At 54.4% G+C, this 57,671-nt stretch carries 56 protein-coding genes and 1 pseudogene (2 of these 57 cut by a window edge); 29 read left to right on the top strand and 28 right to left on the bottom strand.

The window, feature by feature from the left end; translation table 11 throughout:
* From mltG to fabD, 5 genes are all read right to left on the bottom strand, one after another.
* On the bottom strand, positions 1-613 hold the 5' portion of the coding sequence (gene mltG, locus UF64_RS04525) for an endolytic transglycosylase MltG (protein WP_044827433.1). It extends 362 nt beyond the left edge of the window; 613 of the gene's 975 nt are visible here — the first part of the coding sequence; it begins with the start codon at positions 611-613; the stop codon falls past the left edge of the window.
* Between the two features lie 28 nt (positions 614-641).
* Complete coding sequence (gene fabF / locus UF64_RS04520; RefSeq protein WP_044827432.1) at positions 642-1,901, bottom strand: beta-ketoacyl-ACP synthase II; 1,260 nt, start codon at positions 1,899-1,901, stop codon at positions 642-644.
* Between the two features lie 87 nt (positions 1,902-1,988).
* Positions 1,989-2,225 (bottom strand): acyl carrier protein, encoded by a 237-nt coding sequence (locus UF64_RS04515; RefSeq protein ID WP_008890547.1) that lies wholly within the window; start codon positions 2,223-2,225, stop codon positions 1,989-1,991.
* A 169-nt stretch (positions 2,226-2,394) separates the two neighbouring features.
* Positions 2,395-3,135, bottom strand: a complete 741-nt coding sequence (gene fabG, locus UF64_RS04510; RefSeq protein ID WP_044827431.1) for a 3-oxoacyl-[acyl-carrier-protein] reductase — start codon at positions 3,133-3,135, stop codon at positions 2,395-2,397.
* 42 nt (positions 3,136-3,177) lie between these two features.
* Positions 3,178-4,119, bottom strand: a complete 942-nt coding sequence (fabD, locus tag UF64_RS04505) for an ACP S-malonyltransferase (protein ID WP_044827430.1) — start codon at positions 4,117-4,119, stop codon at positions 3,178-3,180.
* Between the two features lie 636 nt (positions 4,120-4,755).
* On the opposite strand from fabD, the gene rpsF reads away from it, so the two are divergent.
* The 13 genes from rpsF to UF64_RS04440 all read left to right on the top strand — a co-directional run bounded on the left by rpsF (position 4,756) and on the right by UF64_RS04440 (position 16,643).
* On the top strand, positions 4,756-5,133 hold the full coding sequence (rpsF, locus tag UF64_RS04500; RefSeq protein WP_008890544.1) for a 30S ribosomal protein S6: 378 nt from the start codon (positions 4,756-4,758) through the stop codon (positions 5,131-5,133).
* 22 nt (positions 5,134-5,155) lie between these two features.
* Positions 5,156-5,389, top strand: a complete 234-nt coding sequence (gene rpsR, locus UF64_RS04495) for a 30S ribosomal protein S18 (protein ID WP_033067602.1) — start codon at positions 5,156-5,158, stop codon at positions 5,387-5,389.
* A gap of 47 nt (positions 5,390-5,436) precedes the next feature.
* Positions 5,437-6,375, top strand: coding sequence for a DUF2232 domain-containing protein (locus UF64_RS04490; protein ID WP_044827519.1), 939 nt, complete (start codon positions 5,437-5,439; stop codon positions 6,373-6,375).
* Entirely contained in the window at positions 6,375-6,998 is a 624-nt protein-coding gene (gene rplI, locus UF64_RS04485) for a 50S ribosomal protein L9 (protein ID WP_044827429.1), read from the top strand. Before UF64_RS04490 ends, rplI begins: the two co-directional genes overlap by 1 nt.
* Positions 6,999-7,203: 205 nt before the next feature.
* Positions 7,204-8,742, top strand: a complete 1,539-nt coding sequence (locus UF64_RS04480; RefSeq protein ID WP_044827428.1) for a replicative DNA helicase — start codon at positions 7,204-7,206, stop codon at positions 8,740-8,742.
* Between the two features lie 49 nt (positions 8,743-8,791).
* On the top strand, positions 8,792-9,913 hold the full coding sequence (gene alr, locus UF64_RS04475; RefSeq protein ID WP_044827427.1) for an alanine racemase: 1,122 nt from the start codon (positions 8,792-8,794) through the stop codon (positions 9,911-9,913).
* A gap of 57 nt (positions 9,914-9,970) precedes the next feature.
* Positions 9,971-10,744 (top strand): ABC transporter permease, encoded by a 774-nt coding sequence (locus tag UF64_RS04470; protein ID WP_044827426.1) that lies wholly within the window; start codon positions 9,971-9,973, stop codon positions 10,742-10,744.
* 18 nt (positions 10,745-10,762) lie between these two features.
* Positions 10,763-11,539 (top strand): ABC transporter ATP-binding protein, encoded by a 777-nt coding sequence (locus UF64_RS04465; protein ID WP_044827425.1) that lies wholly within the window; start codon positions 10,763-10,765, stop codon positions 11,537-11,539.
* A gap of 60 nt (positions 11,540-11,599) precedes the next feature.
* Positions 11,600-13,012, top strand: a complete 1,413-nt coding sequence (gene radA, locus UF64_RS04460; protein ID WP_044827424.1) for a DNA repair protein RadA — start codon at positions 11,600-11,602, stop codon at positions 13,010-13,012.
* A gap of 57 nt (positions 13,013-13,069) precedes the next feature.
* The gene (locus tag UF64_RS04455) at positions 13,070-13,756 is read left to right on the top strand and encodes a CvpA family protein (protein WP_044827423.1); all 687 of its coding nucleotides are present in this window, start codon (positions 13,070-13,072) and stop codon (positions 13,754-13,756) included.
* A 64-nt stretch (positions 13,757-13,820) separates the two neighbouring features.
* Positions 13,821-15,281: an amidophosphoribosyltransferase gene (purF, locus tag UF64_RS04450; RefSeq protein WP_044827422.1), complete on the top strand. Its 1,461-nt coding sequence runs from the start codon at positions 13,821-13,823 to the stop codon at positions 15,279-15,281.
* Positions 15,278-15,991 carry an SDR family NAD(P)-dependent oxidoreductase gene (locus tag UF64_RS04445; protein ID WP_044827421.1) on the top strand — a complete coding sequence of 238 codons (714 nt, stop codon included), beginning with the start codon at positions 15,278-15,280 and terminating at the stop codon, positions 15,989-15,991. The genes purF and UF64_RS04445 overlap by 4 nt, the downstream gene beginning before the upstream one ends.
* Positions 15,992-16,214: 223 nt before the next feature.
* Positions 16,215-16,643, top strand: coding sequence for a c-type cytochrome (locus UF64_RS04440; protein ID WP_235284959.1), 429 nt, complete (start codon positions 16,215-16,217; stop codon positions 16,641-16,643).
* A 41-nt stretch (positions 16,644-16,684) separates the two neighbouring features.
* On the opposite strand, the pseudogene UF64_RS20840 reads toward UF64_RS04440, so the two are convergent.
* The 5 genes and pseudogenes from UF64_RS20840 to UF64_RS04415 all read right to left on the bottom strand — a co-directional run bounded on the left by UF64_RS20840 (position 16,685) and on the right by UF64_RS04415 (position 23,988).
* A pseudogene (locus UF64_RS20840) lies at positions 16,685-17,292 on the bottom strand (GGDEF domain-containing protein).
* A 1,348-nt stretch (positions 17,293-18,640) separates the two neighbouring features.
* Positions 18,641-19,993: a hypothetical protein gene (locus tag UF64_RS04430; protein WP_044827420.1), complete on the bottom strand. Its 1,353-nt coding sequence runs from the start codon at positions 19,991-19,993 to the stop codon at positions 18,641-18,643.
* A gap of 298 nt (positions 19,994-20,291) precedes the next feature.
* Positions 20,292-21,818: a ribosome biogenesis GTPase Der gene (der, locus tag UF64_RS04425; protein ID WP_044827419.1), complete on the bottom strand. Its 1,527-nt coding sequence runs from the start codon at positions 21,816-21,818 to the stop codon at positions 20,292-20,294.
* Between the two features lie 115 nt (positions 21,819-21,933).
* Positions 21,934-23,268, bottom strand: a complete 1,335-nt coding sequence (locus UF64_RS04420) for a PQQ-like beta-propeller repeat protein (RefSeq protein ID WP_235284958.1) — start codon at positions 23,266-23,268, stop codon at positions 21,934-21,936.
* Positions 23,269-23,337: 69 nt separating this feature from the next.
* The gene (locus tag UF64_RS04415) at positions 23,338-23,988 is read right to left on the bottom strand and encodes a tetratricopeptide repeat protein (protein ID WP_044827417.1); all 651 of its coding nucleotides are present in this window, start codon (positions 23,986-23,988) and stop codon (positions 23,338-23,340) included.
* Between the two features lie 497 nt (positions 23,989-24,485).
* Between UF64_RS04415 and UF64_RS04410 the strand changes: the two genes are divergently transcribed.
* From UF64_RS04410 to UF64_RS04400, 3 genes are all read left to right on the top strand, one after another.
* The gene (locus UF64_RS04410) at positions 24,486-24,911 is read left to right on the top strand and encodes a hypothetical protein (RefSeq protein WP_044827416.1); all 426 of its coding nucleotides are present in this window, start codon (positions 24,486-24,488) and stop codon (positions 24,909-24,911) included.
* Positions 24,912-25,045: 134 nt separating this feature from the next.
* Positions 25,046-25,402, top strand: a complete 357-nt coding sequence (locus UF64_RS04405; RefSeq protein WP_044827415.1) for a DUF2794 domain-containing protein — start codon at positions 25,046-25,048, stop codon at positions 25,400-25,402.
* A 12-nt stretch (positions 25,403-25,414) separates the two neighbouring features.
* Positions 25,415-26,188, top strand: a complete 774-nt coding sequence (locus tag UF64_RS04400; protein WP_235284957.1) for a tetratricopeptide repeat protein — start codon at positions 25,415-25,417, stop codon at positions 26,186-26,188.
* A 36-nt stretch (positions 26,189-26,224) separates the two neighbouring features.
* Here UF64_RS04400 and fliN read toward each other — a convergent pair whose 3' ends face one another.
* On the bottom strand, positions 26,225-26,527 hold the full coding sequence (gene fliN, locus UF64_RS04395; RefSeq protein WP_040823589.1) for a flagellar motor switch protein FliN: 303 nt from the start codon (positions 26,525-26,527) through the stop codon (positions 26,225-26,227).
* Between the two features lie 252 nt (positions 26,528-26,779).
* Here fliN and UF64_RS04390 point away from each other — a divergent pair, with 252 nt between their 5' ends.
* Positions 26,780-27,901 carry a PLP-dependent cysteine synthase family protein gene (locus tag UF64_RS04390; RefSeq protein ID WP_044827414.1) on the top strand — a complete coding sequence of 374 codons (1,122 nt, stop codon included), beginning with the start codon at positions 26,780-26,782 and terminating at the stop codon, positions 27,899-27,901.
* 93 nt (positions 27,902-27,994) lie between these two features.
* On the opposite strand, the gene UF64_RS04385 is transcribed toward UF64_RS04390, so the two are convergent.
* Positions 27,995-28,498 (bottom strand): Hsp20/alpha crystallin family protein, encoded by a 504-nt coding sequence (locus UF64_RS04385; protein WP_044827413.1) that lies wholly within the window; start codon positions 28,496-28,498, stop codon positions 27,995-27,997.
* 38 nt (positions 28,499-28,536) lie between these two features.
* Positions 28,537-28,800, bottom strand: coding sequence for a hypothetical protein (locus UF64_RS04380; RefSeq protein WP_044827412.1), 264 nt, complete (start codon positions 28,798-28,800; stop codon positions 28,537-28,539).
* On the opposite strand from UF64_RS04380, the gene UF64_RS04375 reads away from it, so the two are divergent.
* The 3 genes from UF64_RS04375 to UF64_RS04365 all read left to right on the top strand — a co-directional run bounded on the left by UF64_RS04375 (position 28,799) and on the right by UF64_RS04365 (position 32,924).
* Complete coding sequence (locus UF64_RS04375; protein ID WP_044827411.1) at positions 28,799-29,893, top strand: NADH:flavin oxidoreductase/NADH oxidase; 1,095 nt, start codon at positions 28,799-28,801, stop codon at positions 29,891-29,893. The two genes, UF64_RS04380 and UF64_RS04375, sit on opposite strands and share 2 nt — an antisense overlap.
* Before the next feature lie 164 nt (positions 29,894-30,057).
* Positions 30,058-31,050 (top strand): TRAP transporter substrate-binding protein DctP, encoded by a 993-nt coding sequence (gene dctP / locus UF64_RS04370; protein ID WP_082049523.1) that lies wholly within the window; start codon positions 30,058-30,060, stop codon positions 31,048-31,050.
* Between the two features lie 2 nt (positions 31,051-31,052).
* The gene (locus UF64_RS04365; protein ID WP_044827410.1) at positions 31,053-32,924 is read left to right on the top strand and encodes a sensor domain-containing diguanylate cyclase; all 1,872 of its coding nucleotides are present in this window, start codon (positions 31,053-31,055) and stop codon (positions 32,922-32,924) included.
* Between the two features lie 95 nt (positions 32,925-33,019).
* On the opposite strand, the gene groL is transcribed toward UF64_RS04365, so the two are convergent.
* Positions 33,020-34,675, bottom strand: coding sequence for a chaperonin GroEL (gene groL, locus UF64_RS04360; RefSeq protein ID WP_044827409.1), 1,656 nt, complete (start codon positions 34,673-34,675; stop codon positions 33,020-33,022).
* Positions 34,676-34,735: 60 nt separating this feature from the next.
* Positions 34,736-35,023, bottom strand: coding sequence for a co-chaperone GroES (gene groES, locus UF64_RS04355; protein WP_044827408.1), 288 nt, complete (start codon positions 35,021-35,023; stop codon positions 34,736-34,738).
* Positions 35,024-35,505: 482 nt separating this feature from the next.
* Between groES and UF64_RS04350 the strand changes: the two genes are divergently transcribed.
* The 3 genes from UF64_RS04350 to rfbC all read left to right on the top strand — a co-directional run bounded on the left by UF64_RS04350 (position 35,506) and on the right by rfbC (position 37,792).
* Entirely contained in the window at positions 35,506-36,204 is a 699-nt protein-coding gene (locus UF64_RS04350) for a hypothetical protein (RefSeq protein ID WP_044827407.1), read from the top strand.
* 345 nt (positions 36,205-36,549) lie between these two features.
* Positions 36,550-37,140 (top strand): hypothetical protein, encoded by a 591-nt coding sequence (locus UF64_RS04345; RefSeq protein WP_152630600.1) that lies wholly within the window; start codon positions 36,550-36,552, stop codon positions 37,138-37,140.
* Between the two features lie 94 nt (positions 37,141-37,234).
* Positions 37,235-37,792, top strand: a complete 558-nt coding sequence (rfbC, locus tag UF64_RS04340; RefSeq protein WP_044827515.1) for a dTDP-4-dehydrorhamnose 3,5-epimerase — start codon at positions 37,235-37,237, stop codon at positions 37,790-37,792.
* Between the two features lie 6 nt (positions 37,793-37,798).
* Here the strand turns inward: rfbC and rfbA are convergent, their stop codons facing one another.
* From rfbA to glmU, 7 genes are all read right to left on the bottom strand, one after another.
* Entirely contained in the window at positions 37,799-38,680 is an 882-nt protein-coding gene (rfbA, locus tag UF64_RS04335) for a glucose-1-phosphate thymidylyltransferase RfbA (protein ID WP_044827405.1), read from the bottom strand.
* Positions 38,673-39,584, bottom strand: coding sequence for a dTDP-4-dehydrorhamnose reductase (gene rfbD, locus UF64_RS04330; RefSeq protein WP_044827404.1), 912 nt, complete (start codon positions 39,582-39,584; stop codon positions 38,673-38,675). Before rfbD ends, rfbA begins: the two co-directional genes overlap by 8 nt.
* A complete protein-coding gene (gene rfbB, locus UF64_RS04325; protein ID WP_044827403.1) occupies positions 39,577-40,647 on the bottom strand; it encodes a dTDP-glucose 4,6-dehydratase in 1,071 nt (356 codons plus the stop codon). Before rfbB ends, rfbD begins: the two co-directional genes overlap by 8 nt.
* 56 nt (positions 40,648-40,703) lie before the next feature.
* Entirely contained in the window at positions 40,704-41,102 is a 399-nt protein-coding gene (locus UF64_RS04320; protein ID WP_044827402.1) for a hypothetical protein, read from the bottom strand.
* Between the two features lie 2 nt (positions 41,103-41,104).
* On the bottom strand, positions 41,105-42,040 hold the full coding sequence (locus UF64_RS04315) for a ParA family protein (protein ID WP_044827401.1): 936 nt from the start codon (positions 42,038-42,040) through the stop codon (positions 41,105-41,107).
* A 142-nt stretch (positions 42,041-42,182) separates the two neighbouring features.
* The gene (gene glmS / locus UF64_RS04310; RefSeq protein ID WP_044827400.1) at positions 42,183-44,006 is read right to left on the bottom strand and encodes a glutamine--fructose-6-phosphate transaminase (isomerizing); all 1,824 of its coding nucleotides are present in this window, start codon (positions 44,004-44,006) and stop codon (positions 42,183-42,185) included.
* 82 nt (positions 44,007-44,088) lie between these two features.
* Positions 44,089-45,432: a bifunctional UDP-N-acetylglucosamine diphosphorylase/glucosamine-1-phosphate N-acetyltransferase GlmU gene (gene glmU / locus UF64_RS04305; protein ID WP_044827399.1), complete on the bottom strand. Its 1,344-nt coding sequence runs from the start codon at positions 45,430-45,432 to the stop codon at positions 44,089-44,091.
* Positions 45,433-45,952: 520 nt separating this feature from the next.
* Here glmU and UF64_RS04300 point away from each other — a divergent pair.
* Complete coding sequence (locus UF64_RS04300) at positions 45,953-46,624, top strand: HAD family hydrolase (RefSeq protein WP_044827398.1); 672 nt, start codon at positions 45,953-45,955, stop codon at positions 46,622-46,624.
* A gap of 81 nt (positions 46,625-46,705) precedes the next feature.
* On the opposite strand, the gene araD is transcribed toward UF64_RS04300, so the two are convergent.
* From araD to chvE, 4 genes are all read right to left on the bottom strand, one after another.
* Positions 46,706-48,454 carry an L-arabinonate dehydratase gene (araD, locus tag UF64_RS04295; protein ID WP_044827397.1) on the bottom strand — a complete coding sequence of 583 codons (1,749 nt, stop codon included), beginning with the start codon at positions 48,452-48,454 and terminating at the stop codon, positions 46,706-46,708.
* 168 nt (positions 48,455-48,622) lie between these two features.
* Positions 48,623-49,807, bottom strand: coding sequence for a multiple monosaccharide ABC transporter permease (mmsB, locus tag UF64_RS04290; protein ID WP_044827396.1), 1,185 nt, complete (start codon positions 49,805-49,807; stop codon positions 48,623-48,625).
* Between the two features lie 10 nt (positions 49,808-49,817).
* Entirely contained in the window at positions 49,818-51,341 is a 1,524-nt protein-coding gene (gene mmsA, locus UF64_RS04285) for a multiple monosaccharide ABC transporter ATP-binding protein (protein ID WP_044827395.1), read from the bottom strand.
* A gap of 122 nt (positions 51,342-51,463) precedes the next feature.
* The gene (gene chvE, locus UF64_RS04280) at positions 51,464-52,543 is read right to left on the bottom strand and encodes a multiple monosaccharide ABC transporter substrate-binding protein (RefSeq protein ID WP_044827394.1); all 1,080 of its coding nucleotides are present in this window, start codon (positions 52,541-52,543) and stop codon (positions 51,464-51,466) included.
* Between the two features lie 231 nt (positions 52,544-52,774).
* Here chvE and UF64_RS04275 point away from each other — a divergent pair, with 231 nt between their 5' ends.
* The 5 genes from UF64_RS04275 to msrB all read left to right on the top strand — a co-directional run bounded on the left by UF64_RS04275 (position 52,775) and on the right by msrB (position 56,725).
* Positions 52,775-53,761: a LysR family transcriptional regulator gene (locus tag UF64_RS04275; RefSeq protein WP_044827393.1), complete on the top strand. Its 987-nt coding sequence runs from the start codon at positions 52,775-52,777 to the stop codon at positions 53,759-53,761.
* Positions 53,762-53,882: 121 nt separating this feature from the next.
* A complete protein-coding gene (locus tag UF64_RS04270; RefSeq protein WP_152630599.1) occupies positions 53,883-54,947 on the top strand; it encodes a hypothetical protein in 1,065 nt (354 codons plus the stop codon).
* A gap of 178 nt (positions 54,948-55,125) precedes the next feature.
* A complete protein-coding gene (locus UF64_RS04265) occupies positions 55,126-55,680 on the top strand; it encodes an AAA family ATPase (RefSeq protein WP_044827391.1) in 555 nt (184 codons plus the stop codon).
* 59 nt (positions 55,681-55,739) lie between these two features.
* A complete protein-coding gene (locus UF64_RS04260) occupies positions 55,740-56,168 on the top strand; it encodes a thermonuclease family protein (RefSeq protein ID WP_044827390.1) in 429 nt (142 codons plus the stop codon).
* Between the two features lie 116 nt (positions 56,169-56,284).
* Positions 56,285-56,725, top strand: a complete 441-nt coding sequence (gene msrB / locus UF64_RS04255; protein WP_044827389.1) for a peptide-methionine (R)-S-oxide reductase MsrB — start codon at positions 56,285-56,287, stop codon at positions 56,723-56,725.
* A gap of 75 nt (positions 56,726-56,800) precedes the next feature.
* On the opposite strand, the gene UF64_RS04250 is transcribed toward msrB, so the two are convergent.
* Positions 56,801-57,286 carry an HAD family acid phosphatase gene (locus UF64_RS04250; RefSeq protein WP_082049521.1) on the bottom strand — a complete coding sequence of 162 codons (486 nt, stop codon included), beginning with the start codon at positions 57,284-57,286 and terminating at the stop codon, positions 56,801-56,803.
* Positions 57,283-57,671 carry the 3' portion of a histidine phosphatase family protein gene (locus UF64_RS04245; RefSeq protein ID WP_044827388.1) on the bottom strand. 202 nt of this gene lie beyond the right edge of the window, so only the last 389 of its 591 coding nucleotides appear in the window; the start codon falls outside the window, past its right edge; the stop codon is at positions 57,283-57,285. The genes UF64_RS04250 and UF64_RS04245 overlap by 4 nt, the downstream gene beginning before the upstream one ends.

The raw sequence follows: 57,671 nt of genomic DNA, 5'->3' as shown, positions 1-57,671 counted from the left end.
CAGTCTCGCGCTCGACGATGGAGGCCAGAATGACGGCCTCCTCGATCGTGTCAAACGGCAAGCCTTCCTGACGACCCGGCCAAAGCTGTTCGACCATCTCGTCATGAGCGGCGTGCATGCGATCAAGGATGCTTTGTTTCGTATCACCAAACGAGAACTGATAGGTTTCCGGCAACAAGGTGCCATCTGGCGGAATGTCGGTGATCTCGCCGCTTAATCCATCGACCAGATTGATCCGCTCGACGATCTCGCGGGAACGAAGGCCTTCGGGTATGGTGACGAACCGTTTGACCGTATCACCGGTCGCAAGGATTTCAGCCGCCTGTTTCGGGCTGACCCGGGCCGGGAAATGATACTCGCCAGCACGTAGCGATCGATCAAGCTGACTAACGCGCACACCTGCCAGGAAGATCAGCGGTTCGGTGATGATATTTTCACGTTGGAAAATCTCGGCAATACCGCGAACACCGGTCCCCTGCGGGATGATGATGTCGCGTTCCTGCGCCATGTTACTGGGCGATGTGTATTGCACATAAACATACACCGCTGCCCCACCTGTGGTGAGAGCAGCGGTGATGATCAGAAAGCCAAGAAAAAGCAGAAAACGCTTCAAGGGAATGCTCCCGGGTTTACTCTGCTGTTTAAACGGCTTTGAACACAAGCGACGCGTTGGTGCCACCGAAGCCGAACGAGTTCGACAGCGCGACATTGACTTTACGCTGTTTGGCTTCGAGCGGAACCAGATCGATGCCTTTGCACGCTTCGGACGGATTGCGCAGGTTCAGCGTCGGCGGAACGACACCTTCGTGGATCGCAAGGATCGAGAACACTGCTTCAATCGCACCAGCAGCACCCAGAAGGTGACCGGTTGCCGATTTGGTCGAAGACATCGACATCTTCTGGGCGTGATCGCCAAACAGGCGTTTGACCGCACCCAGTTCGATTTCGTCACCAAGCGGAGTCGAGGTGCCATGTGCGTTGACGTAATCGACGTCTTCCGGGTTCAGACCCGCATTGCGAATTGCATTGCGCATCGAACGGAAGCCGCCATTGCCGTCTTCTGCCGGAGCGGTGATGTGATAGGCATCACCCGACATGCCGTAACCGGCAACTTCGGCATAGATCTTGGCACCACGCGCCTTGGCGTGTTCGTATTCTTCAAGAACGACACAACCGGCACCTTCGCCCATGACGAAACCGTCACGGCCTTCGTCCCACGGACGGGATGCTTCGGTAGGCGTGTCGTTGTAACCGGTCGACAGCGCACGAGCAGCAGCAAAGCCCGCCATGCCAAGACGGCAAACAGCAGCTTCGGCACCACCGGCAACCATGACATCGGCATCGCCAAGCATAATCATGCGCGATGCATCGCCAACGGCGTGTGCACCGGTCGAACATGCGGTAACAACCGCGTGGTTCGGACCTTTGAGACCGTGCTTGATCGACACCTGACCAGAGACTAGGTTGATCAGGCAGGACGGAATGAAGAACGGACTGACGCGGCGGGTCTTGCCGTTATTGACCAGATCAGATGCCTCGGAAATTCGCGGCAGACCACCGATACCAGAGCCAATCAGAACGCCGGTGGCTTCCTGATCTTCTTCGGTTTCCGGTTTCCAGCCAGAATCGGCAAGTGCCTGATCGGCAGCAGCAACGCCATAGACGATGAAGTCGTCCATCTTTTTCATGTCTTTGGTCGAGACATGATCTTCAGCGTTGAAAAGTCCGTCACCCTCACCGCGCGGCACGAGGCCAGCGATTTTGGCAGGGATATCCGACACGTCAAACGTATCGATGCCTTTGATCCCGGATTGGCTGTTCAGCAGTTTCTGCCAAGTATTCTGTGCACCGCTAGCAAGCGGAGTAACAGCACCAATACCGGTAACAACTACGCGTCTCATCCCGCATTACGCCTTTATTTTATGAATCCAGCAAAGACGAAAAGGGCGCCTGAGGATGCCCTCTGGCGCCCATGTCTGACAGCAAACTTAGCTGTCCGCCTTTTCGATGAAGTCGATCGCGTCTTTAACGGTCAGAATTTTTTCAGCCGCGTCGTCCGGGATTTCACAACCGAACTCTTCTTCAAACGCCATAACCAGCTCAACGGTGTCCAGGCTGTCTGCGCCCAGATCGTCGATGAAGCTTGCGTTTTCAGTGACCTTGTCTTCTTCAACACCGAGGTGCTCGACAACGATCTTCTTCACGCGATCTGCGACATCACTCATAGCTCAAATCCTTCAATAGGTTTTCTGTCAGTAGTGTACACGTGGTGCCCGATCCATCCCCCTATTGAAGGAGTTCCCGGGAACCGGAAACCGGCAACAAACAATCGCCAGTTTCAATATTTGGTATAGCGGCCTCTTTTAAACAGAAAAGAAGGCAACCCGCAACGGGTTAAATCATCGCCATTCCGCCATTCACATGCAAGGTCTGTCCTGTGACATAAGCAGCTTCGTCACTTGCGAGATACAGAACCGCTGCTGCGATCTCTTTGCTGTCGCCCATGCGACCTGCCGGAATACCGCCCAAAAGCTTCTCTTTCTGGGCATCTCCGAGTTCTTCGGTCATCGCCGTGGTGATAAAACCAGGGGCCACACAATTTACCGTGATCCCGCGTGCAGCAACTTCCTGTGCCAGCGATTTCGACCAGCCGATCATGCCGGCTTTGGCTGCGGCATAGTTGGTCTGACCAGGGTTACCGGTCACACCGACGATCGAGGTAATATTGATGATGCGACCATGACGGCGTTTCATCATGCCGCGCAACGAGTTGCGCGCAAGCTTGAAGGCCGAAGTCAGGTTAACATCAAGAACCGCCTGCCAGTCTTCGTCTTTCAGACGCATGGCAAGCTGGTCACGGGTGATGCCCGCATTGTTCACCAGAATATCAAGCTGACCGCCAAGGGCTTCTTCAGCATTTTTGATCAGGCCGTCGACCGACTCTGAATCCGAAAGGTTGGCCGGAACAACAACAGCGTTACCGCCGATTTCGGCAGCAACCGCTTCGAGGCGTTCCTGACGGGTCCCCGACAGAGCAACCTTCGCACCAGCTTCGGCCAGAACCTTGGCGATTTCGCCACCGATACCGCCGGTCGCACCGGTTACGAGTGCTGTTTTCCCTGCAAGATCAAACATAAATTTTCGTTCCCTTTGGGTTCGTTTGTTTTCCGGGTGCTCTTAAAGAGACCCAAGGAATGCTTCGATATCTGCCGGACCGTTGACAGCCGTGCCGCTCAGATCGCGGTCAATGCGGCGTACCATACCGGTCAAAACCTTTCCTGCGCCGATCTCGACCAGATCGGTGATGCCCTGTTCTTTCATGTAAAGAACCGACTCACGCCAGCGCACGGTTCCGCAAACCTGCTCCACAAGGAGTTTACGAATGGTTTCCGGATCGTCGGTTTTTTCTGCGGTCACGTTGGCAACAACCGGTTTGCCCGGTGCATTCATGGTGACAGCAGCCAGTGCTTCGGCCATGCGATCAGCGGCCGGCTGCATCAATGCACAATGGAACGGCGCAGATACAGGCAGCAAGACGGCGCGCTTGGCACCCTTTTCCTTGGCGATTTCAATCGCGCGTTCAACAGCCGCCTTATGGCCAGATACAACAACCTGCCCGCTGGCATTGTCGTTTGCCGCGGTACAGACTTCGCCTTGGGCGGCCTCTTCGGCAACAGCAACGGCATCGACATAATCAAGACCAAGAAGAGCTGCCATAGCACCAACGCCGACCGGAACAGCGGCCTGCATTGCCTGACCACGGATTTTCAAAAGGCGCGCGGCATCGGCAATGGCAAAGGTGCCAGCCGCTGCAAGTGCAGAATATTCACCAAGGGAATGGCCCGCGACCAGATCACATTTGTCGGTCAGGGTGAAACCACCTTCGTTTTCAAGAACGCGGGTAACGGCAAGGCTGACTGCCATCAAAGCCGGCTGCGCGTTTTCAGTCAGGGTCAGTTCGTTTTCCGGTCCTTCGAACATCAGCGCGCTCAACTTTTGGCAAAGCGCGTCATCAACTTCCTGGAAAACTTCGCGGGCAACCGGAAATGCATCTGCCAGTTCCTTGCCCATACCTACCGCTTGCGACCCCTGGCCGGGGAAAACGAGTGCGCGTGTCATTATATAACTAAACCCTTGTCAGCTTATACGAAGGCTGTGCCGAAATCCGGCCCCTTGAAATTGAGCCACCCTTGATAACGTGCGTTAGCGCACTGTCAAGAACTGAAACCCGCCGGGCGTGATCCGTTTCATTTTTCCAAGCCCCCAAGATGCACTTTATAAATACAGGCATCCTGCTTGGGACTTGATATCGCGTCAGCGCGTTTATGGCATATTTCACGCCATTTACGAAGGATTGCCTGTTGCGCAGCGCACAAAATGCACCGGTTTGCCGCGCTGCCGCCAGTTAACGGCCAAGCCGACCCGACCCCCGCCATTTCTGCCATCCTGCACCCCAACAAAGCATGCGGAGCGACGCAAAAGTCCCCTTCCCAAAACCGCGCATGACGGTTATCACAAATCCGCAACGCTGAACCAATGCGATGACAGAGTCACAAACCACCAGTTTCCTGCGGATTGCGGCGAATTGATCCGTCCATCACGCAAACGGTAAAAAGCTGCATTTGGCGTTGCACTCATGGGTGAAAAGTGTATATTCCGCCGTCTCACGGCTCCTTGCCGGGATTGCCCGGCTATGCCTGCATGGCACGAGGTCATGTAAGGAAGAGATAAGCCAAAAGGAGTAATAGGAGTATTATGAGCAAGTACGAAAGCGTGTTTATCGCACGTCAGGACTTCTCGACCGCACAGGTCGAAAGCCTGAACGAAAAGCTGACCCAGACCATCGAAGGTCTCGGCGGCAAAATCGCCAAAACCGAATATTGGGGTCTGCGTTCCCTGGCATACCGTGTCAAAAAGAACCGCAAAGGCCACTATACTCTCTTCCAGATCGAAGCTGACAAAGACGCGATCGCGGAATACGAGCGTCAGATGCGCCTGAACGAAGACGTTCTGCGTCAGATGACTGTCAAGGTTGACGAGTTCGAAGAAGAACAGTCTGCCATTCTGCGTAACCGCGACGAGCGCGGCGGCCGTGGCGGTAATCGCCGTGGTGGTCCCCGTCAGAACGGCTAACAGATAGCGAGGAGATAATATCATGGCTGGACGTCGTCTGTTTTTCCGTCGTCGCAAAACCTGCCCGTTCTCGGGTGCGGATGCGCCGAAGATTGACTACAAAGATGTCAAACTGCTGCAGCGTTTCGTTTCCGAACGCGGCAAAATCGTTCCGAGCCGTATCACTGCGGTTTCGGCCAAGAAGCAGCGCGAACTGGCGAAAGCCATCAAACGTGCACGCTTCCTGGCGCTGCTGCCTTACGCAGACCAGGTCTGAGGCAGTCGGCAAGAGACCCTTTTGAGGTCTCGGGCCGGGAGTAGATGATGCAACGTGATACCCTCATAGCGATCGGGACCGGACTTGGCAGTGCCGTTCTGTTCCTGCTGGTTCTATCAGGAAATCCGTTTGCTCTTTTGCTCTCATACTTCGGGCATCTGCCGCTTTTCCTTACGGGATTGTGGCAAGGGCCCAAACGCCTGCTGGTTGCGGCATTTGCCGCATGTATTGCCCTCATTCTTATGGGGGGATTACTGCCCTTCACGGTCTTTATGGTCGTGTTTGCCGGACCGGCGATGTTGTTGACCCGCATGGCGCTGGTCATCCGGAAAGACGAAAATGGCAATCTTGCCTTTCTGCCTTCCGGAATTGTCGTAAGTGCCATGGCCGTCATGGTCGCGACGGTAATGATCTTCGTTACCGGAACACTGACGGCGGAAGGTGTGGACATTCAGGACTTCATCGCGAAGTTCCTGGGCCAGATGTACTCGGAAATGGGTGTCCCTATGACATCCGATGTTCAGGGTCTGATTGGTATGTTCCAGACGTACTTCCCGGCGATTGCAGCGGTGAGCTGGCTTTTGATGCTGTTCGCCAATGCCGCAATCGCACAGGCAATTTTGGTGCGTGCAGGCAAAAACCTGCGTCCGACACCAAGTATGGCAACCTTTGCCTTGCCTGGCTGGTCACTGTTTGCGTTTGCCCTGGCCGGGTTTACGGTCGGCTTTGCCGATGGTTCGCTGGCCTATGTGGCGCGCAACGTCGCGGTGGTACTGGCAGTGCCGTTCCTGTTTCAGGGATTGGCGCTGGTGCATGGGCAGGCAGCCCGATGGCCGCAAAAACGTGTAATTCTGACGGTGTTTTACATCGTCGCGGTTCTGTCCACTTGGTCGTTTATCGCGATCACCGGACTTGGAATTGTTGAGCATTTAATCAGGCTGCGGGGGAAAGAACCGATGACCCGTAGCAATGAGGAGGATCGGTGATGGAAGTTATTCTGCTCCAGCGGGTAGAAAAACTCGGTCAGATGGGTGACGTAGTCACTGTCAAGCCGGGCCACGCCCGCAACCGCTTGCTGCCGCAGGGCATGGCCCTTCGTGCAACCAAAGCAAACCTTTCTGTTTTCGAAGCACAGAAAGCACAGCTCGAAGCTGACAACCTTGACCGCCGCAAAGAAGCCGAAGCGGTTGCCGAGAAGATGGGTGAACTTGCTGTTACCCTCGTTCGTCAGGCATCCGACGTTGGCCAGCTTTACGGCTCGGTAACTGCACGCGACATCGCGAACGCAGTAACCGAAGCAGGTTACACTGTTGCTCGTACCCAGGTCGTTCTTGATCAGCCGATCAAAAACCTTGGTCTGCACCAGGTTAAAATCAACCTGCACCCGGAAGTTGCTATCGAAGTAACTGCCAACGTTGCACGTTCCGAAGAAGATGCAGAAGAACAGCTCCGTAAGGGTTCTGCTGTTCTTGGCACCATCGAGGAAATGGAAGCGGAAGAAGAGGAAGCTCTGGAAGCCGCTGAAGAACTCTTCGAAGAAGAAGTTCCGGAAGACGTTGCAGAAGCCATCGAAGCTGCTGCAGAAGACGAAGACGAAACCAACGCTTAATTGCGGGGTCTTCGACACCATTTGGAAACGGCACGTCCCTTCGGATGTGCCGTTTTCTTTTGGGCAAATGCCAAGGCCCGGCAAATTTTACAAAGCATTTCAGAAACCTGTGCATTTCGCGACCTCTGCGCTGGCGGAATACCGGCTATGAGTTATACCGATTAACTCTTTGCGCATATGCGGATGCCTGCTACCTTTTCGGCCCATGACAGATCCCAACTTAGATGCCCTGTTTGCCCCGCTTGAACCGGACCATGGTGCCGACACCGATATGGTGCTTGAGCGCATGGCGCCGCACAATTTCGAGGCGGAGGCAGCCCTTCTTGGCGCGATTCTCAATAACAACGCCGCCTATGAGCGCGTGTCTGACATTCTGCGCCCTGAACATTTCGCAGATGGACGCCACGGGCGCATCTTTGAGGCCTGCGGTAAACTGATCGAACGCGGTCAACTCGCCAACCCGGTCACGCTGAAAGCCTATTTCAAGCAGGATGAACATCTTGCCGAAATCGGTGGTGCACAATATTTGGCAGAGCTGTCCAACAACCTGGTCTCGGTCATCAATGCCGGTGACTATGGCCAGCTTGTCTATGACCTTTATCTGCGGCGTGAACTGATCGAGCTTGGCGAGGACGTCGTCAATGACGCCTATCAGTACGAACTTGATACCGACGCCACCAAACAGATCGAAAAAGCCGAACAGAAACTGTTCTCGCTGGCGACAGCCGGTTCTGCGGAATCGGGCTTTGTCGCCTTTGGCCCTGCCCTTGCCAAGGCTTATGAAAATATTGATCACGCCTATAAGAATGCCGGGCGCGTTGTCGGTGTGACGACCGGTTTGCGCGACATTGACCGCAAACTGGGCGGCTTGCACCCGTCTGACTTGCTGATCCTTGCCGGTCGTCCGTCTATGGGTAAAACAGCCCTTGCGATGAACGTTGCCTTTAACGCCGCCATCGCATCGCATCAGAACCGGGCTGCAGGCGAAGACACCCGTGATGAAGTCCGCACCGGTGCGGTTGCCGTGTTCTCGCTTGAGATGGCAGCAGAACAGTTGGCCGGTCGACTTCTGTCGCAGGCGGCAGAGGTTTCGGGCGATAACATGCGCCGTGGTGATCTGAACGAGCAGGATTTTGAACGCCTGCTGCTCGCCACCCAGGAACTCAATACCGTTCCGCTTTATATCGATGATACGCCGGCCCTTCCGGTATCGACCCTGCGTACCCGTTGCCGCCGCCTTAAGCGCCAGCACGGCCTTGCGATGATCGTCGTCGATTACCTGCAGCTTCTGGCACCGCCGACCAACTTCCGTGGCGACAGCCGCGTACAGGAAGTTTCCGAGATCACCCGAATGCTCAAGGCCATCGCCAAGGAGCTTGAAGTTCCGGTTCTGGCCCTGTCGCAGCTTTCACGTGCGGTCGAGCAGCGCGAAGACAAACGTCCGCAGCTTTCCGATCTTCGTGAATCCGGCTCGATCGAGCAAGACGCCGACGTCGTAATGTTCATTTATCGCGAACAATATTATCTCGAACGTGCCGAGCCGGCCCAGCGTCCGGAAGAAGCCACCGACAAGTTCGGCGAGCGCTATTCGCAATGGCAGGATCGTTTGAACCACGTCTACAACACCGCAGAGGTTATTGTTGCCAAACAGCGTCACGGCCCGGTGGGCAACGTGCGCCTGTTCTTTGACGGGAACTACACCAAGTTTGGCGATCTTGATCACACTGAAGAAGAACATGAATAGAGGATAGGGCGTCCACCCATCCACCAACGGATTCCACGGGGTATTACGAATGACCGTTCTTCCCGCCGTCGGCCGTGCTGCCGAGTGCGCGGAACTGCAGATCAATCTGAAAGCAGTTGCCGACAACTATAAAACCCTGACCAAACGCTATACCGGGCGCACGTGTGCTGCTGTGGTAAAGGCGGATGCCTATGGTCTTGGCGCCCAGACAATCGTACCGGTCCTGAAAAAGCAGGGATGCCGTCTGTTCTTTGTTGCACAGGCAAACGAAGCAGCCGAGCTGTTCCCGCTTCTGCGTGGCGGCGGACGGATTGCGGTGCTCAATGGCGTCCTGCCCGGTGATGAAGCCTTCTTTATTGAAAATGACGTCATCCCGGTCCTGAATGATCTTGAACAGATCGAACGCTGGTCAAACCTGTGCCGTGAATATGAACGTCCGGCACCGGCATTCATTCACCTTGATACCGGCATGAGCCGCCTTGGCCTGACCCCGCGCGATGTCAGCGAACTGGTGGATCGTTATTCATCCCTGCTTTACGGGTTTGAAAAGGCCGGTTACATGACCCACCCGGTCGCGGCCGATGAGGCGGGAAACCCGGTGACCAAGGAACAGTATGACCTGTTCATGAAATGGTATCGTCGCCTGCCGCCAGCACCGCGTGGCTTCTGTAACTCGTCGGCGATTTTCCGCAATGACGATTACCATCTTGAATTCTGCCGTCCGGGCATCGCACTTTGGGGGGGCAATCCGACCCCGGAAACCGACAACCCGATGCGCACCGTCGTGAACCTCAAGGTCAAGGTCCTTCAGGTCCGCGAGATCGACGAAAATCAGGCTGTCGGTTATGGCGGCAACTGGACTGCGAAACGCAAAACCAAAATCGCCACCCTTGCTGTCGGTTATGCCGATGGCTGGCTGCGCTCGCTGTCAAACAGCGGCAAGCTGATCATCAAGGGGCATGAAGTTCCCTATGTCGGGCGCGTTTCGATGGATGCGATCACGGTTGATATCACCGACCTTCCAGGCAAGGGGCTCAAGACCGGGGACATGGTTCCCATTCTTGATGAGAAGATGACGGTTGACGACGTCGCATCTGCTGCTGGTACAATCGGTTATGAAATTCTAACTTCGCTTGGACATCGCTACCGGCGGGTCTATACAGAGAGCTGAAAAACATAACCGGCCCGATATGACAACCGGCCGATAACAGGGGACTTCGAAGTACAGATGCCGATCTTTGCGCCGGTTGGCCATATGTTTCTGACCTTTTTGGCCCTTGTCGGTCGCGTCACGGTATTTGCGGGTCGCACGATTGGCCACATGGTCACACCGCCGATCTATTTCCGCCTGATTTTCAAACAGATGCGTGAAATCGGCTATTTCTCGTTGCCGGTGGTGGCTATGACCACCCTGTTTGCCGGGATGGTTTTGGCCCTGCAATCCTATTCCGGGTTCTCGCGGTTCTCGGCCGAAAGCGCGGTTGCGACTGTGGTTGTCATTTCCATGACCCGTGAACTGGGTCCGGTTCTGGCTGGCCTGATGGTTGCGGGCCGTGTCGGTGCGGCGATTGCGGCTGAAATCGGCACCATGCGCGTGACCGAACAGATCGATGCGCTGGTCACCCTTTCGACCAATCCATTCAAATATCTGGTTGTGCCGCGCGTGATTGCCGGTCTGATCACCCTGCCCGTTCTGGTTCTGATCGGTGATATCATCGGGGTTCTGGGCGGTTATCTGGTGGGTGTGAACAAGCTTGGCTTTAATGACGGATCCTATATCCGAAACACCTTCCAGTATCTTGAACAGCTTGATGTGGTCTCGGGCCTCGTGAAGGCGGCAGTGTTTGGCTTCATCATCACGCTGATGGGCTGCTATCACGGCTATCATTCCCGTGGTGGTGCTCAGGGCGTTGGTCAGGCAACGACCAATGCGGTTGTTTCAAGCTCCATCCTGATCCTGATTTCGAACTATATCGTCACCGAACTGTTCTTCACGCGATAAGGGCCGGGTGACAGGATCATGAGCAGCACAGCCAAGATATCGCTTCGCAACATTCACAAGGGCTTTGGCTCCAAAAAGGTGCTCCAGGGCGTCGACCTTGATGTCGCACCGGGTGAATCGGTTGCCATCATCGGCGGTTCGGGCACCGGCAAGTCGGTGACGCTTAAATGCGTGCTGGGCCTTCTGACGCCTGATCAGGGCTCCATCAAGGTTGATGGCGTTGAAATGACCACAGCGTCACGTGCGGAGCGCGAAGCAATGCTGGCAAAGACTGGCATGCTGTTTCAGGGGGCCGCACTTTTTGACTCCCTCACCGTTTGGGAAAATGTCGCCTTTGGCCTGATCGAAGGTCAGGGCATGAAGACATCCAAGGCGCGCGACGTTGCGATTGCAAGGCTTGAGGATGTCGGGCTGGGGGCGGATATCGCCAACATGTCCCCGGCATCGCTTTCGGGCGGCATGCAAAAACGTGTCGGTCTGGCACGTGCCATCGCAACCGAACCCGAAATCCTGTTCTTTGACGAACCGACCACCGGCATTGACCCGATCATGGGCGATGTCATCAATGACCTGATCGTCAAATGTACCCGTGAACTGGGTGCCAGTGCCATGACCATCACCCATGATATGGCAAGTGCCCGCAAGATCGCCGATCGCGTTGCCATGCTTTATCAGGGCAAGATCATCTGGGATGGTCCGGTTACCGATATTGACGGTTCCGATAACCCCTATTTGCAACAATTCGTTGCTGGTGATATCGAAGGTCCGCTTGAACTTGATCTCAAGCATCTCTGAATTCGGTCTGCCTGACCAACATTACGTTTACTGACACTTCCCTGATCTGCGGAGCATTCTGTGGCCAAAACCCAAAGCCGTTTCATCTGCCATAACTGCGGTGCCGAATACCGCAAATGGACCGGACGTTGCGAAGGATGCGGCGAATGGAACAGTATCGAGGAAGAACGCGTTGAAACCGGCCCCAAGGCCGCCGGCGGCATTGCCGGCGGGGCAAAGGGCAAAACCATCGATTTCGTCGCCCTTGAAGGCGAAAGTGCCAGCCCCAAACGCCTGATCAGTGGCATCGCCGAACTTGATCGTGCGTGCGGCGGCGGTCTTGTGCCGGGTTCTGCCCTTCTGGTCGGTGGCGATCCTGGGATTGGTAAATCAACCATCCTGCTTCAGGCCGTTGGTGCGATGGCCGCCAAACATAAATGCGCCTATATCTCGGGCGAGGAAGCGGTTGATCAGGTGCGCATGCGCGCCGCCCGTCTTGGTCTTGAAAAATCCAAGGTCGATTTTGCCGCTGCCACCAGCCTGCGCGATATCATCACAACCCTTGAAGCCAGCAATCACGATGTGGTGGTGATTGACTCCATCCAGACCATGTATGCCGACACCCTTGATAGTGCGCCCGGCACCGTATCGCAGGTCCGCGCCTGCGCACTCGAACTGATCCGGCTGGCCAAACGCAAAGGCTTTGCCGTGCTGCTGGTTGGTCACGTCACCAAGGAAGGCCAGATTGCCGGGCCGCGTGTCCTTGAACACATGGTCGATACGGTCCTCTATTTCGAAGGCGAACGCGGCCATCAATTCCGAATTCTGCGTGCAGTTAAGAACCGTTTCGGTGCGACCGATGAAATCGGCGTGTTTGAAATGGGCGATGCGGGCCTAGTCGAAGTCCCCAACCCATCCGCCCTGTTTCTGGCAGACCGTGATTCGCCCGTCAGTGGCACGGCGGTCTTTGCCGGGCTTGAAGGTACGCGCCCGATGCTGGTTGAAATTCAGGCCCTTGTCGCGCAATCCGCCCTCGCCACCCCGCGCCGTGCGGTTGTTGGTTGGGATTCTGCACGCATGAACATGATTTTGGCGGTGCTTGATGCCCGTTGTGGCCTGCCGCTTAGTCAGTTTGATGTGTATCTGAACGTTGCTGGTGGCTTGCGGGTTGGTGAACCCGCCGCCGACATGGCCGTTGCCGCCGCCCTGATATCGGCCGTTGCCGATGCGCCGGTTCCGACCGAGACCGTGATTGTTGGTGAGATCGGCCTTTCGGGCGAGGTCCGCCCGGTCGGCCAGCTCGAATCGCGGTTGAAAGAAGCCACCAAACTTGGCTTTGGCAACGCCTATACCCCCAAGAACGGCACACAAGGCAAGAAGAAGCTTTCGATCAAGGGCCTCAATCAGACCGAAATCGGCCATCTTCAGGATTTGGTAAACCTCTTCGGCGACGATGTGCGCGACAAGGTGCGTCCGCGCGAAGGCATGTATTAAGCGCCTTTACCGCGATCTCGCCCGCCACCCGGACTGACGAACAAGGTTTACGAATAGATGGATTTCTCCGCCCTGCCCGATCTTGGCGCACGTGATGTGTTTGACCTGATTGTTGTCGGCATTTTGCTGATCTCGGGGATCTTTGCCTTTTTCCGCGGTTTTATCCACGAAACCCTGTCGATGATGGGCTGGGTCGGGGCCGGGCTTGTCGCCCTTTATGGCTATCCGGTTGCACGCCCCTATGTCCGCGAACTGATCCCGTCCGAACTGATTGCCGATCTGGCAACCGGTGTTGGTCTGTTTCTGATTTCGTTTTTGATTTTCTCGTTCATCAGCGGGCGCATTGGCCGGGCCGTTCAGAATTCCGGGCTTGATAGCCTTGATAGCACCCTTGGCTTTGTTTTCGGGCTTGTACGCGGCGCCTTGATCGTTTGTATCGGCTTTCTTGCCCTGTCCTGGTTGCTGCCGGCAGATTCGCAGCCCGACTGGGTCCGCGATGCCCGTACCCGCCCGGTTCTGGAAGAAGGTGCCTTCCTCATTATGCGCATGGCACCTGACGAAATTTTCGATACCACCGCCCAAGAGCTTGAGCGCGCTCAGCGTGAGGCCGATGCGAACGAAAAAACCTATCGCCAACTTCTTGGCCCGGAACCAAAAGGGACTGGACCCGCGCCCCTAAACGGGTATACAAGGCCCTCGCGCGATGATTTGGATCGTCTGATCGAGGCGACCACCAACGAGTGAGGCGTGTGGGTTTCGTAACTGTGACGAATTCCGTGCGCCACCGGCGAGAGAGCGGAACCCACTCATGCTGACCACCAATCCATTTGATGACGACAAGCTACGTGAAGAATGTGGCGTCTTTGGCGTATTTGGCTCCCCCGATGCGACGGCACTGACGGCCCTTGGCCTGCATGCCCTGCAGCATCGTGGACAGGAAGCCGCGGGCATTGTGTCCTATGACGGCGAAGATTTTCCGGCACACCGGGCATCCGGCCAGGTTGGCGATATCTTCGGATCAGAAGATGTCATCAAAAGCCTGCCCGGTCACCGTGCGGTTGGCCATGTGCGCTACTCCACAGCGGGTGGCAAGGGCCTTCGCAACGTACAGCCGCTATTTGCCGATTTCGAATTCGGTGGTCTGGCGATTGCCCATAACGGCAACCTGACCAACTCGCTTGCGGTGCGTGAACGTCTGGTCAAGCGTGGCTCGATTTTTCAATCGACCTCGGATACCGAAACCTTCATTCACCTGATCGCCACCAGCCTTTATGAAAAGATCGTCGATCGCCTGATCGATGCCGTGCGCCAGGTCGAAGGTGCCTATTCGCTGGTCGTCATGACCCAGAAGAAACTGATTGGTGTCCGTGATCCGCTGGGTGTTCGTCCGCTGGTTCTGGGCAAGCTTAATGACGCCTATATCCTGTCATCGGAAACGGTCGGCCTTGATATCGTTGGCGCGGAATTCATCCGCGACGTCGAACCGGGCGAAATCGTTGAAATCACCGATGATGGCCTGCGTTCGATCAAGCCGTTCAAACCGCAAAAATCGCGCTTCTGCATTTTCGAGCATGTCTATTTCGCACGCCCCGACAGCATCGTCGAAGGCACGAGTGTCTATGACGTGCGCAAGCATATCGGTCGTGAACTTGCCCGTGAATCTGCTGTTGAGGCCGACGTTGTCGTGCCAATCCCGGATTCCGGCGTGCCGTCAGCACTTGGCTATGCCGAGGAAAGCGGTATCCCGTTCGAATTGGGGATCATCCGTAACCATTATGTCGGGCGTACCTTCATTGAACCGACCGATCAGATCCGCCACCTTGGCGTGAAGCTGAAACACAACGCCAACCCGGGCAAGCTTAAGGGCAAGCGCGTTATTCTGGTTGATGACTCGATCGTCCGTGGCACCACCTCGACCAAGATTGTCGATCTGGTCCGTCAGGCCGGTGCGGCAGAGGTGCATATGCGCATCACCAGCCCGCCGACCATGAACCCGTGCTTCTATGGCGTTGATACCCCGTCCAAAGACAAACTGATGGCGGCCAATCACGACATCGAAAGCATGGCCAAGATCATCGGCGTGGATAGCCTTGCCTTCGTCACCATTGATGGCCTTTATCGTGCGACCGGCCTTGAAGGCCGTGACAACGAAAGCCCGGCCTTCTGTGATGCATGCTTCACGGGTGATTACCCGATCAAACTCACCGATCACAATGCCGAAAACAAGGACCGCAAGCTCAGCCAGCTGGTTGAAAGGCAGTCTGCATGACCGACACCAAACGTCTTGAAGGTCGCGTTGCCCTGATCACCGGGGCCTCGCACGGGATCGGGTGTGCGGTTGCCAAACGCTTCGCGGCCGAAGGCGCGCATGTGATTGCGGTTGGCCGCAATGTGGGTGCGCTTGAGGAACTCAGCGACGACGTCACCGAAGCCGGTGGCAAGATCACCTTGCTGCCGCTGGACCTGACCATGTTTGACAAGATCGACATGCTGGGTCCGACGATCTATGAGCGGTTTGGCAAGCTCGATATCGTGGTCGGCAATGCCGGCCTTCTGGGCGAAATCGCACCGGTTGGTCATATTGATGCGCAGGTCTTCCAGAACACCTACGCCACCAATGTCACGGCGAACTTCCACCTGATCCGCACGACAGACAAGCTCCTGCAGCTTTCTGATGCGGGTCGGGCGATCTTCGTGACCTCGAACGCGTCTGGCAAGGGCCGCGCCTTCTGGGGCCTTTATGCCTCGACCAAGGCAGCGCTTGAGAGCCTTGTGCTGTCCTATGCCCAGGAACTCGAAGAAACCAAGGTTCGGGTCAACCTCGTCAATCCGGGCCGCATCCGCACCAAAATGCGCGCAGAAGCCTATCCGGGCGAAGATCCCCAGACCCTGCCGACGCCCGAAAGCATCACCGATGTCTTCGTCGATCTGGCAGAAGCGTCCTGCACCAAACATGGTGAAGTGGTCAACGCTTCCTGATCACGAACAAACACCTCGAATTCAAGGGCCACGAGCGGGCCCTTTTTTATGCCTGACCATAGCCCGTCGAAATCGGACATAAAAAGCAGATCAAGGCATTGCCATAACTGGTGTTTGCCCGATAGCATGGGCCAAACACCATCCCGCCACCGGCATCGGAGCACGGCACTTTATGAATTCGGCTTCTCCTTCCAGATTTATCCGCCCTCTGGGCGTCGCTGCCATGCTTATTGCCCTTGGCGGCACAGCAACCGTTACAAGTGCCACAGCCTCAGAAAACGACACCTCGAAGGTTGCCCTGCCCGAAATGAATGCCGAACGCGGCAAGAACCTGTTTGCAGAGCGCGGCTGTGTGATTTGTCATTCGGTGAATAATGTCGGCAGTGATGTGGCGACCAGTCTTGATGCGTCGAACATGAATGTCGCGCGTGAGCCGTTTGAGTTCTTTGCGCGCATGTGGCGCGGAGCACATCAGATGCTAGCGTTGCAACAAGCTGATCTTGGCTATCAGATCGATTTTTCTGGTCAGGACATTGCCGACATTTTTGCCTTCGTGCAGAACAGCGAAACACAGGAAGACTTCACCGAAGAAGACCTGCCAGACCATATCAAGGAAATCATTGATAACGGCCCGTCAATTTCCGGGAAGTGAGTTCGTAAATTCCAAAACACGTACTGCAATCTCCCCCCTTACTATGTTGCGTCAACATCTGCGGCCAACATATCGGAATAGACAATAACCTGATTGCGGCCGGCATCCTTGGCGTAATATAGCGCCTTGTCTGCAGCACGCAGCAGATCTGCTGCGCTCGCAGTAGTTTCCTTATGAAATGCCGCTCCGATAGAGCAGGTTACATGAATGGTCTGCCCATCGAATTCAAAGGTCAGAGATTGCACCTCGCGGCAAATACGATCCAGCATCAAAACAGCCCCCTGCTCGTCTGCTTCGGGGATGATAATGCAAAACTCTTCGCCACCAATACGGCCAAACATATCTGTAGTGCGCAGGTTTTGGCAACACCGATCAGAACCTCATCTCCTGCACTGTGGCCAAAGGTGTCATTGACCTTCTTGAAGTGATCAAGGTCAAGGATTGCGACGCCAAGTTTCCCGCTATAGCGCTGGCTTCTGGCAAATTCATGTTCAAGGCGCTCGGTAATGAAGCGTCGGTTATGTACCCCGGTTAACGGATCACGCACGGTGATCTCGCGCAACTGGTTGTTGACCTCATCAAGTGCACGGGTGCGCTCTGCCACCTTATGCTGCAAGTTGTCCCGCAAATCCTGTAGTGATCTTGCCATTTCCCCAAACGACAAGCTCAGGCCCTTAGCCTCACGCCAGTTGGCATCAACCGGGTCAACATTAAAATCACCAGCTATGACCTTTCGGGTTGCAAGCCTGAGCTGCTCGACCGGTCGTGCAATCAGGGCCGAGATCCAAAATGCAGCAAACATCGCAGCCAGGACAATGGCAACCCCGATATAAATCAGGTATTTGTTGGCTTCCATGATCGTTGCCGCGATCTCATCCTCATTGATCTTGGCAACCAGCCCCCAGTCCATACTGGGCAGGTAACGTGTCGACGCCATTACTGGTTCTTCGCGATAATCGGGTGCATGCTCAAGGATCGTTTCATTGCCCAGTAATGCCTGCGTGATCGGGACATCTGTTCGTGCACGGGGAATTGACCGGCGGAATGCGGCATCTGGGTCATATTTCAAAGGTACGGCAAATAGTGCACTGCCATCCTTGCCCCGGACCGCAAAAAGCCATTCACCTGTTTGACCAAGCCCGGTCACGTCCTCCGCTAGATCAAGAATAAACGCCGCCGAAAAATCAACGGCCAAATACCCGACATGGGTGCTACCGATTTCCAGCTTACGAACGCTACGTACAAGCAGATCTTCCTCACGCAGCAGAAAGATGGAATTTTGGTCGTCATCTGCGAGGGTTGTGTTTATCTGCACCCGCAAGCGGCCAGAAGATGCCACCGGCCGCCCATAAATATCAAACACTGTAATATTGCGGATAGCCGCCACATAGCTGTTGGCGTCATCAAGAGATTGATTGATCGAAACCAACGCTGCCGGGCTTTGTTTTTCCTGATAGGCAAATAGTTGTCGGCGAAGTTCGGTGCGACTGGCAATCAGAGAAGTATTGTCTTCAATGCGTTCAACTGCTGTCAAAAGTCGCTTTTTGGCCAATTCTGAAATGGCAGCAAGATTTTCGGCAACCTGTTGACGATATTGACCTGCACTATGGATGTGCAAGGTCAAAACCGACAAAACCAACGGCGCTGCTGAAAGCACCATAAAACAAGCCATCAATACATGTTTCAAACGCATCAATTTGGTCCGTAGGCCTTCACTTGGCAAATCGCGTTTTGCGAATACCCGTATACTATACCAAAATATAGCACCCAAGCGCAAAGCAAGGAACCTTATACCAATGGAGAAGCCATCATCCAGCACCAGATAGAGAGACTGAGCCCAACCGGCATCAACAAGAAAAGCCGCCCCATTGTAAACGGGACGGCTTTGCAAGGTGATCCTTGATATCACGAACATCAAGAACCACCAACATTACGTGCTCAACGAGTACAGTATTTCATCAAGCGGACTATGAGCCTAAAGCATTATCCAACCTCGGTCAGTTGTATGTGCATTCCGTACAAGCATTGTTTTTACAATATCCAGGAAGACAAACTGGCGGATTCATTTCCTTAGGTATTTCTTTCCAAACAATGCACATATAATCTAGAACCTCAATGCTTCCAGAACATGTGATTTTATCCAGACACTGGCTACTAGAAATGGTTTCAAACTGCCACATCTCTCCAAAAGATGTATCTGAAACAGACCCAAAATTACATTGAACCTCAAACCCATTTTTTATTTCAGTGGTAGATGCCGATGACCAACTACTTGTCTGCGAAAAAGTAAGCCCTGCTTCTGCACTAACTTTTCCACCACCTAATATTGGAAGCTCACCACTTTCAATCTTTGTGGTAATACTCTGCCCGTAACTATCAGTTTTTTCCCAACTATCCGTAGTACTTACGCCTCTAGAGACAGTGGCCGACAAGCTTCCACATGCATTTCCGAAACAGGTTTGTTTCTGCTTCCACTGCCCATAGACATTGGTCGCACCCGGCGCAGGAACATATTCGGAAAACCAGCACTCCTTGCTTTTTAACCGCGCAGGATCAATACCAAATTGAGAGTTTGTGCAAGCAAACGGCTTTGAAGAAGGCGTCCTCATCAAACGCTGCGTCCAACTGTCATCTATACCATATCGGACGAAGACAGGCCGATCGGTGACAGTACAAGTCGCCCCTTCCGTCGCGCACTTTTTGAATGCGTTCTGAATTTCCTGTACGACTGGCCCAACCTGGCAAACCTTTTTTATATTCGGCGCAGGATCAAACCCCTGCCCCATCTCTGCGATGTTACAGGTGAGTTTTTGCTTACTATTTACCGTTCGGTAATACCACTGCCCACCTGCAGCCCCAACGAAACCGAACCGGACCCATACGTTTCGGGCAGAAACATCAACATTAAACTGCTCTCCTTCTTTTGCCACTTCCCTATAATCGGTCCCGTCAAGCCCCCCATACACGGTACCTGTCGTATAATCACAGAACTTTGGAACCCCAGGATTTGGGTCCCCCAAAACATTATTCCAACAGGTAATTTCAATTGGTTTCACGCTCTTAAAAACGTAGAAGAAATAGCTCCCCTCTGCTCCATAACGAAAAGTTACCACTTTGTCCGGTTCGTTGATGCGGCACGTCTGTAAATAAGGAATGGGAAGTTCTCTTGCGCAATTCACCCAGTTTGCCGCAGCCTCTTCGAGTACGCCGTCAGCGGTTCTTGTTATTCCATCTTTTAACAGAACAGGCTCCGCTTTTACCTCACCTCCAAAAAGGAGGATACCAAGCACAAACACCGTAAAGCACCGAGCAGCCAAACTCCGTACAAATTCATCGAAAATATTAGTCATTTTCCCTCCTGCAGAATGTGCGGTTTTGATCCTGATATTCGCCCCCAAAAGACATTCAAGATTTTTATATTAGGAAAATGCTTATATATCGTTATGGTAGTATTTGGTAGGAAAATTTCACCATGGACTGATTTAAAATGGGACATCCCCTCTTTGAAGTAGTATTGAACCGGTTTAACTAAACAGCGGAAATGATTATGCCTAACCTACTCCGCTATAAATCAACGCTCCCACACAAATAAAAAGCCGCCCATCATGACCGAGGGCGGCTTTGTTCTGTTTGGCAAGATTACCGAAACTAGCGTTTCTTTTTCTTGTTGGCATAGGGGTTGTCACTGCTGCGAAGGTAAATACGGATCGGAACGCCCGGCATGTCGAAATCTTCGCGCAACCCATTGATCAGATAGCGCGTATAGCTTTCGGGCAGTTCAGCCGCCTTGGAGCAGTTGATAAAGAAGCTTGGCGGACGCGATTTCGCCTGGGTCATGTAGCGCAGGCGAATACGACGCCCGGAAATGACCGGCGGCAGATGGCGCTCGGTCGTGGCTTCGAGCCAGCGGTTAAGCTGCGAGGTTGGGATGCGGCGGCTCCAGATATCGTGGATATCAAGAACCGTTGGCATCAAACGATCCGTGCCGCGCCCGGTAAGGGCCGAGAAGGTCAGAACCGGAATACCTTTGGCTTGGGCAAAGGAAACATCAAGCTTGTCACGCAGGTCCTGCATGACACCAGCCTTGTCCTTGATTGCATCCCACTTATTCACTGCAATGATCAATGCACGGCCTTCTTCGAGCACCATACGCGCAATGGTCAAATCCTGCTTATCAAGCGTGTTGGTCGCATCGATCATCAGGACCACGACCTGCGCATAGCGGATCACGCGCAGCGTATCGGCAACCGAAAGCTTCTCGACACGGTCATCGATCTTCTTCTTGCGGCGCATACCAGCAGTATCGACCAGACGGATCGGACGCCCTTCATAGGACCAGTCAACGGCAATCGAATCACGGGTAAGGCCAGCCTGCGGGCCGGTCATGACGCGTTCTTCGCCCAGAAGCTGGTTCAGAAGGGTTGATTTACCGGCATTCGGGCGACCAACGATGGCGAGCTGGATTTTCGAATTGTCGCGCGTACCATCGACAATCAATTCACCGTCTTCGTCTTCATCATCTTCGCTGAATTCGATTTCATAGGACGGGAAAACCTCGCCCTCGTCATCGGCAAAGCCATCCGGATCGATCAGATCGTCGATATCATCGTCTTCGTCGTCACTGGTGGCTTCTGCCTCTTCACGGGCATGCTGCTTGGCGACGCGTTCGCGGTCTTTCCATTCTTCCCAGTGCGGTTCAAGAATGTCATAGAGCAACTCGATACCAAGGCCATGCTCGGCCGAGATCGGCGCAACATCGCCAAGACCAAGACCATAGGCCTCATAAAGGCCCGGATCCTGATCCTTGCCTTCGTGCTTGTTGGCAATGACATAGACCGGTTTTTTGCGCTTGCGCAACCAGTCGGCAAAGTGGTTATCAAGCGGCGTCAGACCGGCACGGGCATCAATCAGGAACAGCGCAACGTCGCATTCCTCGAACGCCTTTTCACTTTGCTGGCGCATCATGCCTTCGACGGAATCATCAAACGCTTCTTCAAGGCCAGCGGTATCGATGACGTCAAAGGACATATGGCCAAGGCGGCCCTTGCCGTAACGACGGTCACGGGTCACGCCGGGCTGATCGTCCACAAGTGCCAGCTTTTTGCCGACCAGACGGTTAAACAGGGTCGACTTCCCGACATTGGGGCGACCGATAATGGCAACTTTCAGCGACATCTGATTTTCAGACTCTCGTTATAAAAGGCGTTATGCGCCGCGGGCATTCGGGCCCACGGCGCATCGCAAAAACCTGCAAGGAAACCTTGCGAAAACTGTGTTCGTTCCTGACCGATCAGCGATATGCGATTAGATCGGCATCCGCAGTCAGGAAGTAAAGGCTGTCACCGGCAACAGATGGCGGCAAGGTGATCGGGCCGGATACTTCATCCATTCCCAGAATGTCACCGCTATAAGGGGAAACAGTCATTACTTCGCCCTGCTCGTTACCAACGATCAACCTGTCACCGGCCAGAACCGGCCCTGTCCAGACAATCGGGCCTTCCTGATCCTCGGGATCGGTATAACGGGGCAGAACGGTGACCCATTTAACCTGTCCGGTCTTCCGACGCAAGGCAATCAAGTCATTTGTATTGGTTAGCAGGTATACATATTCGCCGGCTACCCATGGTGACTGGATGCCACCGGCCTCCAATTCCCAGACACGATAGCCTGTACGCAGGTCAATCGCCGTCGTAAGACCGGAGTTGCTTGTCGCAATCACCAGATCATTATCAATCACCGGCAGGCCACGAATATCAGCGATTGCCGACACCGCATCGGTACGACCGGCAGCCGCCAGCGCATCCGACCAGATCACCTGACCGTTTTCCACGCGAAGGGCATAAAGCTCACCCGTGGAATAGGCCGAAATCACAACGCCCTGATCAACTGCGGGGCTGGCACCACCGATAAAGGATGCGCCTTCGGCTGCACCACGGTGACTCCAAAGCGTTTCACCGGTCCGCGCATTAAAAGCAACAGTCTGGTTATCAATGGTAATGGCAAAGACGCGCCCCCCGCGAACGGTCGGTGCAGAACGCATCGGTGCACTGACCTGCTGACGCCATAGAACCGTGGCACTTGGTGCATCAATCGCGATGATTTCAGCAAAGCCCGTCGTGGCATAGATGACACCGGCTTCATAAGCCAGACCACCGCCCAAAAGGGTGCTGTCTTCTTCGTCTTCGGGTGCCAGTTCAAGCGACCAGATGCGCTTGCCCGAGGTCGCGGCATAGGCGCGCACTTCGGCAGAGGCATCAATGGTAAAGATCACACCACGGGCAACAATCGCCTGATTGAGCAGAAGGTTGTCATCCATCGACCCTTCGCCGATATCAATCGACCAGTCCTGCTCAAGGACTTCGTTATCAAGGGCAACGTGATGCAACGCGTGGCTCGGATAGCCGCCATTCTGCGGCCAATCGACCATCGGTTCGGGTTCGGGCAGGATCACGCGCTGATCACTTAGCGCCACATCAGGCTGAACCGTGCTTTGCAGGGCAAGGACAGAAATACGCTCGCCCGGAAGCGGCGGATCTTCCGCCTCGCCAAGCCAACCAGAACACCCTGCCAAAAGGCCCGTCAGGCCCATTACGCACAGAAGTGACTTAATACCGCGTGTGGTCAAAACCCTATCCCCTGAAAAAGCTCACGTCATGTGGATCGCAGATCGCGATCCGTTGGTGTCTGGGTGACGTTAGGCACCAACAGCCTTGAGAATTTCACTTGCGCGTGCACGCATGCCCTGCGGCGCACTGCTATCGTCTGCGATCTCGGTCAGAAGCGGCTTGGCGGCCTCGACCTCGCCACCGGCGATGTGCAGAAGTGCGATCATTTCACGTACCGAGTAATACCATGCATTTTCCGGCACCGCGATCGGCTCCAGACGGGCAATCAGGTCCGATGCATTGCCGGCACTCGCGCTGTTCATTGCGATCTGCACCACGGCAAGGTCACGGTAAACCTGCTCAATGTCGGAATTACCGGCAATGGCTTCGAGTTCGGTAATCGCAGACGGAACCGCATCAGCGCGCAGATAAACAGCTGCCTTCTGGAAATGGCCAAGAGCGACAAAGTCGGCATTGCCATCGGCAATGATCGCATCAAGGGCGGCCAGTGCGGCGTCCTGATCGGTTGCGCTGTCCTGTGCAAGTTCGACAGCATTGGCAAGACGGGTACCGTTTTCAATGCTGGTGCTGCTCTCATAGGTTTTCCAGCCTTCACGACCGGCAACACCCAGAACGATGGCCGCTGCAACGCCGATCACGTATTTCCCGTATTTGCGCCACAGCTCTTCGCTGCGTTCACGCTTCAGGTCTTCTTCGACTTCCTGGAAAATATCAACCACGAAAACGGCTCCAATCCGGTCACAATAAAGCGGGCAACCTGCCCGCTTATCTGAAAAAATTCTGGCAAGGATTTAACGCGCCAGCGGGTACAGGGTCAAGTCTGCTCGACACCAATCCGGTCATTCCTATGATTATTTTCACCCGCCCCTGAAATAAGCGGGCGCGCAACATCACAAATGCAGGTGCTATCAGCCCGATATGGCCCAATTCGGGCAACCTCATCCCGACGGGAAAGAATTGCCTGCCAGCTAAAGAAATCACCCGCAAGATCGACCGTTTTAAACCGCTTTGAAAGCTTTGCCGGGCAGCATCACAAACGCACACGCGGGTCGTGACATTGCCAAAACCGGCTGGAAACATGGCGATGGAATGCCATATGGCCTTTTATGGACGGCGCACCTGCGGTTCGGCACAGGGCTTGCTTATATGTCTTGCAAGGGAACAGATTTGAACTTGTCATCGGTCATAATTGCCCGGTGCGCGGACGGAGACCACAATGAAACGTCGCGAGATTGCACATACCAAGGCCTCAAAACGGCGCATTATCCGACAGCGTATCCTTGCCGGGCTGTTTGCCGCTGTCATGGGATCGACCGTTTCGGGTTGCAGCACGACGATGTCCGATATTGTCGGCACCAGCATCTTCACCGGTGGTGAATGGTATCTGGCCTTTGACGTGATCAGCATTGTGAACTCCGACAAGACCCTGATTGACCATGCGGTTTCGCTTTCGACCGGTCAGGATTGCTCGACCATCCGCAAGATTGACGGCAAATCCTATTGCAAAAAGGAACCCGTGCCGGAAACCCCGCTTTATTGCTATCGCTCGCTGGCGGCTGTCAGCTGCTACCGCACGCCGGACCCGTATAACACCGGATCGCAAACCGTGGATTGGCCGCCGACCCGTTCGCGCAGCCTGTAAACACGCACACTGTTTGGCGTGCTTTTCATCCATTGAAACTTGAGACATCGGTCAATCCGCGCTACCGTGTCACATGGTTGTCATCAAGCTCCCGGGCCGAAGATAATCACGGACACACGCTGGCGGAGTAACCCATGGGAACATTGTTCGATTTGGCGAAGTACCGCAAAGCCAAGAGCTTTGTGCATTTTGACCGGACTGAACTGATGAAACTCATGAACACCTATTCAAGACAGGTTGCCAGCGGTGCCTGGAAGGATTATGCCATCGACCATCTGGACGGGATGGCGATGTTTTCCATTTTCCGGTCCACCCACGAAACCCCACTTTTCACGATCATAAAATTGGGCAGCGAACACAAAAACGCCGGACAGTTTGTCGCCCTGCATAGTGGTGAGCGCATCAAACAAAGTTCCGATATCGTCAATGTGCTTGAAGCCATCGAAAAACGCGCCCGCAAGGTCGTCCCGCTCTTTAAAACAAATTCCTGATGGTTCCATAACGTGACTCGCCGCCCATCGGCCTGCCATTACGGCCGACATCCCCTTATCGCTCTCGTCCTGATCCTGCTTGCCTGTGTGCTGCTGCCCACAAGCGGCCAGACGGCTGGCATGAGCAAGGAATACCAGACCGGATATTACGCCTATCAGGCGGGTGATTATCGGCGGGCACAGTCCTTCTGGAAACTGGCGGCAGAGGAAGACGACCCTTACGCCCAATACGCGCTTGGCCTGATGTATTTTCGTGGTGATTTGGGCAAACCTGAATATGCCTTGGCGGCCGAACGGTTCATTCAGGCGGCAAATGCCAACCATGGTGGCGCGACCTATTATCTTGGTCTGCTGCACTTCAATGGCTATGGCCTGTCCTATGACCATTTTCGGGCCACCAAATATTTCAAACGCGCGCTTGAGATCGACCCGCATAACGGCAACGCCGCCTATATGATCGGCGTGCAGTATTTTCATGGGCGCGGTGTGCGTCAGAACTTTGTCGAAGCCGCCCACTATTTTGAAATCGCCGCAAACGAAAACATGCATGCCGGGCAGTTCATGTATGGTGCCCTGCTTGAACGTGGCTGGGGTGTCAAACAGAACTACGCCGATGCCTATTACTGGCTCAGACGTTCGGCACGCGGCACGATCACCTTCCCGACAGGTGCGGGCGAGGAAGAACCACTGGATCCGCATGCGGCCATTGCAGCCCTTGAACCGCGTCTGCGCCCCGAAGAAATCGCACGCGTCGATAAACGCCTTGCCGCCGAAAGCCTGCTGTAGGCTGACAACAACGGGTCCATTTCACATTTGAAGAGATTAGTGGTGGGTCTCTATGACCATGCCGCTTTTGACGACTTCGGTAATGGTCACACCAAGGTTTTCATCAACCACGACCAGCTCGCCGCGCGCCACCAGCCGGTTATTGACATAGATATCGACCGGCTCACCGACACGGCGGTCGAGCTCAAGCACGGCCCCGCGCGTCAGGCGCATCAATTGCGCGACCTGAATCTGGCTTTTGCCAATCACCGTTGATACGCGCACAGGCACATCATAAGCCGCCCCGATGTCCGAGGCACCCATGCGTACGCTAAACGGATCCTTATCGTCGTCAGCCATGATTTGCGAGCCATCCAGTCAAATCGAAAGAATCGAGAACCTTGTACTTTAAAGGTTAGCTTTGAAAAAAGTGTTAGCAAGCCCAATCTGTTGAAAATCGATATGGGCGGGCCGATGGCCCCTACTCTGCCCCGAATGTATCGACACAATTTTACTGTCGTTTTTTGTATTATTTTGACCTAAACAGATCGCAATTCCGGGCCATGCCCCAACCATGCCCACACAGTGATCCAACCAGAGTCAGGATGTTTCATGCCCTATGACCGCCAATGGGTGGCAGATGCCATCAGCACGATTGAAGCCGATTTCAACCGGTCTGCCGACACCCATCTGATCCGCCTTGATCTGCCCAAGCTTGGCGATATCGGGTTGTATTTGAAAGATGAGTCGACCCACCCGTCGGGCAGCCTGAAACACCGTCTGGCGCGTTCGCTGTTTTTGTATGGGCTGTGCAATGGCTGGATCACCAAGGACACCCCGATTATCGAGGCATCAAGTGGCTCGACCGCGGTGTCGGAAGCCTATTTTGCCAAGCTTCTGGGCCTGCGGTTCATTGCGGTGATGCCGAAATCGACATCGCAGCAGAAAATCGATCAGATCGCCTTTTATGGCGGCGAAAGCCATCTGGTTGACCATAGCGGCCAGATCTATGAGGAATCGCAACGTCTGGCGCGTGAACTGGGCGGTCATTACATGGACCAGTTCACCTATGCCGAACGCGCAACCGACTGGCGCGGCAATAACAACATCGCCGAAAGCATCTTTGATCAGCTCAAACGTGAAACCCATCCGGTCCCGCGCTGGGTCGTGGTTGGGGCTGGGACTGGTGGCACGTCATCGACTGTCGGGCGCTATATCCGTTATGGCCGAAGCCTTGGTCAGGGCTGCGAGCTCTGTGTTGCAGACCCGGAAAACTCGGTTTTCTATGATGGCTATGAAACCGGCGACTGTTCGGTCACCAACAACAAGGGATCACGCGTTGAAGGCATCGGCCGCCCCCGTGTGGAGCCCAGCTTCAACCCGACCGTGGTCGACCGGATGTATCGCATCCCCGATGCGGCGAGCTTTGCCGCCCTTTATTACCTTGAAAAGCATCTTGGACGGCGCTGTGGTGGTTCGACCGGCACCAACCTGATTGCCACCTTGTCACTTATTTCCGAAATGAAAACCGCCGGGCAATCGGGATCGGTTGTCACCCTGTTGTGCGATGGCGGGGATCGCTATTGCGATACCTATTACAATCCCGACTGGCTCAAGGCACAGAACATCGATCTGACACCCTGGACAGAGGCGCTTGCACGCTTTGATGAAACGGGTCTGTTTGACATGCCCCTTGATCAATGCAGCGGCTATGTCCGCCGTTCGGCGATCTGAGCTTCAGCCCCCAGCAAACACAAAAAAAGACGGGCGGTTAAACCGCCCGTCAGGCTATCAGGGGAGAACTTCACGAGGGAGGAGAGACAGTCCTTAGCCGTTAACCGCAATCTTGCGCGGCTCGGGCTTCTGTTCTGCTACCTTCGGAAGAGTAAGCACCAGAACACCGTTCTTGAACGATGCGGTAATGTTGTCTGCATCAATGGTGTCATTCAGGCGGAAGGACCGCTTGAAGCTGCCATAGCTGCGTTCGACGACATGGGCACCGTCCTTGCTTTCACGGCTGAATTTTTTCTCGCCGGTGATGGTCAGAACGCCGTCAAGCACTTCGACATCGACGTCATCCTGTTCAACGCCCGGGAGTTCGGCGGAAAGCTCATAGTGATCTTCGCCGTCATAGATGTCGATCTGCGGGCTGAGCCACGTTTTGGCGGCTTCGCCGTCTTCTGCCGGCGCCTTTGCCGAAGCAACGGCACGGTTACCAAAGATCGAACCGATCATGCGGTCGACATCACGGGAAAGTAGGGTGAAAGGATCACCATAAGTCGGTGCCGAAGACAGACGACGGGATCCATTAAGAGTCTGAAGACCAGTCATTATAGTACCCTCCATTACAGACGAGTAATCTTGCGCCATCAGTCCAGACCAGGCTGCAACCTTGACGCGTATCGGGACACCATGCCCCTTTCCGATCTTGAGATAGATCGGGTGAAAGTTTCCGCAAGTCTTGCCATGCATTTTTTTGAAATTTTTTCGCGTTTTTTACCGCTGCCGCATCCAAGCCATTCCATTTCCTGAAATAATTTGGCTGCGGACTGGCGAACAGGGCGCGCGCGCGATAGCTTCTTTTCATTGTTGATCGGGCCCTGCCCGTTTCCAGAACCAAGGAAGTTTTCCATGAGTACGCTTTTCACGCCCCTGAAGCTGGGGTCGCTTGAACTCGATAACCGCATCATCATTGCGCCCATGTGCCAGTATTCCGCCACCGATGGCAAAACAGCACCCTGGCATGACATGCATCTGGGCAATCTGGCGCAGTCGGGTGCCGGGCTTCTGATCATCGAAGCCACCGCTGTAGAACCCGCAGGCCGGATTACCTATGGCGATGTCGGCCTTTGGGATGACGAAACCGAAGCCGCCCTTGCCGGAACTCTGGCAGCCGTGCGCAGCCATTCCGACATGCCAATTGCCGTCCAGCTTGCCCATGCCGGGCGCAAGGCATCCTGCGAAAAGCCGTGGCTTGGTGCGCATGCGCTTTCACCCGATGATGAAAATGGCTGGCAGGTTGTTGCCCCATCGGCCATCCCGTTCAAGGAAGGCGACCCGGTTCCCGAAAGCCTGTCAAAGGCGCGGATTGCCGAAATCGTTTCGGCCTTTGCCGAAAGCGCAAAACGCTCTGTCCGGCTTGGCTTTGACGCCATCGAAATTCATGGCGCGCATGGTTACCTGCTGCATCAATTCATGTCACCGCATGCCAACAAGCGTGACGATGAATATGGCGGATCGTTTGAAAACCGCACCCGTATCGTTCTCGAAGTCTTTGACGCCATCCGTGCGGCCGTTGGCAAGGACTACCCGGTCGGCATTCGTATTTCCGCGACCGACTGGGTCGAGGATGGCTGGGATATCGAACAAAGCGTCGCCCTTGCCAAGCTGCTAGATGCGCGCGGATGCGACTTTATCCATATCTCGTCGGGTGGCCTGCATATCGAACAGAAAATCCCGCTCGGCCCGAACTATCAGGTGCCGTTTGCCGCACGCATCAAATCGGAAGTATCGATGCCAACGATTGCGGTTGGCCTGATCACCGAAGCCGAACAGGCCGAGGCCATCACCTTTACCGGGCAGGCCGATGCCATCGCCCTTGCACGCGGGATCCTCTATGATCCGCGTTGGCCATGGCATGCAGCAGCAACCCTTGGCGCAGAGGTAAAAGCAGCCCCCCAATACCTTCGGTGCCAGCCGCGCAACCTGAAAAGTCTTTTTGGTTGAGTAGCTTATTATTTAAGCCGAAATAAAACTAACCCAAAGCATAGGTGCCTTGACTTGCGTCAAGGCACCTTTCTGACCCCACAGGTACTTTTCGCAAAATACAGAACGATTCTAAATCAACCGGACTGCTTCAATTCCGGTGATACTGGACGGATAAGCGCGAAATGCCTGGACGATTTCCTATACTACTGGGGCTATTCCTGCTGCTTGGCATGCAGGTCAAGGCTGCCGAAATTCAGATTTCGACAGAAAACACGACATCACATTTTCAGACTGTCGTGCTGCAGAACTATGCCGCAGCTTTGAATGCAGACATCCCGGCCCACCATTTCGACGTTGTCCATTCCGCCCGTGCATTTAACGACCGTGACGTTGCCGAAGCCGTTTCAACCGCCCGGGTCGCCATTGCCGCCCCCGGCGTCTGGCACCTTGGACAATATAGCAGCGATCTCAACGCCCTTTTATTGCCGAGCCTGATGGGCCTTGGCGCAGAGGATGTGCGCAAGTTGGTAGACGGCCCGGTCGGTCAGGCGCTTGACGCATCGCTAGAAGAACAGCTTAACGTCAAGGTCATCGGTAAATGGCTCGATCTGGGGCCAGCACATATTTTCACCCGCAACAAACCCGTTGCCAGTTTTGACGACCTTAAGGGCCTGCGCATTCGTTATGCCGGTGGGGACGCCAATGCGCTTCGTCTGGCCGCCCTTGGTGCCGTCCCGGTTCTGATCCCCTGGCCCAACGTGTCCGAGGCACTTGATCGCGGTGAGATTGACGGGCTTCTTACCACCAGCAGCACAGTGGTTAGCGCATCCTTGTGGGAACATGGCCTGACCCATGTGTTTCTGAGCCACTCCTATTATCCGTTCTATGTGCCGCTGATTTCCGGTGACATCTGGAAACGTCTTTCGGAGACACAACGCAAGGCCATTACTGATAATTGGGAAGACATGATCGGCGCCGGTCGCAAACTGGCCGTCAGCCATCAGGAAAGCTCGATGGCACTGCTGCGTGAAAACGGCATCATCGTCACGGCCCCAAGCGATCAGGAACGCGAAGCGGTCCGGCGTAATCTGGCAAGTCACCAGCGCGACATGGCGCGTGAAATCGGCATTTCCGATCAGATGCTTGATATCCTTGCACAGCATGGGGGCGACTGATCGTGACACCGGCCCGTCGCAAACACCATGACTGGCGCCAAATTCTTGGCGAAGAGTTCCTCAGCATCTTTTTGTCGATCGGATTGCTGGTGGGCGTCCTGTTCATGCTTGCCAGTCAGACCGTCACGGAACATCGCATTGCCTCGCAAAAGGCGCTGGATACCGCCGCATTCGGCATTTCAACCTATGCCGATAGCCTGTCGGCCATCCTGACCAAGGCCGATAGTGTCGCACTGCTGGCAGCACGCAGGTTGTCAGACACCGATACCATGCCCGTCCCGCTGCAAAAGCAGATGACCGCGATTGTCCAGGATGACAGCGACATCACCGGCTTCATTCACATCCTTGAAACGGGCGTCGTTTCCGAAAGCTTTACCTTTCAGAACATCACCGAAAAGATGCTCGATACCGACGTCATCCTGTCACGTCATCGCGATGCCTGGATCGAACCGGCCTTTTTGCAATCCGGGGAACTGGGGCTGAAAGCCAATGAAATTGCCACCGAACGTGGTATCTGGCGCGCTGATGGCAGCTTTGCCGGTATTGTGATTATTCTGGTGTCGGTCGGAAGCCCCTATGAAAACACCCCGCTTGAGAAATTCCTGACCGAGGCGAAAATTCGCGTCGCCGGCGCAAACAGCGAAAACATCCTGACCAACCAATATGCGCTCGCCGATACAGTCATTGATTGGGTGGAGGCACCGGCCGAAACCGCATACTGGCAAACCTATCACGGCGATGAGGCCTTACATTCTGAAATGGCCCGCATCCGCGATGATATCGTTCTGTCGCATGCCAACCTGCCCGGCTTGCCGCTTAAGGTCTATATGCAGATATCGACCGACCGGTTCTTTGAGGCGTATCGTTCGACGCAGCGCAACGCCATCATTGCTTCGATCGTTATTGTCGCGGTCGCGGGTGTGTTGCTGTTGCGCATCCGACTGGACCGGCAAACAAAACGCAGTGATGAACGAAAGCGCCGCGCCCTTGATCAACGCCTGCAATTCGCGCTCGACACTGCGGGTCAGGGACTGTGGGATTGGAACATCACCGAGGGGCGCGGATATTTCTCTGACAGTTTCTATCGGTTGCTTGATATCGAAAATGATGACGACAAGATCGATGTCACAGATCTGCGCCAGCGCATTCATTCCGATGATCGGCGCGCGTTTAACAAGGCGCTCAATGCCCATCTTGCCGGGCAAACACCGTCATTCGAGGTTGATGCCCGCATCCAGATTGGTGATCGCGATCATTGGGAATGGTTTACCCATAGCGGATCGGTCACCGAACGCGACAAGTTCAACAATCCGGTGCGCGTGATCGGATTGCTCAAGAACATCCATCATCAGAAGCTGCATAACCTCAGCCTTGAATTCGAAGCGTTTCATGATCCGCTGACCGGCCTTCTCAACCGGACGGCTCTTGAAGACCGTATTGCACGGACGCATGCCAAAACCGTGCGCGATGGCGCCCCCTATTCACTGGTGATGATCGATATCGACCATTTCAAACATGTGAATGACACCTATGGCCACAATACCGGTGACCTTGTCTTGCAGCATGTCACCAGCACGGCTGCCAACGCGCTACGCTTTGAAGAGGAAACCCTGTTCTTCCGACTTGGCGGCGAGGAATTTGTCGTCCTGTTGCCCGATACCGAAGGTGAAGGCGCGCGGTTTGTCGCCGAACGTATTCGTGAGCGGATCGAAAAATCCCCGACCAAGCTTGCAGATACCATCATCCCGGTCACTGTCAGTGCGGGTATTGCGTCCTATCGCCTTGGCGAGACGCCCGAGGAAATCCTTAAACGTGCTGACCATGCGCTGTATCAGGCCAAGGAAAACGGCCGCAATCAAAGTTGCCTTGAATAGGCAAACAGCTTCTTTTCGAACTGGCAAACCGAAACAAAAAAGGCCCCGCGATTGCGGGGCCTTTCCTGTAGCGTGAAGGTCGGTTGGGGTAAGGCTTAGAAGCCCATGCCACCCATGCCGCCCATACCACCCATGCCGCCCATGTCAGGCGCGCCGCCAGCCGACTTCTCTTCCGGCTTTTCGGCGATCATGCATTCGGTGGTGATCAGCAGACCTGCGACCGATGCTGCGTCCTGCAGGGCAGTACGAACAACTTTGGCCGGGTCGATGATGCCAGCTTTGATCAGGTTGGTGTATTCGCCCTTCTGAGCGTCATAACCGAACTCTACGTCGTCCTGCTCAAGCAGTTTGCCAGCAACAACCGCGCCGTCTACGCCAGCGTTGGTTGCAATCTGACGAACCGGTGCCTGCAGGGCACGGCGAACGATGTCAACACCGATGGTCTGGTCGTGGTTTTCACCTTCGAGACCTTCGAGTGCCTTGACGGAGTACAGCAGAGCGGTACCACCACCAGCAACAATGCCTTCTTCAACAGCAGCGCGGGTTGCGTGCAGGGCATCGTCAACGCGGTCTTTGCGTTCTTTCACTTCGATTTCAGAAGCGCCACCGATTTTGATCACTGCAACGCCGCCTGCGAGTTTCGCGAGACGTTCCTGCAGTTTTTCACGATCGTAGTCAGAGGAGGTTTCTTCGATCTGGGCGCGGATCTGGCCGACGCGTGCTTCGATCTGTGCTTTCTCACCAGCACCATCAACGATGGTGGTTTCTTCTTTGGTGATGGTAACCGATTTCGCGGTACCCAGCATGTCGACGGTAACGTTTTCCAGCTTGATGCCGAGATCTTCGGAGACAACCTGACCACCGGTGAGGATGGCGATGTCTTCGAGCATGGCTTTACGACGGTCGCCGAAGCCCGGTGCTTTAACAGCAGCGATTTTCAGACCACCGCGCAGCTTGTTGACAACCAGGGTTGCCAGTGCTTCGCCTTCGATGTCTTCAGCAATGATCAGAAGCGGCTTGCCGGACTGAACGACCGACTCAAGCAGCGGAAGGATCGGCTGAAGCGAGGAGATTTTCTTGTCGAACAGCAGGATGTACGGAGCATCCATTTCTGCGACCATTTTCTCCGGGTTGGTTACGAAGTACGGGGACAGGTAACCACGGTCGAACTGCATGCCTTCGACAACGTCGAGTTCGGTGTGCAGGCCCTTGGCTTCCTCAACGGTGATAACGCCTTCGTTGCCAACTTTTTCCATGGCTTCAGCGATCATGTCGCCAACTTCACGGTCACCGTTAGCAGAGATGTTACCAACCTGTGCGATCTCGTCGCGACCGGCAACTTTACGTGCACGGCTCTGGATGGATTCGATCACTTTGGAAGTTGCGAGGTCGATGCCGCGCTTCAGGTCCATCGGGTTCATGCCGGCAGCAACGGACTTGTTGCCTTCACGAACGATTGCCTGTGCCAAAACGGTTGCGGTCGTGGTGCCGTCACCAGCCAGATCGGCGGTTTTCGACGCGACTTCGCGAACCATCTGTGCGCCCATGTTTTCGAACTTGTCGGTCAGCTCGATTTCTTTGGCGACCGAAACACCGTCCTTGGTCACGCGCGGTGCGCCAAAGGACTTTTCGATAACAACGTTACGGCCTTTCGGGCCAAGCGTTACCTTGACAGCGTCTGCCAGGATGTCGACACCGCGCAGCATTTTGGCGCGTGCGTCGGTGGAGAATTTTACTTCTTTAGCAGCCATAATATTCTTTCCTCTCTATGAGACGGATGAACGTGGACTTAAGTCACCCAAAGGGCTGACTTATTCCATGATGCCCATGATGTCGGATTCTTTCATGATCAACAGTTCTTCGCCGTCAACCTTGACTTCGGTGCCCGACCATTTGCCAAACAGGACTTTGTCACCTGCTTTGACGTCGAGGGCTGCAACCGAGCCATCGTCTTTGCGAACGCCAGAACCAACAGCGACGACTTCGCCTTCCTGCGGTTTTTCTTTGGCGGTATCCGGAATAATGATGCCACCGGCAGTCTTGGTGTCGGACTCGACACGACGTACCAGGACGCGATCATGCAGCGGACGGAACTTCATTTTAGACAACTCCGTGTTTAAGCTAAGGCTCGTTAATAACTAAGACTAACCGGGATGAGCCCGTATTAGCACTCACCCCCGGCGAGTGCTAACAGCATTTATTGGAGTGCCTGTCCAAAGTCAATAGGGAGATCAAAAAAGACGCAGAAATGTCACGATTTTTGCCAATTTTCGTCTGTGCAGCGCAGCAAAAACACGCCGTGTTTTTAAGACGGGCCGATCAGAACATTTTCAGTTCCGCGACGCAACCCCGAGGACACGCATTTGCAAAAGCCTCAAGACACGTGCCCTTTTAAAGGTTGCCTTTCAAATCCCTAGGAAAGGATGTCTTTCACGGCTAAGGTTCACACAGAAATCGCAATTCCACCCGAACCCGCTACCTGCGTAATTACCACCGGATTGCAACAATGTCGTGCCGTAGAAGCCCTTCGACCCCAATTTTCGGCCATTACAATAACGGCTGCCGCCCGACATTCGGCCGCGTGGCCAGCCTTGTGATTGCGTTTTGCGCCCTGCTCCCCGCGATCAGTGCAAACGCGTTGGCCGATGAAGTCGATTATCAGTGCCCTCAAAAAATCGCATATGTCGAAAACGAACCGATGTCGCAAAAGGCGATTGTAATCCTGCAAAAGGTCTATGCCGATCTCGGCTGCCCGCTTCAGGCCGTCAAACTGCCCGGGCGTCGCGGCCCCTTGCATTTCAACGAAGGGCTGGTGGATGGTGAATTGCTGCGTGCGATTCCCGCTGAAAAGAACTATGCGCGCGCCTTTGTCCGCTCATCCGTACCCTTGCGCGAAATTTCAAACCGGCTGTGGCGCAACCCGAATGACGATGATCCGCAAACACCGATTGCCTTTACCCTTGGTGTGGCCTGGCAGGAAAAGTTCGCCAAAACAAACACCGACAAAACCGGTGTCCCGACCAAGCCGATGATGTTTAACACCGAACTGTATGAGGCCTATGCCAATGGCCGCATCACGCGCTTCCTGGCGGCAGATACCAATATCGATGACATGATCGCAAAGGACATCCTGGGCGATACCCCGGCCCCGGTGATTGAGGAAACCATTTCCGTCTTGCCGCTTTTTCACTATCTCGGCGCGGAATATGCCCCCTTCATGACGAAGTTTTCCGAACTGGTCGCCAAAACCGATCCGTTCCGTTCGCCACAGGCTGAATGATCAGATCGCTCAAGCGATTGCTGCGGCGAAGTCATCCTTGGTATCGACATCAATCAGGGCACCGGACTAGCCCACCGCTTTGACATGCTGGCCTTGGCATAGCAATGGTCCACGTACTCTTCACCTTAAAAATAAACACATATTTCTATTGTTGTACTCTTGAGGACGGACCTTGCCGTTCCAATCTAAAATCAAGACAAGTATCTGATTTGGCGCTCGAAAGCAGTACAGACGACCATGGTTTTCAGACGACGAACGCAAGCCTTAATCTGTGTGCTGGCAGTTTTACTGCCCGGCCTTGCGCATGCCCAGCAAGCAAACGACTGCCCGAAACAACTGGGCAGTGTGAGTAATGATCGACTGGCAACGGCCGTCACAAAGGTGATGATCGACATTTACGAAAAGCTCGGCTGTCCGATCCGGGTTGAAACCATGCCGGGCCGTCGCGGCTTTATCGCGTTTAACGAGGGGCAAGTGGATGGCGAGATGTTTCGTTTTCCGGTTGCTGCCCAATATTATTCCCGTGCCTTCGTTCAGTCCGAAGTCCCGTTACTTGAAATTTCAAACAGCCTCTGGGCGGCACCGGGAAGCAAGCTTCATTCCGACGGACCAACCGGTTACGTGATCGGACTGGCGTGGCAGGAACAATATCTTGCCAATACCCCGGACGAGACCAAAAGCGGCCATCGCGATGTCGATGACGTCATATCCCACTACAATATGGGCACCTTCGACCGCTTCCTTGCCGAAGACGAAACCATCCGCCTTGCCATCGCAAACGGTGCATTTGCCAAGGGCCAGGAACCGGTCCAACTCGAAGCCGTCAAGGTCGGCGCGCTTTATCATTTCCTCGGCGCTGAATTCGCCCCCTTCATGAACCGCCTGTCGCAATATCTCACCGATCACCCGCCATTTGAACGCAGCGGTGCGATGTAACGCCGACGCACTGCAAATACGCAAATGCAATAAGCCGTTTCATCTGCTATCCATTAGCCAAGTGAAATCGCTCAACCTGCGCAAGGCGGCACCGATGCAAATTGAATCCCTGGAAATCCCGGACATCAAAATGATCTTCCCAAAGAAGTTTGGCGATGAACGGGGCTTTTTCTCGGAAACCTACAATATGGAAGCCTTTGCCAAGGCGGGGATTGATCATCAGTTTGTGCAGGACAATCACTCGCTCTCACAAGCTGTAGGCGTTCTTCGGGGATTGCACTTCCAGTGCCCCCCTTATGCTCAGCATAAATTGATCAGGGTCCCAAAGGGTCGCATTCTTGATATCGCCGTTGATATCCGAAAAGGTTCCAAGACTTTCGGGAAATGGGTTGCGGCCGAGGTCAGCGCAGAAGAATGGAACCAGATGTTTGTGCCTGCCGGCTTCGCACACGGCTTTGTCACGTTGGAACCAGATACCGAAGTCAATTACAAGGTATCGGCCCCCTACGCACCGGAAAGCGAACGCGCCATCAAGTGGAATGACCCGGAGCTCGCCATTGATTGGCCCTTTAGCGAAGCCGAGGTGATTGTTTCAGAAAAAGACGCCACTGCGATGAGCTTTGCGAACTATTGCGAAAATCCGGTGTTTTAAACCCGATCACAAAAGATCATAGGTCCGAAGAACCGTCTGCAGATACGCCTTGTAGGAACTTGCACCAAACTCGTTCATCAGGGTTTCAAACTGCGTGACCGAGATTAGGCCTTTTCGAAGCGCGATTTCTTCCGGACAGGCAATTTTCAGGCTTTGACGACTTTCCACCGTGCGCACGAAATTCGCTGCATCCAGCATCGCGGCGTGCGTTCCGGTATCAAGCCACGCATAGCCACGACCCATTCTTTCGACCTTAAGCGTGCCACGTTCGAGATAGGCCTTGTTCACATCGGTAATCTCAAGCTCGCCGCGCTTTGATGGTTTGATTGATTTGGCGATATCGACCACGTCTGAGTCATAGAAATACAATCCGGTCACCGCAAAGTTCGATTTGGGGTGTGCCGGTTTTTCCTCGATATCAAGTGCGACACCATCCCGGTCAAACTCGACCACACCGTATCGTTCGGGATCCTGAACGTAATAGGCAAATACGGTTGCGCCCACCGATTGATCCATCGCACTTCGCAACAAATCGGTCAGGTTATGACCGAAATAGATATTGTCGCCCAAAATCAGACAGCACGGGTCATTCCCGATAAAGTCCGCACCAACGATAAATGCATCGGCAAGACCACGCGGTTCCGGCTGCACCGCATATTCAAGATTGATGCCCCATTTCGAGCCATCACCAAGTAGATCCTTGAACAGCGGCACATCGCGCGGTGTGCTGATAATCAGAATATCCTTGATACCTGCCAGCATCAGCGTCGTCAGCGGATAGTAGATCATCGGCTTGTCATAGACAGGCTGCAACTGCTTGGAGACAACCAGTGTCGATGGATGCAAACGCGACCCGGTGCCGCCTGCCAGAATGATCCCCTTACGCATCGAACTTCTCCCTTGGAAGATTCTCAATAACCGCGCTCAAGCTTTCCTCGACGGTTGGCAACTGTATCGCGAATGCGTCGACAAAGCGCTGGCTGGACATCACCGAATATTTGGGCCGCTCTGCGACCGTCGGATATTCCGACGACGGCACCGGTGTGATGCGACAGTTCGTGCCCTTCCATTCCGCACCCCAGACCTGTGATCCGACCTTTTGGATATGATTGGCAAATTCAAACCATGTTTGCGGCTGATCGGACGACAGATGATACGTGCCGAACTTATCAAAATCCTTCGCAACGGCCATTTCGCAGAGCTTCATAATAGCCCGCGCCAGATCATGGGCACTGGTCGGACACCCGGTCTGGTCATTCACGACACGAATTTCGTCTCGTAGCGCCATAAGATGAAGCATCGTCTTGACGAAGTTTTTCCCGAACGGGCTGAAGACCCAGGACGTGCGAACAATCAGATGCTTTTCGTTGGCTTCTCTGACGGCAACTTCGCCCGCATATTTGCTCTCGCCATATACGCCCAACGGCGAGACCGGGTCTTGCTCCGTATAGGGCTTTGATGCCTGCCCATCGAACACGTAATCCGTTGAAACATGGATCAGCGGGACGGAGCGTTTTGCAAGCGCCTCTGCCATAGCACGTACAGCATCGCGATTGACCTTGAACGCGATATCACGCTGTTCCTCGGCCAGATCAACTGCGGTGTATGCCGCGGCGTTGATCACGATATCGGGTTGCACGCGGTTGATAACCGGCTCTATCTGGCGGGCATCCTCAAGGTCACATTCATCCCTGCCGACAAAAACCAGCTCGGCACTTGGAAACTCATCCCCGCACTTGGCAAGGCAACTGGCCAGCTGACCGGTTTTTCCAAACACCAGGATTTTAGGCATCGGCTTGCCCCTTGGCACTGCCCAGACGTTCGCCGGCATATTTGGTTTTCAAGATCGGCTCCCACCATGCACGGTTATTCACATACCATTCGACGGTCTGCTTCAGGCCGGTTTCGAAATCATATTGCGGCGCCCACCCCAGTTCGGTCTGCATTTTGGTTGGATCGATGGCATATCGCCAATCATGCCCCGGGCGGTCTTTCACATAGGTCACCGCATCATCGAAACTTTTAAAAACGATGCCCGGCACGATGTCGCGCACCGTATCGAAGATCCGTTTGACGACGTCTATATTGGTCAACTCGTTACAACCACCAACATTGTATTTCTCGCCCAACCGACCTTCCGTCAGGATTTTAACCAAGGCCTCGGCATGGTCTTCGACATGCAGCCAATCGCGGGTATTAAGTCCCTCGCCGTAAACGGGAAGCTGCTTGCCATGCAACAGGTTAAGACACATCAACGGAATAAGCTTTTCCGGAAACTGGAACGGCCCGTAATTGTTCGAGCAATTGCTGATCACAACCGGCAGCCCATAGGTGTGATACCACGCCAGCACCAAATGATCGGAGCTCGCTTTGCTTGCCGAATAAGGTGAGGTCGGCGCATAAGCCGTTTCTTCGGTAAACAGTCCTTCACTGCCAAGCGATCCATAGACCTCATCTGTCGAGATATGATGGAAACGGAACTTTGATTTCCTGTCCGCAGGCAGCTTATCGAAATAACCGCGCGCGACTTCAAGCAAGGTGAAGGTGCCCACCACATTGGTCTGAATGAAATCACCCGGCCCGTCGATAGAACGATCAACATGGCTTTCAGCGGCCAGATGCATCACCGCATCGGGCTGAAACGTATCAAACAGCTTGATGATAGCGTCCCGGTTGCAGATATCCTGATGGGCAAAATGATAATTGTCCTGCGACGAAATCGACGCCAGTGTTCTCAGATCGCCAGCATATGTCAGCTTGTCGATATTAAGGACTTCATAGCCCTTCAATCCGGTCATAAGCCGACAAACAGCAGATCCGATAAACCCTGCACCGCCCGTCACGATAACTTTCATTCTGCTCTCATCGAAAATTGGTGACGTTGGTTCAAAGCCACAATTAGGGTACTTCGCTAAATTTTCGACTGCATGGCCCCACGGACAGCGTTTGACCTCAACCTCGCGCCCACCGTTGACTCAACAATCTTTTCTTTTATTCTTCCAATATTATCTGATTTTGAAACGTAAATACTTTGTATTTTTGCCATTCGTGTAAGTTGATTTTTATTCAATTTGCTTTTTTCGAGTATATCCATACCTACGTCTCTATTGGGCGCGGAAATAACCCTATTAAGTATTGCACCTAAATCATCTGATGCATTCTCGTTTTTCAAAGTTTTCTTTGAACGAATTTCTTTTCCAGGTTTTAGCTTTGGAATTTTAGCCAAAAATTCCTTCAACTGAGCTTCGTCCGCCTCCTCGATAAGAGTCGCAATCCGCCGTAAAATCTCCGCTGCGAGATCGGGTTTCAAAATTACTCTCCTAACTTTTCGAGAAATTCTGTAGCCACGGCCTCTAAACCATCCACTACACTTTGGTGACTCACGTTAGAGTAGCTGTTCAATACAACGGGCACTCCATAAACTGGAGACTCAGCGAAAACGGTGTCGTTCCTTTTGATATAGGAATCAAATATCGCGAGGTCGCTTTCCGTTTGCAATTTCTTTATGTACGTTTTTTGCGCGGACATTGGCTCACCCGCATATTCTTGGACCATAGTAAATACAACCCCGACAACTATCGGCGATATCTCGTCAAAATCTTTACTATCATTAGAAACGACCTTAACGTAATCGTTATAGTCCTTAAGCAGCTCTCCAATACTTCTCATCAAGTAATCAATACCCAAAGTTGAAAGCTCATCAGGGCGAGTGGGTACAAGTATATAATCGCTTGCTATAATTGCAGTTTTCGTAACAATATTGAAGTTAGGAGGACAGTCAATCAAAACGATATCGTAAAGACCTGTTGCTCGGATATCATCTAGACCATCAGCCAACATCCTATGTACACTAATAAAATTTTTCTTAGACTGAGAAAGGTTTGCTCCGCCTAATCTTGTTGCAAGCTCAAGATCAACATTAATCAAACCAAGATGAGAGGGAATGATGTCTAAGGTCGAATCATGTGGAAGAGCTGAATTTACCCTCTCAGGCTTGTGACAGAGATCCTTTAATGAGATTTGAGCCCCGCCATCACTCTCGTCAAACCAAGTTTTGATCGTTTTTGAACTTGCAAAACTATTCTGCCATTCATCTGGCTTGATAAATGAAAATGTCAAACTCGCTTGCGCATCCAAATCCATTACCAGAATACGTTTCCCTCGAAATGCGAGTTCTGCAGCAAGATTAGCGGTCAAAGACGTTTTTCCGACACCGCCCTTATAATTGATTACTGAGACTACTTTCACGACTACCCCCGTTGAATCTTGCTACCAACAACTCACCGCTTAATCAGTGGATATATGCTATCCTGACGACGCACTCTATCCAACAACTTTAGCATTATGGACATCAGGAACATTGCTAGCAAACAAGGCTTCTTGGGTACCTCTATTCAACCGTCACTGATTTCGCGAGATTACGTGGCTGATCGACATCCGTGCCTTTGTGAACCGCAACATGATAGGCTAGCATCTGCACCGGGATGGTGTACAGGATCGGTGCGACGAAGTCGGCGACCTTCGGAAGCTCCACCGTGGCAGAGGCCATATCACCCAGCTTGGCAAGCCCCGGCGCATCCGAGATAAAGATCACCCGGCCACCACGTGCCGCCGCTTCCTGCATGTTTGAGGCAGTTTTTTCAAACAGTTCGTCAGACGGCGCAATGACAATGATCGGAACCGACTGATCGATCAGGGCAATCGGGCCGTGCTTCATTTCACCCGCGGCATAACCTTCGGCGTGGATATAGGAAATTTCCTTGAGCTTGAGCGCCCCTTCCATCGCGATCGGATAGCCAAGACCACGACCGAGATAAAGCACATCGCGCGCATCGGCGACATCAATGGCAAGCTGCTTGAGCGCTTCATCATGATGCAGGACTTCGGCAGCATGTTTCGGCACCTCGGTCAGGGCCGTTACAATCGCTGCTTCCTCGTCCTTGGCAAGTGTGCCGTTTTCGCGACCAATGGTCACTGCAAGGCAGGCCAGAACCGTAAGCTGTGTGGTAAAGGCCTTGGTTGACGCCACCCCGATTTCCGGTCCAGCATAGGTCAGAAGCACCACGTCACTTTCGCGCGCAATCGTGCTTTCGGGCACGTTAACGATGGAAACGATCTTCTGGCCTTTGGATTTGGCGTAGCGAAGGGCAGCCAGAGTATCAAGCGTCTCGCCCGACTGCGAAATAAACAGGGCAACACCGCCCTTTGGCAGCGGCGGGCAGCGATAGCGGAATTCGGATGCAACATCGACATCCACACCGAGCCCGGCATAGCGTTCCACCCAATGCTTTGCCACCAAACCGGCGTAATAGGACGTACCGCAAGCAACAATCGTCAGGCGCGATGCATCGGCAAAGGAAAACGGCATGTCCGGCAGTTTGATCGTCTGGGTCGCCGGATTGATGAAGGCATGCAGGGTATCGCCAATCACCGCAGGCTGCTCGAAGATTTCCTTCTGCATGAAGTGATTATAGTTTCCCTTGCCCATCATGGCGCCGGAAACCGCCGACAGCTTGGTCTCGCGGGTGACGTCTTCGTCATTTTCATCGCGCACCTGAACGCTATCGCGGGTCATTTCGACCCAGTCGCCTTCTTCAAGGTAAATCAGCTTGTTGGTCAGGTGCGACAGCGCCATGGCGTCCGAACCAAGATACATCTCGCCCTCGCCCAAACCAACGGCAAGCGGCGTACCACGGCGTGCGCCAAAGATGACGTCATGCTGACCGGCAATCATGATTACCAGTGCAAAGGCACCTTCGATGCGATGCAGGGTCGCGGCCACGGCGTCACGCGGGCTTTTGCCCTGATCCAGGAAATCAGACACCAGATGCACGACCACCTCGGTATCGGTATCAGTGGCAAAGACACGCCCCTTGGCAGTAAGCTCTGCCTTGATTTCCTGGAAGTTTTCGATGATGCCGTTATGAACCACGGCAACCTTGCCATCGGTATGCGGATGGGCGTTGTTTTCGGTCGGCACACCATGGGTTGCCCAGCGGGTGTGGCCAATACCAACGTTGCCGGCAAGCGGTTGGTCGCTCAAACGATTGGCAAGATTGTTCAGCTTGCCTTCTGCGCGGCGGCGCTCGATATCGCCATTGACCAGGGTCGCAATCCCGGCACTGTCATAACCGCGATATTCAAGGCGTTTTAGGCCTTCAAGAATGCGATCGCTAACGCTGTCTTTGCCGATAATCCCGATAATGCCGCACATATTGGTTTTCTTCCTGCCTTATATCGCGTGTCGTTCCGGCCACCCAACTGGCGAGTGGCAATTTCATTAACTTTGTTTCAGGCTATTTCTTGCCGGTCAGCTCGCGCATCTTTTCGCGAAACTTCGCCGCCCAACCCTTTTTCTCGATCCGTTCGGCCCGGGTCAGGGTCAGTGCATCGGCTTCGACCTTGCCAGTCACGGTGCTGCCCGCCCCGACAATCGCGCCATCGCCAATTTCGACGGGTGCCACCAGCGACGAGTTTGACCCGATAAAGGCCCCTGCCCCGATGTCGGTATGCTGTTTACGGAAACCGTCATAATTGCACGTGATCGTGCCGGCACCGATATTGGCCTTGGCACCGACACGGGCGTCGCCGATATAGCTCAGGTGATTGACCTTGGCCCCGTCTTCGACGACGGCCTTCTTGATCTCGACAAAGTTGCCAACCCTCGCACCGGCACCAATTTCAGCCCCCGGACGCAAACGGGCATAGGGTCCGATATCGGCACCTTCACCAATGACACAGCTTTCAAGATGGCTAAACGCCTTGATCACGACATTGTCGCCAACCGTAACACCCGGTCCAAAGACCACATTCGGTTCAACAATCACGTCACGGCCAAGCTTGGTATCGGCACTCAAAAATACCGATGACGGATCAACGAGGGTCGCGCCCTCTGCCATGGCCGCTTCGCGCAGGCGGTTTTGAACGATGGCTTCGGCAACGGCAAGCTGGGTGCGGGAATTCACACCAAGTGTCTCTGCCTCATCGACCTCGACCGCGACACAGCTTTGACCATTTTTTTGTGCGACTGCCACCGCATCGGTCAGGTAATACTCGCCCTTGGCATTGGCGTTATCAATCGCCTCAAGGGTTGCGATCATGTCTTCGGCCTTGAAGCACATCACCCCCGAATTGCAGAAATTGATCTGACGCTGCGCGTCATCACATTCCTTATCCTCAACAATCGCGGTCAGGTTGCCGTTCTGATCTGTGACCAAACGGCCATACCCGGTCGGGTCTTCCGGGCGGAAGCCCAGAACCGCAACGGCATGATCATTTTCTTCGCGTGCGGCAACAAGGCGGGCCAGCGTTTCGGCGGTGAATAGCGGGCTGTCAGCATAAAGCACCAACACATTGCCGCGAAGCCCCGAAAGGCCGTCACGTGCAGCCAAAACGGCATGTGCAGTACCAAGGCGATCGGTTTGTTCAAAGGTCGGATGCGGGGCCACGGCCTTGATCAGGTCCGGCATATCCGGACCGACAACGACCATGGTTTTTGTCGCATTCAGGTGGGCTGCGGTATCAATGACATGCCCCACCATCGGCTTGCCAGCGACTTTGTGCATGACTTTGGGCAGTGCGCTTTTCATGCGCGTGCCCATCCCGGCGGCCAAAACAACAACACTTAGCTCAAGCGACATCTATTTCCCTGTTGGCTGCGATTGCGCAGCATCCCCTTTGAAAGCGCCATCACATCGATGTGTGATGCAAATAATCCAATTCGCAGCAAGTCTTAGAACATATTCTTTTCAAGCAAAAGCCCATAAAGAATCACGTTTTGTTACCGGCTGTTAGCAGATGTTACTGATTGTTAGGGTCCAAACTCATTCACATGACCGCCCCGGCAACTGATATGAGAGAAAAAGCAAGGAAAAGCCCGCAGAGCGGGGTGATCCCCGGTTAAGGGATTTGACGCAGAGGCTTTCTCTCATATCAGTTGTCCTTCGGATCACACGGATTTGCACGGGCTATTTTGTCGTAAAATCTTGCAAGATATAGATCTTCCGGCGATTTTCCTCCGCATATCCGCACAAATCCGGGTGACCGGGACGATTATGTGAATGAGTTTGGACCCTAATGGCACGTTTTCTGTTAAGTTCCTATAAACCACCCGGCCGCCACCACCGTTGCCACCCATTCATTCCAAAGGAGCCCCACCCGATGGCAAAATTCATCCTGTTCGACCTTGATGGCACCCTGATTGACGGGGTCGATGACATCCTGTTTGCGATGAATGACTTGCTGGCTGCCCAAGGGCATGAACCGCTTGTGCGCCATGATATCGAGGCAATGCTGGGCGATGGTACCTGGATGCTGACCAAACGTGCCTTTACTGCGCGCGGTGAAACACCCTCTGATGCGATGCTTGATGAGCTTAATGTCGACTTCAACACCCGCTACGTCGAAACCGACTATGCCTATACCCGCCTGTTTGAAAATGCCGAAAGCGTCTTGCACGAACTGAAATCTGAAGGCTGGACGATTGCGTTGGCGTCCAACAAACCTGAAGCCCCCTGCAAGGCAATCCTCGCCAAACTCGGTGTCGCGGGTCTGTTCAGCGTCATCGCAGGCGGCAACAGCTTTGAGGTCAAAAAGCCGGATGGTCGCTTCCTTGAATTTGTGCTGGAGCGGCTTGGCTTTGATAAATCAGCCGACACCGCCATCATGGTCGGCGATCACGCCAATGATGTGAATGCCGCCCGCGCAGCCGGTATCCATGCGATTGCCGTTGCCATGGAAGTCGATGATGCTCGCGCCAACTCGCTTGGCGCCGATGCGGTTGTCACCGCCTATCAGGATATGCCGGAAGCGATCCATAAGATCGCCGGATAATCTCAGAGCCCTAGAAACGAAAAACCGGCTGGCACTTCTGCACCAGCCGGTTTTGTTGTCTTCGGGACTTCGCCACGCAACCTAGTGGCTATCCTTCGGGATTTCCTTGCCGCGATGGCCGACGAGGAAGTCGAAGTCGGCCCCGCGATCTGCACCGATAACGGACTTGTAATAGAGCGATGCATAGCCGCTGGCGGGGACCGGAACGGTGGTTTTCCAATCTGCCAGACGCTGGGCGAGTTCTGCGTCGCTGATATCGAGATGCAGGCGGCGGTTGGGCACATCAAGTTCGATCATGTCGCCATTTTGCACCACGGCAAGTGGCCCGCCTGCGGCGGCCTCGGGCGAGGTATGCAGGACGACTGTGCCGTATGCCGTGCCACTCATGCGCGCATCTGAAATGCGGACCATATCGGTGATACCCTTGCGCAGCACCTTGGGCGGCAGGCCCATATTGCCGACTTCTGCCATGCCCGGGTAGCCTTTCGGGCCGCAGTTTTTCAGAACCATGATGCAGGTTTCATCGATATCAAGGTTCTCGTCATAGATCTTGGCCTTGTAATCATCGATGTCTTCAAACACCACAGCCCGGCCACGATGGGTCAGAAGTTCCGGGGTGGCTGCAGAGGGCTTAAGCACCGCACCATTCGGCGCAAGGTTACCCTTGACCACGGCGATGCCGCCGCTGGCGGTCAGGGCCTTTTCGAACGGGCGAATGACGTCCTCATTCCAGTTGCGAACATCCTTGACCTGATCCCACATCGTTTCACCCGATACGGTCAGGGCATCGTTATGAAGCTTTCCGGCCTCACCCAACGCCTTGATCACCACAGGTAGACCACCGGAATAGAAGAATTCCTCCATCAGGTAGTCACCCGATGGCTGCAGGTTGACGATCGTCGGGATATCGCGGCCCAACCGGTCCCAGTCATCAAGCGAAAGATCAATGCCAACACGTCCGGCAATCGCCAGAAGATGGATCACCGCATTGGTCGAGCCACCAATCGCACCATTGACACGAATGGCGTTCTCAAAGGCCTCCTTGGTCATGACATCAGACGGCTTGAGGTCATCCTTGACCATCTGAACGATGCGACGTCCCGTGACATGCGCCATGACGCGACGACGGCTGTCGACGGCCGGAATGGCGGCATTGCCCGAAAGCGCCATACCAAGGGCTTCTGCCATGCTGGCCATGGTCGATGCCGTACCCATGGTGTTGCATGATCCGGGCGATCGCGACATGGCGATTTCGGCTTCGAGGAAATCCTCGGTGCTGATCTTGCCAGCCTTGCGGGCCTCGGCAAGCTGCCAGAGCGAGGTGCCTGAACCAATGTCTTCACCGCGCCACTTGCCATTAAGCATCGGGCCGCCGGTAACGACGATGGCCGGGATATCAACACTGGCCGCGCCCATCAAAAGTGACGGCGTGGTTTTATCGCAACCGACCATCAGGACAACGCCATCAAGCGGTGTTCCGCGCAGCATTTCCTCGACATCCATGGCGGCAAGGTTGCGGAACATCATCGCGGTCGGGCGAAGCGTGCTTTCACCGGTCGAAAAAACCGGGAATTCCAGCGGCAGACCACCGGCCTCGTAAATACCGTGTTTGACCCGTTCGGCCAGATCACGCAAATGGGCGTTACATGGGGTAAGTTCTGACCAGGTGTTACAAATGCCAATCACCGGACGTCCGTCAAACAGATCCGATGGCAAACCCTGGTTCTTCATCCAGCTGCGGTGATAGATATTGTCCTTGCTGGTTCCGCCGAACCAACCTTCTTGTGACCGCAGGGTACGCGGCCAGGGTGCCGGTTTGAACTTCGTCATGCCCGTTTTCCTTTTTGACTTATTATCGTGACGGATCCGGTCATGTGCGGTTGGGACGACCGCACACAGGACTTTGAACGACACGCACCAGCAACCAGCCCGGAAAACCCAGTAAGGTCAAACCGGATGTTTTCAGCCCGGTGCGTATCGTTCCGCGTCAACATGTTGTTACGCCTTGTTTTTGTTGTAGACGTCGAAGATCACGGCAGCCAAAAGCACAAGGCCCTTGATCACCTGTTGCCAGTCAATTCCGACACCGATAATCGACATCCCGTTATTCATGACACCCATGATCAGTGCACCAACCACAGCACCGATCACCTTGCCAACCCCGCCCGACATCGATGCGCCACCGATGAAGACAGCGGCAATCACATCAAGCTCGAACGCAAGACCGGCTTTGGGCGTCGCCGTATTCAGACGCGCAGCAAAGACCAGCCCGGCCAGGGCTGCAAGCATGCCCATATTGGCAAAGGTAAAGAAGGTCAGGCGCTTGGTATTGATGCCCGACAGCTTGGCGGCCTTTTCATTACCGCCCAGCGCATAGATCCGACGACCGAGCGTCGTTGAGTTGGTGATAAAGGTAAAGATCGCGATCAGAAGCGCCATGATCACCAGAATGTTTGGCAAGCCGCGATAGGTCGACAGCAGATAGGTGACAAACAGGATCGCAAGACCGGCCACCGCATGCTTGGTCACAAACACTGCCATCGGTTCTTCGACCGCGGCAAACTTCGCCTGTTTGGCACGTGCGCGTAAGCCCAGGATCGGAAGGATCGCAGCCAAAGCCACACCAAGCGACATGGAAAACAGGTTAAAGCGCCCCTCGATCAAGCCGCCAAAGAAGTCCGGGATAAAGCCCGAAGACATCGCCTGGAAACCATCCGGGAACGGCCCGACCGATGCCCCGCCCAGAAGGGCCAGCGTCAGGCCCTTGAAGACCAGCATACCCGCCAGCGTCACGATAAAGGATGGAATGCGCCAATAGGCGACCCAATACCCTTGCGCCGCGCCAATGATCGCACCGGCAATCAGACAAACCGGAATGACAAAGGCGGTTGGCAAATCCCAATTGACGATCATCACCGCAGCCAGCGCGCCGATGAAACCGACGACTGAACCGACCGAAAGGTCAATATTGCCGCCGACAATAACCAGCAGCATGCCGACTGCCATGATGATGATGTAGCTGTTTTGCAGGAACAGGTTGGTCAGGTTGACCGGTTTGAGCATGATGCCGTCGGTCAGGACCTGGAAGAAGGCCAGAATGGCAACCAGCGCAACAACCATGCCGTATTCCCGGATATGGGTGCGCAGATAGTAGCCGATTGATTTGGTATCAGTATCCGTCATTGTCCGTTCCTCACGCCTTCAGGATCATGCGCATGATTGCTTCCTGGCTTGCGTCCTTTGCCGCAAGCTGCCCTTTGATCTCACCCTCGTTCATGACGTAGATGCGATCGCACATGCCCAGAAGCTCCGGCATTTCCGACGAGATCATGATGACCCCCTTACCGTCGGCTGCCAGTTGGTTGATAATCGTATAAATCTCGTATTTCGCCCCGACATCGATGCCGCGCGTCGGCTCATCCAGAATGAGCACTTCCGGGGCCGCAAACAGCCATTTCGACAGAACGACTTTCTGCTGATTGCCACCGGAAAGGTTCATGACCTTTTGCGCGACATTGGGGGTGCGGATGTTGATCTTGCCACGGTATTCCTCGGCGACAGATCGCTCTGCCCCTTCGTTCAGAACACCGTTTTCAGACACACCGGGCAGATTGGCGAGCGTGATGTTGGTCGTGATACTTTCTTCAAGGATCAGACCCATTTCCTTGCGGTCTTCGGTGACATAGGCCAAACCCGATGCAATCGCCTTTTCCACGGTCGACACATCAATCGGCTTGCCACGTAGCAACACCTCGCCGGAAATATCGGTGCCGTAGGACTGACCAAAGATGCTCATGGCAAGTTCGGTACGCCCTGCCCCCATCAACCCGGCAATGCCGACAACCTCACCGGCCGCAACGTCGATATTGACGTTATCAACGACCTTGCGTTCGGGATGCAGCGGATGGGTAGCCGACCAGTTGCGGACTTCCATCAGTTTTTCGGAGCTGATATTTGGCGTGCGATCCGGATAACGATGCGCCATGTCGCGCCCGACCATGTCCTTGACGATATCGTCTTCGGTGATCGTGCCGCCGCGGGCATCCAGGGTCGAAATCGCCTTGCCATCGCGAATGATGGTGATGCGGTCCGCAACCCTGTTGATCTCATTAAGCTTGTGCGAAATCAGGATCGAGGTAATGCCCTGCGCCTTGAATTCCAGCAACAGGTCCAGAAGCTTTTGACTGTCATTTTCCTGAAGACTTGCTGTCGGCTCATCAAGGATCAGCAGCTTCACCTTTTTCGACAGTGCCTTGGCAATTTCGACCAGTTGCTGCTTGCCAACCCCGATATTGGTCACAAGGGTCGCCGGGTTTTCTTTCAAACCGACTTTCTGAAGCAACTCACCGGTGCGCGCAAAGGTCGCAGGCCAGTTCACAACCCCGTTTTCACTGACTTCGTTGCCCAGAAAGATGTTCTCTGCAATCGAGAGAAGCGGCACAAGGGCCAGCTCCTGATGAATGATGATAATCCCGCGATCTTCACTGTCGCGGATATCCTTGAATTCCTGTACCCCGCCATCATAAAGGATGTCACCGTCATAGGTTCCATGCGGGTAAACCCCGCTTAACACCTTCATCAGCGTGGATTTTCCGGCACCGTTTTCGCCGCAAAGGGCGTGGATTTCACCACGTTCCACTTTCAGGCTGACATCATCCAACGCTTTCACACCCGGAAAGGTCTTGGTGATGTTCTTCATTTCCAGGATGGTATCCATCCGGTCCTCCCACTGCCGCTGGCAAGCCAGCCGCGCCTTGATCTGCTTTGGTCTTTGTTTTCCGAAAGTCCCTCGGAAACGCGACCCCGGCAAATGCGCCGGGGCCGTCTACGCCGTTGTGCTTACTGCACGTCTTCTTTGCTGTAATAGCCGGATCCGACCAGGATTTCTTCCCAGTTGGATTTGTCGACCATGATCGGCTCAAGCAGATAGGAAGGAACAACTTTGACACCGTTGTTATAGGTGCTGGTGTCGTTAATGGTCGGCTTTTCGCCTGCAAGAACGCTGTCAACCATCGAAACGGTGACACGGGCCAGTTCGCGGGTGTCCTTGAAGATGGTGGAATACTGTTCGTCAGCAAGGATCGACTTGACCGACGGCAGTTCCGCATCCTGACCGGTTACGATCGGCATTTTGGTATCGCCGGAACCATAGCCAACGCCCTTAAGCGATGACAGGATACCGATCGACAGGCCATCATACGGCGAAAGGACGCCATCAACTTCTTCGTCGGTGTAATGTGCCGACAGAAGGTTATCCATACGCGCCTGTGCGACGGCACCGTCCCAACGAAGCGTACCAACGGTGTCCATACCCATCTGGCCGGACTTGATCACGATGGTGCCTTCGTCGATCAGCGGCTGCAGGATCGACATCGCGCCATTATAGAAGAAATACGCATTGTTATCGTCCGGCGACCCGCCGAACAGCTCAACGTTATAGGGCGGCTCGCCCGATGCAATCAGGCCATCAACCAGCGAGGTTGCCTGCTGCACGCCAACCTTGAAGTTATCAAAGGTGGAATAGTAATCGACATTCGGGCTTTCGACGATCAGGCGGTCATAGGCAAACACCTTGATGCCTGCTGCGGCTGCGTTTTCCAGCGCATTCGAAAGCGTGGTGCCGTCAATCGCTGCGATCACCAGAACATCAACGCCTTTGACGATCATGTTCTCGATCTGGGACAGCTGGTTTGGAATATCATCTTCGGCATATTGAAGGTCGGTTTTGTACCCGGCTGCTTCAAACTGCTCGACCATGGAATTACCATCGGAAATCCAACGCGACGAAGATTTGGTCGGCATTGCGATCCCTACATAGCCTTTGTCGGCGGCATGGGCGTAACCACCCGAAAGCATCGGGCTCATCATTGCGGCCGCGCCAAAGGCGACCCCTGCCATTACGGCACTGAGACGTTTCATAGCTATCCTCCCTAAAAGACACGGCATACCAGCCATTTTTATTTACGCCCGACTTTGACAGGCATTCTTGGCCCGCATACGTCGTGTCTTGTTTTCAATTGATGTGCATCCCCTTTCCCAAAGGACACGGCGCCATTATTCCGACGCGTTACATAACAATCAAATAAACAATTTCGAAACTTGCATATCAAAATTGATATACTAAAATCGCGCCATACGGGAGGACCCCAGATGGCCAAAACATCACCGCAACAACCGCTCAGCTCCGCGAAATCCCTGCTTTTCCGGTCAGGGAACCTGTTTCAGCGTGGCTTGAAACTCAGTCACCTGCGCATGATTGTCGCGATGGAAGAAACCGGCCAGATCAGTCTGGCGGCCGAAATGTTGAAAACATCACAACCGGCTGCATCGCGTTTGCTATCTGAAATGGAATCGATTCTTGAAGCCCGCTTATGCGTGCGAAGTCCGCGCGGGATCGAAATGACCAATGCCGGTCGCGCCCTTGCAAGGCGCGCGCGCAGCATGCTGATTGAAATCCGCGAAGCCGAACGCGAGATCGAAGATATCAAACATGGTGGCGGCACGGTCTTTGTCGGGGCTGTGACGGCGGCCGCAGTTGATTTGGTGGTGCCCGCGATCCGCAGCGTTCAGGCGGTCAATTCCCTGCTTGAAGCCCATGTCGGGGTCGGACCATCGCATTTGCTGATCAAGGACTTGCTTGCCGGTGATCATGACTTTGTCATTGGCCGCGTGCCCGAGGACATGGACCCGCGCCTGTTTAACATCCGCGAAATCAGGAGCGAGAAAATCCGCCTGATGGTCCGCACTGGCCATCCGCTGCTTAAGGGCAACAAGCCGATCACACTGGCACGGCTGGCGCAGTTTGAATGGATCCTGCCACCGCCGGGCAACCTGATGCGCCGCACGATCGAGGATGTGTTTATTTCGCGTCACCTGCCTCTGCCGCATTCAAGCTTGAACTCGGCATCCCTTCTGGTGACGCTGGCGACCTTGGCCGATACCAACGCCATCGCGCCGATGGCGGAGGAAGTCACAACCCTTCTGACCAGTGGCGGGCTGATTACCGAACTGCCATTTGATAGCGCGATTGAAATCAAACCCTATAGCCTGATTACCGCACGCGGCCATCGGCTTTCGCCATCGGCACAGCTGGTGTCCGACCATATCCTTGCCCGCATCGAAAAACCACAGGGTTAGGCCCACGCAACTGGAGCTTTAACAATGCAATTGTTTGCACTGTTGTTTGCGCTGTGCGCCGCCCGAAAACTGGCGTAAGCTTCTGAGACAAAACAAGACATGTTGTGACCAAAGGTAAAGCATGCCCATAGGCGTTCGATATCTCAGCACCCTGATTGTCGCTTGTGCGCCCTTGCTGGCGACGAGCGCGCTTGGCACTGAAAGCAATGACAGCCTGAATGATTTGTCAGAGCCGGACGGGCATACGACCTTGGCGGTCATGGACATGCGTGCAACAACCGCCTGGGCGATCAATCATTTTGAATGGCTTGAGCCCGATGAAGAGGCGCTTGAAACCCTTGTCTTCACCGCGGGCAAAGGTCCGATGCGGCTTGATTTCGTCATGGACAATATTGTCCCGCCCTATTGCGAACTGCGCCCCGATCCCGAAACGTGCGATGATCCGGGCATCCCGGTCAGCTGGATGGAAGATGTCCCACAGACGATCTGCATGGATATCCCGCTGGTCGTGAAGGCACGGCATAAGGATGTGTTGAGCAAGGCCGACCAACTGTGCCTGCAACCTGAAACCAACCTTCTGTTTCCTACTGACTGGGTTGGCGGCAACAGCTGGCCACAGGTTCATCTGCATCAGACGGTGACACCGGGTAAAATCCGCTATGACGGCAGCACGGCGATCATTGATCTTGCCATCACCGACGCCATCGCCACCCGCCTTGCTGTTTTGTCGGAACAGGGTTATGGCCCGGCCCGGATTGGCATGAGCGACACTGAGTTGCGCAAGGCCATCGGCCCGCGGCTTGATGCCTTCATTGCCGGGGATGATGAAAGCTGCACCTATCTTCAGCGCGAGCTTGATCCGTTCGGACTGGGTTACATGATCCTTGATGGCAGCCTTGCACGCGTTTCGCTTTATGGTGACGAGCACGATGTCGCCACCAGCCTTGTGCGCACATCAAACGGGCTTTCAATCGGCTCGACCCGTGATGACGTTTATGCCGCCTTTAGCGGTCAGAAATTAATCGAGGAAGAGCACGAATATCTTGGCCCGACCGGGAAATACATCACCTGGTGGCAGGATGACGCCCAAACGCGCGGCATCCGGTTCGAGATTGATGAAAACGGCACCGTCATTGCCATTCACGCCGGAACAGATGCGATTACATTGATCGAAGGCTGCGCTTAAACACGCGCTCGGCACACTGCCCCGCCCTTGCCTTTTCTTTGCCGTTGACTTGCCCGACCAAGCCGGTAAAAAGCCGGTCTTGCGCTAACGGCGCAACACCCAAAACCAACAACAATATTGCCATCCCCTTGCCGCAAAGCCCGACCAGAACGGCGTGCTTGCGGAGACACGAACACGAATGCAAACACCAATAACGTCCAACCTTGTTGTCCTGACCGGCGGTCCCGGTACGGGCAAAACCACATTGATCAATCATCTTGATGACCGGGGCTTTGACACCAGCCCCGAGGTGGCGCGTGCCATCATCGAAGAACAGATCGAACGCGGCGGCACCGCCCTGCCATGGGATGATAATGATGCCTATGCCGGTCTGATGTATCGAAGGTCTATTCGCGCCTGGCAGGAAGGTATTCAAAACCATCCGCGCACGGTTTTCTGTGATCGCGGCCTGCCCGATACGCTCGCCCATCGAAGGCTAAGTGGTCTTCCGGAAAACCCCGATCTGATGCGCGCGATCAAGACTTATCGCTATCACCGGGTGGCGTTCGTCCTGCCGCCCTGGTCGGAAATTTACAAAACCGATGCTGCGCGAACACAAAGCTTTTCCGAGGCCGTCAGAACATATGTCGTGCTGTGCCGGACCTATCATGAATGCGGCTATGAACTCGTCGAAATTCGCAAAGGCCCGGTCGAACAGCGCGCCGCCCAGATCCTTGCCCGTCTCAAACTCTAAGAAACAGCCCCATGATGACGTCGAACCACCCCACATCCCGATTTACCAAACGTGCCCTCATGGCATGCACAGCCGCAGTTACACTGCTCACCAGCATTCCGGCCGTTGCGGCCTGCTATGACTGGCCGCTGCGTGAATATCGCGGCAATTATGCCTATGACGGCGACACCATCTATGTCGCCATTCCGGGCCTGCCCGAAGAAATCGCCAATATGTCGGTGCGCGTACGCGGGGTCGATACGCCGGAAGTGCGCGGCAAATGCGAAAGCGAAAAGCAACTCGCGCAAAAGGCCCGCGACTATGCCCGCCAACGCCTGAAGGCCGCAACAAACGTGGAATTCTGCGAACCGGAATGGGGCCGATATGGCGGGCGTGTTGTGGCATCTGTCAGGATTGATGGCAGCCCGCTTGATCTTGAGCTGATCGCAAACGGCCTTGCCCGCCCCTATGATGGCAAAACCAAACGACAACCCTGGTGTCAGGGCTGATCGAAATGGACTTCGATGTCAATTCGGTGTGAACTCACTGGACAAGTGAGATAATCCGACCATTTTTGGGGACAAGTAACAAAAGACCCAAGAATCCAAAGGCGGAGTGACGAAATATGAGCAAGTATCACAAAGACCCGGATGCCATCCGCGAATTGTCGCCCGAACAGTATCATGTGACACAGGAAAGCGGCACCGAGCCGCCGTTCCGTAATGACTTCTGGGATCACAAGGAAGACGGGCTTTATGTTGATATCGTCTCGGGAGAGCCGCTTTTTACATCGCGCGACAAGTTCGATAGCGGTTGTGGCTGGCCAAGCTTTGTAAAGCCGGTTCAGTCCGAACATATCGTCGCCAAGGAAGACAACACGCACGGCATGCGCCGGATTGAAGTCCGTTCCAAACACGGTGACAGCCATCTGGGTCATGTCTTCCCCGATGGCCCGCAGGATCGCGGGGGATTGCGTTACTGCATCAACTCCGCATCGCTCCGCTTCGTCCCGATTGAGGATCTGGATGCCGAAGGATATGGCGATTATCGCCACCTGTTCGAATAATCAGACAGAAAAGACCGGCGCAAGGCCGGTCTTTTTATTTGTCTGATGATTAAAATTTACACTCAAAATTCACGATCAAAACTCGCCGGGCGCACACTGCAAACAGGTCAGGCCCATATCACGCCATTTATCAACCACGCGTCTGCGATCATCGACGACCAGCCAAGGATTGAAACCATCCTCGATGATCTTGGCCAATAGGTCCTCCTTAACCTCTTCATCGGTGCGGTGATCGGCATCTTCGGGGCGCAGATACATGCCATCAAAGGGAATGTCGTGCGCACGCAGCCAGGATTCTGAGCGATGTTGCCAGCCTGCCGGGCGGCCTGAACAGATCAGGATCGCGTGGCCCGATGCATGCAGGATACGCAGCAGCTTCTCGATATTTTCAATCGGTTTGGCGTGGTCCATGGCGTCAAAGAACGCATCCCATTGCTTTTCCACACCATGAACCAGATGCCCCAAAGCATCGGCATCAAAATGCGCCAGTGTGCCATCCATATCAAACACCACAGCGTCCTTGGCAGCATCACGCGCATCACGGGCTTTGGGTTCGGTCACGCGGAAATCTCCTTGATCAGGTTTTCGGTCAGATTTTCATAGTCCCAACCATCCTTGGTCGGGCGAAACAGGATCGGGGTCGCGTTGGGTACGCGCGGGCCATCAGCCTCAAACCCGGTCATGTAAAGAATGCAGCGCGCCACACCGGAATGGGCGACAATCACCGTCAGGTCATCACTGACCTCGGCCAGAGCCTGTTGCATGGCAAAGGACACGCGCTGACACATGGCATCAAACCCTTCCCCGTTTGGTGGCGTGTCAAAGCGTGGACACAGCTCGGCAATCGGGCGACCTTCCAGATCGCCCCAATGACGTTCGCGCAACCCATCCAGCACCTTGGCCTCATAGTCAGCCAGCACCAGATTTGCCGTTGTCCGGGCCCGGT

This window comes from Thalassospira sp. HJ (genome assembly GCF_000948415.1).
GTDB lineage: Bacteria > Pseudomonadota > Alphaproteobacteria > Rhodospirillales > Thalassospiraceae > Thalassospira.
Note: the sequence above shows the minus strand (reverse complement) of the source record. Positions and strands in the feature narration are given on the sequence as shown.

Coding starts and splice junctions, on each gene's coding strand:
- fabF (WP_044827432.1), bottom strand. CDS start 1,901: ATGAGACGCGTAGTTGTTACCGGTATTGGTGCTGTTACTCCGCTTGCT.
- UF64_RS04515 (WP_008890547.1), bottom strand. CDS start 2,225: ATGAGTGATGTCGCAGATCGCGTGAAGAAGATCGTTGTCGAGCACCTC.
- fabG (WP_044827431.1), bottom strand. CDS start 3,135: ATGTTTGATCTTGCAGGGAAAACAGCACTCGTAACCGGTGCGACCGGC.
- fabD (WP_044827430.1), bottom strand. CDS start 4,119: ATGACACGCGCACTCGTTTTCCCCGGCCAGGGGTCGCAAGCGGTAGGT.
- rpsF (WP_008890544.1), top strand. CDS start 4,756: ATGAGCAAGTACGAAAGCGTGTTTATCGCACGTCAGGACTTCTCGACC.
- rpsR (WP_033067602.1), top strand. CDS start 5,156: ATGGCTGGACGTCGTCTGTTTTTCCGTCGTCGCAAAACCTGCCCGTTC.
- UF64_RS04490 (WP_044827519.1), top strand. CDS start 5,437: ATGCAACGTGATACCCTCATAGCGATCGGGACCGGACTTGGCAGTGCC.
- rplI (WP_044827429.1), top strand. CDS start 6,375: ATGGAAGTTATTCTGCTCCAGCGGGTAGAAAAACTCGGTCAGATGGGT.
- UF64_RS04480 (WP_044827428.1), top strand. CDS start 7,204: ATGACAGATCCCAACTTAGATGCCCTGTTTGCCCCGCTTGAACCGGAC.
- alr (WP_044827427.1), top strand. CDS start 8,792: ATGACCGTTCTTCCCGCCGTCGGCCGTGCTGCCGAGTGCGCGGAACTG.
- UF64_RS04470 (WP_044827426.1), top strand. CDS start 9,971: ATGCCGATCTTTGCGCCGGTTGGCCATATGTTTCTGACCTTTTTGGCC.
- UF64_RS04465 (WP_044827425.1), top strand. CDS start 10,763: ATGAGCAGCACAGCCAAGATATCGCTTCGCAACATTCACAAGGGCTTT.
- UF64_RS04455 (WP_044827423.1), top strand. CDS start 13,070: ATGGATTTCTCCGCCCTGCCCGATCTTGGCGCACGTGATGTGTTTGAC.
- purF (WP_044827422.1), top strand. CDS start 13,821: ATGCTGACCACCAATCCATTTGATGACGACAAGCTACGTGAAGAATGT.
- UF64_RS04445 (WP_044827421.1), top strand. CDS start 15,278: ATGACCGACACCAAACGTCTTGAAGGTCGCGTTGCCCTGATCACCGGG.
- UF64_RS04440 (WP_235284959.1), top strand. CDS start 16,215: ATGCTTATTGCCCTTGGCGGCACAGCAACCGTTACAAGTGCCACAGCC.
- UF64_RS04430 (WP_044827420.1), bottom strand. CDS start 19,993: ATGACTAATATTTTCGATGAATTTGTACGGAGTTTGGCTGCTCGGTGC.
- der (WP_044827419.1), bottom strand. CDS start 21,818: ATGTCGCTGAAAGTTGCCATTATCGGTCGCCCCAATGTCGGGAAGTCG.
- UF64_RS04410 (WP_044827416.1), top strand. CDS start 24,486: ATGAAACGTCGCGAGATTGCACATACCAAGGCCTCAAAACGGCGCATT.
- UF64_RS04405 (WP_044827415.1), top strand. CDS start 25,046: ATGGGAACATTGTTCGATTTGGCGAAGTACCGCAAAGCCAAGAGCTTT.
- fliN (WP_040823589.1), bottom strand. CDS start 26,527: ATGGCTGACGACGATAAGGATCCGTTTAGCGTACGCATGGGTGCCTCG.
- UF64_RS04390 (WP_044827414.1), top strand. CDS start 26,780: ATGCCCTATGACCGCCAATGGGTGGCAGATGCCATCAGCACGATTGAA.
- UF64_RS04385 (WP_044827413.1), bottom strand. CDS start 28,498: ATGACTGGTCTTCAGACTCTTAATGGATCCCGTCGTCTGTCTTCGGCA.
- UF64_RS04375 (WP_044827411.1), top strand. CDS start 28,799: ATGAGTACGCTTTTCACGCCCCTGAAGCTGGGGTCGCTTGAACTCGAT.
- UF64_RS04380 (WP_044827412.1), bottom strand. CDS start 28,800: ATGGAAAACTTCCTTGGTTCTGGAAACGGGCAGGGCCCGATCAACAAT.
- dctP (WP_082049523.1), top strand. CDS start 30,058: ATGCCTGGACGATTTCCTATACTACTGGGGCTATTCCTGCTGCTTGGC.
- groL (WP_044827409.1), bottom strand. CDS start 34,675: ATGGCTGCTAAAGAAGTAAAATTCTCCACCGACGCACGCGCCAAAATG.
- groES (WP_044827408.1), bottom strand. CDS start 35,023: ATGAAGTTCCGTCCGCTGCATGATCGCGTCCTGGTACGTCGTGTCGAG.
- rfbC (WP_044827515.1), top strand. CDS start 37,235: ATGCAAATTGAATCCCTGGAAATCCCGGACATCAAAATGATCTTCCCA.
- rfbA (WP_044827405.1), bottom strand. CDS start 38,680: ATGCGTAAGGGGATCATTCTGGCAGGCGGCACCGGGTCGCGTTTGCAT.
- rfbD (WP_044827404.1), bottom strand. CDS start 39,584: ATGCCTAAAATCCTGGTGTTTGGAAAAACCGGTCAGCTGGCCAGTTGC.
- rfbB (WP_044827403.1), bottom strand. CDS start 40,647: ATGAAAGTTATCGTGACGGGCGGTGCAGGGTTTATCGGATCTGCTGTT.
- glmS (WP_044827400.1), bottom strand. CDS start 44,006: ATGTGCGGCATTATCGGGATTATCGGCAAAGACAGCGTTAGCGATCGC.
- glmU (WP_044827399.1), bottom strand. CDS start 45,432: ATGTCGCTTGAGCTAAGTGTTGTTGTTTTGGCCGCCGGGATGGGCACG.
- UF64_RS04300 (WP_044827398.1), top strand. CDS start 45,953: ATGGCAAAATTCATCCTGTTCGACCTTGATGGCACCCTGATTGACGGG.
- araD (WP_044827397.1), bottom strand. CDS start 48,454: ATGACGAAGTTCAAACCGGCACCCTGGCCGCGTACCCTGCGGTCACAA.
- mmsB (WP_044827396.1), bottom strand. CDS start 49,807: ATGACGGATACTGATACCAAATCAATCGGCTACTATCTGCGCACCCAT.
- mmsA (WP_044827395.1), bottom strand. CDS start 51,341: ATGGATACCATCCTGGAAATGAAGAACATCACCAAGACCTTTCCGGGT.
- chvE (WP_044827394.1), bottom strand. CDS start 52,543: ATGAAACGTCTCAGTGCCGTAATGGCAGGGGTCGCCTTTGGCGCGGCC.
- UF64_RS04275 (WP_044827393.1), top strand. CDS start 52,775: ATGGCCAAAACATCACCGCAACAACCGCTCAGCTCCGCGAAATCCCTG.
- UF64_RS04270 (WP_152630599.1), top strand. CDS start 53,883: ATGCCCATAGGCGTTCGATATCTCAGCACCCTGATTGTCGCTTGTGCG.
- UF64_RS04265 (WP_044827391.1), top strand. CDS start 55,126: ATGCAAACACCAATAACGTCCAACCTTGTTGTCCTGACCGGCGGTCCC.
- UF64_RS04260 (WP_044827390.1), top strand. CDS start 55,740: ATGGCATGCACAGCCGCAGTTACACTGCTCACCAGCATTCCGGCCGTT.
- msrB (WP_044827389.1), top strand. CDS start 56,285: ATGAGCAAGTATCACAAAGACCCGGATGCCATCCGCGAATTGTCGCCC.